The sequence below is a fragment of the Henriciella litoralis genome, from assembly GCF_002088935.1.
Lineage (GTDB): Bacteria > Pseudomonadota > Alphaproteobacteria > Caulobacterales > Hyphomonadaceae > Henriciella > Henriciella litoralis.
Map to the genome: position 1 here is coordinate 1849582 of NZ_NCSS01000006.1, position 56066 is coordinate 1905647.

Sequence of the window (56066 nt, forward strand, 5' to 3'; positions counted from 1 at the left end):
TGGAAATCTCGAATAGCTAGGGCAATTCGCCCGCCGTTCGCTCAGTGCTCGCCAGCCTTTGCGCCGGTGAACACAAAAGCGCGCGCGGCAATGGCTTGGTCGGTGATTTCGGGTAGGGGCGGCGCTGCATCTGCTCTCGCCCGCGCGCCGGTATATACAAACGCATCGGCGCGAATGAACTGATCCATGACTTCAGGCGGAGGCGGCGGAGTTCGCTCGCTCGCCTTCGCGCCGGAATAGACATAAGGCGCGGTCCTCACGGCTTGATCGACCGGCTCCTGCGCGCCAGCAATGGGTGCGACCAGCAGGCCCACCGCAATGAAGTAGCCGTAGCGCATTAGTTCGGGTCTTTCCGAAAGAGCGGCGACGTTGGCAATTTCGAAGGCGGCTTGATCTTCGATGGGTCGATATTCGTATTGGCTTTTGCCGGGGCTGGCATCGCCGAGGATGAGCCTGTCGCGGGCACAAGAATATCCCCGCCGACATAGCCATTTCCGGTGCCGCGAACCGCCGCCGGGTAGCTCAGATTGTTCGCCTCGTCACGGGCGACATTGTTTCCATTATAGTCAGGCCCGCCCATGCCAAGGCGCGGCTCGCAGCGGTAGTTTCCCCGTGCGCCGGGTAGGAGCAGCTTCTCCACATCGCTGTAGGGAACCGGAATGTCGAGCGACATGGTCCCGCTGACATCACGGTAGCCATCCGCACTCAGCGGGTTTGTATTCACCATGATCACGACATTCTCGATATGATTGGTGAAAGACAGCGTGGCTCCGCCCTCGTCGCGCGGTACGCCGATACTGATGCGGCAATGATAGCCGAAGGTCGTGACGTCCGGGTCCAGATCATTGAGCTGGTAGGGAAGCGTCAGGGCAAAGATAACCTCACCATCAGGGCTCGGATCGGGGCTTAGATCCAGCCTGATATCCTGGCCAGTGGCAGGCATGGCAAGGGCGGCGGCAAGCACGCCAAGCGTGAGGGCTGGTTTCATTTTGAAGCTCCCGGTACCAGCTATATGGCTTGCCAGTATACCAGCGAATGGCGACAGCGCAAAAAGCCAGCAGGCCCGGCGGCGCGCACCAACGCCAAAATCGCCACGCGGGACCCCGCTGGCGTTTCGCATGAATTCCGCTGCCAAAGATGACAGGGCCGGGCGCGTCTTGAATGGACGCTGATGGGAGTGCCAGCCTTTCGGCCAGCGATATAAGCGCCTGTTCCAGACGCGCCCGCGAAACCTTGCCCCTACGCATCATACGCAAGGCCGCCGAGAGACCGTCCGTGGGAGAGCTGTCGCCCACGGGTGCTTACTACAGGCGCCGGACCACATTGGCAGGCTTCGTTAAACCCTGCCCGCAGCGACCGGTCGTTTCCGCGCCTCACCTCCACCCGGCCGGTCCGGACCGCCCTGTCAGAAGATGAGGTGAGAGCGGTTATAGACGGGGCGCACGGGTGTGGGATGGATTTGTTAGAGACGATCCGCGGAGAACCGCGGGAGAGGAAGCGAAGCTCGACCTCAATAATGCGGCGGCGGCCGGTTTACAGGCGCAGCATCGCCGCTCGACTGTTCGCTGTCAGCCACGCGTTCCGCCAGCCGCAAAACCTGCCGCTCCAGCCGCTCGATCAGCTTCCATTGCGCCGTGATCGCGTCATTCAGGTCCTCGATCGTCTGGTCCTGATGGGCGATGCGGATTTCAAGCTCGTCGAGGCGGGAGGGGGCGGTTGTGTCTGACATGGTGTGCGCCTTAGCGGGGGCGGTGGAGGGAGGCAATATTTTAGCGCCGCTCATTCCCGGCATCCTTCGACTTCGCTCAGGATGAGGGGCCGGCATCTCGTGTGGCGAGATCGTCTTTGTCTGCATGAGATCCCCTCCCCCTCATCCTGAGCGAAGTCGAAGGACGAGGGGGAGGGGATGAGAGGAAAAACTGCAAAGGCGGTTCATCTCACCCCTCAACCCGCGCCAGCACCAACTGCGAAGGATGGTCGCCGCCCTCGCCGTCGCGATAGATTTCGCTGCGGATGAGCGCTCCATCCTCACCGAGCGCCAGAGAGAGGCTGTGCTGGTGCTGCTCGCTCGCGGGGTCAAAATCCGTCACATCGCGAAAGGTTAAGCTGGCAAGGCCGTCCCCACCTGGCACCAGCGTCATGCGCGGCTGGTTGCCCTGCGGGCAGTAATGGGTCGCCATCAGCGTGTCGCCGTCGCGGTGATAGAGGGTGAGCGAGTGGGGCGCGCCCTCAAACGTCCATTCCTCGACCAGCACAGAGCCGCGCGCCGTCGTGCTGAACACGATGCGCAGGCCATGCTCCGGCTGCTCGGCGAGCTGCCAGGTGCCGTCCAGCGTCTTCAGTGCGTCGAATGCGGCTGCGGCGGGGTCGGGCGTTGCGGCCTCCTGCTGGGCAGGCTCTGCCGCAGGCGAGGTCTCAGCCAGTCCCGGCGCCGCACCAAGCGCGATGATGGCCACCAGCGCAGCCGCGCGCGCCAATCGGCGCCCTGCGTTCAATTCCAGGTCTGTCACATCCCCTCCCCTTCGGCCTCTGCGCCGGGTGTCTTCAGATACGGAAGAAGCTGCCGCGTCAGAGCGGCGCTGTCCAGCGGGATGAATGAACGCGGCCCCCGACGCCCGCAGATACCTGCGCAGGCAGGTATCCATGACCTGACCATGGGGGGGAGCAGCTTTGGGGAATAGATGAGGAAACGGGCAAGTTGATTTGGCGAGAGTGCCGGAATAACTAAAATAGAACGAAAACGAGGGGAGCGACCTTGTGGCCACTTATAAGCAGATTCAGGATCACACGCGGCGCGAAGATGGGTACGTTCCAAAAACATGTTGGATCGCCCACGTGATGGGCGATCATGGCTTGACGCGACGGATCGCGCCAAATCGTCAGTCGGTGGATGGTCGAACCAACCCATGCCCGCCCGATAAGAAACCGTCGATCGAGCAAACGCTCAAACATTTCGGGATGCTGTGATCCGCTCTTCAGTTGGTCGCTTCAAGCCCTCAACAAGTCAGCCTCCAGAACAAGCGCAGTGCGTGTCCGATCCTCTTTTTCCAGTCAAGGGCGCTTCGCGTCCGGAGGATTACACCCTTGACTGGAAAAAGAGGATCGAAAGAGGCTAGCTTTGGCCAAATGGCAGAACCTGCCATGTGGCCTGAATGTTCAACACAAAACTCTCCCCAAACAAGAACAGATCGGTCCAGCGCAACGCTCAGATAGCGCTAACCTATTTTTGCATTTGACCTGGCTTCATCAAGAAACTCAATGTGGTCAGAACAGAGTTCTTCGACTTCCTCGTCGTCAAATTCGTATTCAAAATACACGTCCGCCCAGTCAATTCGAATTCCCGACCTGTACGACTTAGGCCCAAAGGTTTCGCGGTCGAACAAAACCGCCAAGCCATGATGAGCAACATGAGAAAATGGATCGCCAGACTTCCGTAGTTCCGCAATTCCCAATCTCCAACTTTCGTTACACAAAATTGTGGCACGCGTACGGACGGGCCACAGAACATTGGCAACTGATAGCGAAAGTGCTTCTGGAATTGGGGCGCCCACTTCAGCTGCGTGACAGCCGATCAGCTTTTCAAAATATTTACGATAATCTTTTCCAAGCGGAGATAGTGGTTGGTTCCAAGGCCACATGTTTACGATTTCGTTCGGATCCGCACCATCCGTCATTATTGCTCTTAAATCCTCGGAGAACTGCGAATACGCGTCGTCATAATGCTTAGAAACGTTCGTGTTGCATCTGTGACAGATAGATTTTTGGAATTTAGCATTTTTGGACTTAGGGCTATTCATGTATTGAGGACGCTGTGCGCTCCAGTCCTCTCCAACGAACTTAGCCATCTGGTCGCTGCCAAACGATGCCTTTAGGTCTGATGCTTTGAATTTGTGTTCACCGGTTAACGGGCCGCGTTCACGGCAAATCCAGCACTCATCCTCATGCCGCAAAAAGAATAGTTTTTCTTTTGAAATAGTCAGAGCTTTCTGGTCCTGTGATAGAATGCATATCTACTACAACCCGTGAATGAGCGCCTTTTCTTTTTGCCTTTTCGTGCATCTCTCCTTTTCATCGGATAACCGCGCTCTTCGCCTTCATCCCTTCCTCGGCCTCTTTGGCCTGTTTCTCCAGGTCAGCCTTCTCATTATCCGTCATGCCGGCCGCATAGTCGCGCACTTCGGCGGTGATCTTCATGGAGCAGAATTTCGGGCCGCACATGGAGCAGAAATGGGCGACCTTGTGGGCGTTTTTCGGTGAGGTCTTGTCTTTGTGGTGCGGGCGACACATAGGGGCAGGCGGGGTGTAATCGGAAAGGCGTTTCGTATTGCTTTTGTCAATTCATGTTGGCCTGCCAAAATGCGGCTCTACCACGATCCAGCATGTTCTGGGTGGCATGAGGGAGGAGCTGGCGAGGCGTGGCATTCACTATCCGGCATCTTTCCGACCGAACTTTGAAGCCGCCAATACGCTGATCAATAATCAATGGTCTGCAGGGAATATCGGCGTCGACGACATCGTGGCCGAGGCGCGGGAGGCCAACGCAAGACATTGTCTGATTTCAAGCGAATTCATCACGATCAACATGCAAGCGTTCGCACCTGAAACCCTGGTTGGTGCCCGGAAGTGGCTCAGCGACAATGACGTGACGTTGCACCTTATACAGGTGTCACGATCCCGGGACAGATTCATGGAGTCGATATACCGGCAAAGTATAACCAATGGCGCCGGCCATTCATCGACATATTATGATATGGACCTCTCCGTCTACGAACAGGCTCACTCATCCGGCATGCGCATGCTGTCGAAATACCTGCAGCCGGAAGGGGTCTTCCGTTACCAGCTGGAAGATCAAAACTGGCTCGGGGCCATGTTCGGAGATCTTGGCGTTTCTTTGCCAAAGACCGTTCCAAGAACCAACAGGTCCGCCCCGGATGTCGCCATTGAAGCGCTGCGTCAATTCTGCGCAATGGGTGATGCGGCGCCGTCCCGGGTTTTTTTCGTCAGGCTGTTGCAGCTGGCTGTGGGCCGCGCAAATAGCAGTCTCTGGCGTCAGGCATGCAGCCGCCCAATGCACGACGCACGGGTGTTGACGGAAGAGTTCATCGCTGCGCTTTCCTTCACCCCGAATCCGCCTCTGTCGTATACAGAGAGCGAATTCAATGCGTTCAAGGACCAGTTAGCCCGTCTTCTGGCGGCTCACCGCCGCGCAATTCACGGCGCTCCGCGAAGATTCGTGAACGTATTCGAAGACATGCACCCGGTGTGACTATTCCCCGAAAACGTAAATCTCGCCGCCCTTGTCCATAAACTCTCGGCTCTTCTCTTCCACGCCTTTACGCGCCTCTGCAGCCTGTTTCTCAAGGTCGGCCTTTTCATTGTCGGTCATGCCGGTCGTGTAATCCCGCACCTTTGCGGTGATCTTCATCGACCAAAATTCCGGGTTGAACGCACCTAGTCGATGATCGGCGTTGTCCGCAGGAATTCGCAAAACGCCTCCGTGTCCTCGCTGCTCTCCCCGCCTGCCTGTTCAGCGAGGGCCTTCTGGCGGAGGATGTAGCCTTGGATCACATTCAGTCGGTTGAAATAGGCCATGCCGAGTTCACTAGTGTCGAATCCGATTTTGCGACCTTCTGAAGACGAGCTTTCGATCCATTCCGGTATCATCGTCCTCATATCTGTTAATCTTGCTTCGGCGGCTTCAGCGGTGAAGTCTTCCTCATGATAGCGATAGTCCGGCTCCATCTGGAATTCGGACGTATCGCATAGGGCCGGGCCAGGCAGTTCCAGCGCCTCAATCATGTGGGGCGAAAGCGTAGACACGCGCATGTCGGAGCAATGGTCGGCCATGAAGCTGCCGCCTTGCTGCCGCGCCATGACGAGAAATGTCTCGCCCGCATGGAAATACGGGCCGCAACGGACCCAGCCCTGATCGTATCGGTGATAGATATCGAGCGTTGTGGCCGCCTCACCCTTGTGCATCTCTACCACCTCGAAGCGCGTCACGCCGAGCAGCTCCCCATCCTCGTTTTGTCGGTTCGCGTCTTCGATCGATATCGCTGTTCCAGTAAAGACAAGGTCGGCGCGTGCGATAGCCTCGCGCGCATGCGAAACCGACTTGTAAACCACGCAGCGGCAGGCTTCGGCAGGCAACGCGATCGCGACGAGAGCCGCAAGGCACGCTGCAATAGCCCTGAAACAAATACTCATTCTGATTTCTGCCCCAAGTCCTCCAAGGCAGTCATTAAACCACTTTGATGCGCTTTCGAATAGACCGCAGGCCAAGACGAACAGGAGCAGGTCTCCGGCAGCCCTGATTCTTCCATAAACGTGAGGATGAGGTATTGGCGACCCGGTGACAAAACCGCGCTGCACATACCGCCGCTTCTGGTTTCATGCAGAACCCGGACGTTTTTTATCGGCGCGCCGAAAAAAAGTCGGTCAATTCTAAACACGGTCTGATCCGCAAAATCGCCGTTCAACATCCGACCGGGTCGTCGAGCAGGCGCGCCGCGCCCCAGACCGCTGCAGCGGTCCAGAGGGCGGCGGCGAGGCCGAGGGCGAGAAGCGCCCTTGAAAGGAAAAAGAGGATCGAAAGAGGCTGGCTATGGCCAAATGGCACTTCGTAGCGCCCGGAAATCAGTCCAGTGGACTGATTTCAGCGGAGAAGGCCACGGCAGTGGCTTGCCATTTGGCCTGAATGTACTTGAGGATACCGCTCCAGCCGCTCAATCAGTTTCCACTGCGCGTTGATAGCCGCGATGAGGTCCTCAATCGTCTGATCCTAATGGAAGGCGCGCATTTCGAGCTCATCGATGCAGGAGGCGGCGATGGATGTGTCTGACGTGGTGCGAGCAATAAGCGCTGGGCGTGGGGAAGGCAATTCTCACGTTGGCTTAAGCCCACATTTGAACGCATCACAGCAATTCAGCAAATCTCGCGCTCGGCAACTTACTCACGCACGCTGCTTTTTCTCGGGAAGAGAATTGATCAGTCGGTCACGCATTTCGAAAAAACGTGAATCGCGCACAATATGAGAACTTCCGCTATCTTTCTTTATTGAAGCGCTTTTCGACTCAATCACAAACAGAAAATTGCTTTGCCCAGAATCAGCATTTTTCTTTTTCGTCATTTTTTCATTCCCCGAGTTCGATGTCCTTAATATACTCAGTTATGCGTTTTTCCAACGTCGAAAACGCGTCTAGGTTCACCGCATCAGCTGGCATCGCTTCGGATCGATTCACTGTTTTGAATGCACCATCTTTCTTAACGTCTTCTTGTCGCACAAACACGGCGTAATATCGCACCGGCCCAACACCCTGAAACGGTTCAAGAATTACTTTGCTTGAATCGCCGCCACCCTCGGACACGGCCAAATTCTCCAGCGCGTCGGCATGAAGTTCCATAGCTAAACTTTTAGGATAGGGCTCGATATACACCACTCTCTTGATGCCCGCAAACACGATATGACGGGCGCAGTTGTGGCATGGAAATGTAGTCACAAACAAAGTTGAGCCTGCCAAATTTCTTGAACCGTTCCGCGCGACATCGACAATAGCTGCCATTTCTGCGTGAACCGAACGACTAAACTCACTCAAAGATTTAATTCGCGTCTTTGATAGCTCAGATTTGAAATTATCTAGCTTGTCAGTCGGCAAACCATTTGCTTGCGCTGCCAAAATGACATCGTTGAACAAGTTCTCTTTGTATTCATCGTTTCGGCACTTTTCCGATCCAGATTTGAAGCAGCGTTTATCGAGATTGGTGTTGAAATCGGGATAGGTGCCACCGCCAAATTTTGGCACCTCGTTCCATCCTGTGCCGATCGTGGAGTCAGATTGATCTCGAATTACGGCGCCTACTTGCCGACTAAGACATGCTGACGAAGCCGCCGCCTGTTGGGCAGCTGCCATTCCGCTTTCATCCGCTTCAGGTGTTATTAAGGTAGTCGAAAATATGACCTCGAGGAGTCTTTCGAGAGACCCCTTTAGCTTTGATTTTTCATCACTGTTGTTATTTAAAAAATAGTCGCTCAGTATGAACGTATCACGTACGTCCTGCCCATGGTCGGGCCCCTCATGTTCATCGATCGAAATAACTTTCTTAATTTCGAGCTCACTTACACCCATCTTTTTAAGACGAATTTCACGCACATTCTCATTTGCAAACACGCCCACCAACCAAAAAGCGCTGCCATACACAGCCCGGAGGAGCTCAGCCTCAGATTCGTTCTTAATTGAATCGATTACATGAACCACGCGCCGCGATTTTGGATTCGAAAATTCTTCATCTTCGTAACCGTCGTTACCTCGTCCGACGGCGATAAGCTCAATCACCTTTGCGGCCAGGTACCCAGCCCCAAATTTTTCTCGCAACTCGCTGCCAATTTTTTGAAGATCTTTGATACGCTGGTCACCAGCATCTGCCACATCGCCCTGAAATGAAGTGTGCTTTTTTGATTCTTTTATTATGTCGCTTATTTTGTAGTGTGTCGGTGTGTAGCCGTAATGATCATGCATTAGACCAGCGATTATGTCTTTGGATGTGGATACTCCAGCGCCCACCGCACCTATGAACCCGATAACCAGTTCAGGGGTTTGACGCCTTTTCATTAGGTCGACAGCTTCGTCTCCCGATTGCTGCACCCGACCCTTGATTAAGTTCTGAACTTTTGGAGCAGCCAACCTCACCTCCCGAATATTTCGAGAAATTTAGAAAGTTATTCTAGGTTGAGGTCAAATCAAAATCGTTCTTGGAGCTCACTCCCGCTCCACATAAATCTCCGCACCCTGCGCCATGAATTCCGCGTTCTTGGCTTTCATGCCTAGCGTGGCGTCTCATAGTTCTCCGTGAACGAGCAGTCCTCCACGTCATAGTTCCAGCTGCCGCCTGCATCGAGACAGTCATCGACAGGGTCATGGAGCAGCCGCGCCGCGCCCCAGACCGCGGCAGCGATCAGGAGGGCGGCGGCCAGGCAGAGGGCGAGAAGCCTAGTCGGTTTCCACATAAAGCTTCCGCCCCATCGCTTCATACTCCGCGCTCTTGGCCTTCATGCCCTCTTCGGCCTCTCTCGCCTCGTGAGCTTTGACCGCCTCGCGAAACTCGGCGATCCGCTGCAAGTCTTCCGGTGCGAGCCTGCCGCGCACCACGAATTCGTCCAGCGAAGCGGACGCCGAGCGATAGCTCTCCGTGAACGAGCATTCTTCGACGTCATAGTGCCAGCTGCCGCCAGCATCGAGGCAGTCATCGACGGGGTCATAGAACAGCCGCGTCGCGCCCCAGACCGCAGCAGCGGTCAGGAGGGCGGCGACGAGGCCGAGAACGAGAAGTCTAGTCGGTTTCGACATAAAGCTTCCGGCCCATCGCTTCATACTCCGCGCTCTTGGCCTTCATGCCCTCTTCGGCCTCTTTCGCCTGTTTCTCCAGGTCGGCCTTTTCATTGTCGGTCATGCCGGCTGCATAGTCGCGCACCTCTGCCGTGATCTTCATGGAGCAGAATTTCGGGCCGCACATGGAGCAGAAATGGGCGACCTTGTGGGCTTCTTTCGGCAGGGTCTGGTCGTGATAGTCGCGGGCGGTTTCCGGGTCCAATGACAGATTGAACTGGTCTTCCCAGCGGAACTCGAACCGGGCGCGGGATAGCGCATCGTCGCGGATCTGCGCAGCCGGGTGGCCCTTGGCGAGGTCTGCGGCGTGGGCGGCGAGCTTGTAGGTGATGACGCCGACTTTCACGTCATTGCGGTCCGGCAGGCCGAGATGCTCTTTCGGCGTGACGTAGCAGAGCATGGCCGTGCCGTACCAGCCGATCATCGCCGCGCCGATGCCGCTGGTGATGTGGTCATAGCCGGGCGCGATGTCGGTGGTGAGGGGCCCCAGCGTGTAGAAAGGCGCCTCGCCGCATTCGCGCAGCTGCTTGTCCATATTGATCTTGATCTTGTGCATCGGGACGTGGCCCGGCCCTTCGATCATCACCTGGCAGCCCTTGGCATGGGCAATCTTGGTGAGCTCACCGAGCGTTTCGAGCTCTGCGAACTGGGCCGCGTCATTGGCGTCCGCGATGGAACCGGGGCGCAGGCCATCGCCGAGCGAGAAGGAGACATCATAGGCACGCATGATGTCGCAAATTTCCTCGAAATGGGTGTAGAGGAAGCTCTCTGTGTGGTGGGCGAGCATCCATTTCGCCATGATCGAGCCGCCGCGCGAGACGATGCCGGTGACGCGCTTGGCGGTGAGGTGGATATAGGCGAGGCGTACGCCCGCATGGATGGTGAAATAGTCCACCCCCTGCTCGGCCTGCTCGATGAGGGTGTCGCGGTAAACCTCCCAGGTGAGGTCCTCAGCGACGCCGTTCACCTTTTCCAGCGCCTGATAGATCGGCACGGTACCAATCGGCACGGGGCTGTTGCGGATGATCCATTCGCGCGTGTTGTGGATGTTGCGGCCGGTCGACAGATCCATGACATTGTCGGCGCCCCAGCGCGTCGCCCAGACCATCTTGTCGACTTCTTCTTCGACGGAAGATGTGACGGCAGAGTTGCCGATATTGGCGTTGATCTTGACCAGGAAGTTGCGGCCAATGATCTGCGGCTCAAGCTCGGCATGGTTGATGTTGGCCGGGATAATAGCGCGGCCTTTGGCGATCTCGTCGCGGACAAATTCCGGCGTGACGAAAGTCGGGATTTCGGCGCCGAAGCTCTCGCCCTGCTCTGTCTGCGCTGCCGCGTTCTCAAGCTCGGTCTGACGGCCAAGGTTTTCGCGCTCAGCAACGTAGATCATCTCTTTCGTGATGATGCCGGCGCGGGCGAATTCATACTGGGTGATATTGTGGCCATCGAGGCCGCGTAGCGGCTTGTGCTTGGTCGGGAATTCGCGGGCAAGATGCTTGCCGGAGACGCCTCCATTATCCTCAGGCTTCACGTCACGGCCGTCATATTCCTCGACGCCGCCGCGCTCGATGATCCACTCGCGGCGCTCACGGGCAAGGCCCTTCTCGACATCGATGGTGACCGACGGATCGGAGTACGGGCCGGACGTGTCATAGACCGGCACGGGTTCTTCATTGGCGGATGGATGCAGATCAATCAGGCGGCGCGGCACGCTGAGGCTCGGATCGGCCTTGGGGTGCGTATAGACCTTGCGGCTGGCAGGCAGCGGGCCGGTGGTGACGTTCGGCGTGGTGAATTCGGACTGTGGGGTGGGCTTGTTCATTGGGAAGTGCCTTTCTTCAGGCTGTCGCATTGATTGTCTGTATTGTTGCCGAATGTGCCCCAGCCGTCCGACTTCGCGCCAAACTGCTTGAGGTCCTCATCGAGGGCATTCTGGAAATCGACGATCTCTTCGTAGACCGGCGTCATCATCACCGGCACATAAACCGACCAACGCGCCGATTCTTCGTCGAAGAATTTCTCGGATTCGAGTTCGCGCGATTTCAGACGTTTGACGCAGAAATCGGCGACGGCCTCGTTGGGCACATCGATGGCAAAGTCGATCACCATCGGCGCTGACATATCGGAGCCATGCTCCTGGACCAGCCTTAGGGCTTCGCCGTCAGCATCCGTCGGATAAACGTGTTCAATCATGCCCCGCCCTTCCGCCATTTATAAGTCAGCGCCATGGCGATGCAGTGGCGCAGCGGCTCTAGTGGGAGGGGAGCATCGACGGCCATGCGGACTTCGCGGTTGCCGATGAGGTCGAGGGTGCCCGAATAATGCTCGCGCCACTCATCGAGCAGCGTGGTCTGGCAATTGACGAAGAGGCCGATGACGTCAGGCCGCTTGGCGGACCAGGCAAGGCGGATCGTCGTGCCAGCCTTGTTCAGATAGGACGGCTCACCCCATTTCAGCGTTTCGGTGATCGGGCCGGTTTCAGACAGGCCGGCGGCAGTGTCATAGACGAGCGTGCGGAGTTTCAGGAGCTGATCGCGCGCAGGCGTTGGATAGGCGTCATAGACCGCTTGCACGGCAGCTGGAGGCTTCGGAAGGGTGACGCTGGCGCCCAAGTCTTGCTCCGTTCCTACGCCGGTTGGGGACCTTAATGCACGATGCATTGGCCCGCCGGATCAGGTTCTAAGGGTGCTGGACCTGCATCTGGTCCATCTCAGCGCTAGCAAGACGCGCCCCTCGGATGAGCAGAGCCTAGAGCAATATGCCTGTTTCGGAAAGAGGGCGCGCGCGGGCCGCTTGCATGCGCGGTGACGCTCGGCCATCTGTTGCGGCATGACCCTGGACCTCGATGCCTATCTGAAACGCATCGCGTATGACGGCCCGCTGGACGCGGATGTTGAGACGCTGAATGCGCTGCATGAGGCGCACATCAATGCGGTGCCGTTCGAAAATCTCGATGTGCATGCCGGGCGGCCAGTAACATTCTCGCTTGAGGACGCCTATGATGAGATCGTCACGCGGGCTCAGGGTGGCTGGTGCTTTGAGATGAACGCCGTGTTCGGCTGGGCGCTGTCTGAGATCGGGTTCGACGTCATGCGGATTGGTGCAGGCGTGCGCCGAGCCTCGCTTGGCGATGAAGCGCTTGGCAATCATCTCGCGCTGATCGTCCGGCTCGACCGTGACTACCTCGTCGATGTCGGGTTTGGCAGCTCGCAGCTTACCGCGATCGCGCTGGAAGAAGGCGTTACCAGCCACTCGCCGCTGCGCATGGCACTCGCCAGGACGGAGGACGGCTATTGGCGCCTGCATGAGGGCGGGCCGGGCGCTGTGATGAGCTATGATTTCCGCGCCGAGCCGGCGAATGAGGCCCAGATGGCGGCGAGCCATGCGTGGCAGTGCACCGATCCGAACAGTATTTTCTACAAGACGCTATCGGCGAAGATTCGGCGCGGGTCGCACTATTTCATCCTGCGCGGACGGATGCTGGAAACGCAGATGCCGGGACGGAGCGAGCAGCGTATCCTCGACTCTCCAGTAGAGCTGTCAGAGGTCTTGAGCGAGATATTTGGCCTCGAAGAGCCGGAGCTTGAAAGGCTCTGGCCGAAAATCTGCGCCCGCCACAAACAGCTCTTTCCACATGCCTCCCGCCAATCCGGCGGCTGACCACCAGAGCAGGCCGGCAGACATTCAACCAGCCTGGCGGCCAAACGCCCCGTTCAAAGACGTCTCTCTTATTTCAGAGCAGGCGCCAGATCATCGATGTTTCCGTCATTCTGAGCCGGCGTAATCCCGGTCAGTTTGGCCAGGAAAGGGTAGACCGAAACATTGTCGAATTTTTCAAGTTCGACACCAGGCACGATTGCCGGTCCATTGGCGATGAAGATGGCCGACATCAGCGGGTCGGCAGGGTCAAAGCCATGTCCACCACCGCTGCCGCGCCAGGCTTTCATCTCTGCGGTCTCATAGCGCCAACCGATATCGGCGAGGCAGACGATGGCTGGGACGCGCGGGTTCTGACCATAGGCAAAGCGCTCTGGAAGCTCACCTTTGCGCCAGCAGGTCCCGTGCTCCTTTTCGCCCAGGAGGGCAGCTTCGACCTCAGCCTCATATCCCGGAAGGGGGGACAGGCCGACAAATTCACCGGCCCAGACCACATGCATTTTCGCCGGATCGACCATTGCATCAAGCGCCATGATCTGATCGTCGGCGATGGGCGCCATGCCATGATCGGAAACAATCACGATATTCGTGCTGTCGCGCAGACCTCGCGCTTCAAGGCCAGCGACCAGGCGCGCAATGGCAGCATCGACCTGCGCAGCGGACGAGGTCGTCTTCGGGCTGTCCGGTCCATAGAGGTGACCGGCAGTATCGACGATGTCGAAATAGAGCGTTGCCAGTTTCGGTCGGTCTGCCTCTGGCGCATCCAGCCATGAGAGCAGGATGTCTACGCGGGCGAAGTCTGCCAGTTTCTGGTCGAACTTCTCATACTCGCTGGGGCGCTGGCCGTGGATTTCAAAGTCGGACCCCGGCCAGAACATGGTGGCGCTATTGATGCCCTGTTCAGCGGCGCTCACCCAGAGCGGACGACCCTCATCCCACCATGCCGGGTTCGACGTCACCACTGGGTCAGACAGCTTGAACAGATCGCCTGGAATGGCCGGGTCTTCCATCGTATTGTTGACGATGCCGTTGTGGTCCGGCGTAAGCCCGGTGATCAGCGTGTAGTGGTTTGGGAAAGTCTTGGACGGGAAAGAAGGCTGCATCGGCCCGACGGCGCCGGTTTCTGCCAGCGCGCTCATCACTGGAGTGGCGCCGCGATCAAGATAGTCCGGGCGGAAGCCGTCGATTGAGACTAGAATCGTAAGCTCACTGTCGGCTTGTGTCGCAGCCTGTTCGACCGGGCTCACCTCGACAGGTGTCGAGCCAGTGTCAGTCAGCGGAGGGGTGGTGCAGGCCGCCAGAGCCAGTGCTGCGCCAGAAAGCCAGAGCGTCGAAATCGTGTTCATGACCACTTTTAGCGCATGTTTGTGACGGCTAATCAACGGGTGGGGGCAGACGCTGCTGCGGGACATCTCGGATCCGCGCAAAACGCGGGCGCATTCCAATCGTCCAACTCCAGGATCATGCCGCCTTGCCGGCGCGCTAAGCCGAATCGCACGTCAGGCGTTCTGCTCAAACTGAGCCGTATCGACGGCGAACCAGAGCGTGTCGGCATGGGCGAGGAGCTTGCCGTCTGCGGTGTAGAGCGCCGTGCCTGCGAAATGCTTGCGCCCCTTTCCGCCCATGCGCCAGGACGCGATGATCAGCGGCTCACCCACGGGTGGACGCTCAAGGATCTGGGCATTCATTTCCCCCAAGAGGGCGCGGTCAACATCCGGGAGGGAGAAGCCACCGGGGCAATCGAGCGCGCTCCACATGATTTCTGGGCGGACCAGGCCGTCATCATCGGCGAATGTCTCATGCGGCGTCCAGATCGTCGCGGCGGTTTCCGGGTCTTCCAGCTGGCCGCAGAAGATGCGGAGGCCCTCACCCGGCTCGCGGCCACGCCCGCAAACGAAGCAGACGGAATTCTCACCCGCGCCGAAGGGCCGGGGATGCTCGCTCGCCTTTTTGGCTGCCTCAAAGGGCGGGGCCGGACGCGGCGCGATACCGGGCGCTTCCGGCCGGGCCGTCATAATGAGCGTTTCGCCCGCCATCAGGACGGTGTTGTCGCCATCTGCCGCAATGGTGAGCGAGGCTTCCAGCGGGATCGGCGCATTAATGCGGATCGTGTGCGGGCCATCGAGATGCTGGGCGAACAACCCTGCCGAATAGCCACCATTGCCGCTTCCGGGCGGTCCGTTGAACTGGTTCGGTATGGTGATGGTCTCGCGCGCAGTCATGGCCAGGCTCCTCTATCGACGGGACGGCGCTATCCACAATTGCTTGCGCGTGCAAGTGGACGCCTGAGGCAGGCTGTGCGAGGCGAGGGCCGTAGATACCGCCCGATGGAGTGCCCCACCATGCCGTTTTCGTTCCGCCAGCTTGGCGCAGCTGCCTGTCTTTCTCTGCCCCTCATCCTGTCAGCCTGCCAGTCAGCGCCCGGGGCGCCGATGAGCGCCGCTCAAGCTGCGCCAGCCGCCATACCGGACGATGTCATCGAACTGCGCGAGCCTGAGCTGATCGCAAACTTCTATCCCGCCACAACCACCGACGCGCCCGGCCCGGCCATCCTGATGTTTGGCGGATCCGAAGGCGGGCTGAGCGAAGGCGTCGCGCGTGATGCCGAGGCGCTGCGCGCGGAAGGCTTCAGCGTGCTGCAGATCTCTTTCTACCGCTTCGAGGGTCAGGAGCAGAACCTTGAAATGGTGCCGCTGGAACGGTTCGACCGGGCGCTTGACTGGCTGCTGGCACGCGGAGACGTGGACGCAGGACGCGTCGGCATCTTCGGCACATCGAAGGGCGCGGAAGCGGCGCTGATCGTCGCGAGCCGCCGGCCGGAGATCGAAGCGGTTGTGGCAATCGTCCCAACAAGCGTCTCGTGGGCCGGCATCAACTGGGACTTTGACGGGCGCGTGCCGGAAGCGTCCTGGTCACTGAACGGTGAGCCCTATCCCGCGCTGCCCTATGGCGACTTCGACTATCAGACAGGCCTCTATTCGCTCTATGCCAATGGGCTGAAGGCTGTCGGCGAGCATGAAGAGGCGGTGATCGCCGTGGAAGAGATCGACGCACCGATGCTGCTCATCTGCGGCGGGTCGGATGCGCTCTGGCCCAGCTGCCCGATGGCGGAAGCTATTGAAGCGCGGGCCGAGGCAATGAGCGGGTCTGAGGTGACGCTGCTTGCCTATCCGGACGCCGGACATGGCGCGGGCGGCCTGCCATCTGCGGCGCTGGACCCGGAGACCGCCGACGACCCGCTCGACTGGGGTGGCACACGCCGCGCAAACCGGGCCGCGCAGCAGGAGAACTGGCCGAAGACGGTCGAATTCCTGAAAGAGACGCTCTAGGCGCGGGCCTTCCCCGTCATCCAGTCATTCACCGCATCGGCATGGATATGCGTGGTCGAGAAGACAGGCAGCGGTCCGTCGCCGTCGGAGAGGATCATGCAAAGCTCCGTGCAGCCGAGGATGACGCCGTCAGCACCTTCATCGGCATAGCGGGTAATCATCGCCGTCAGTTCGTCGCGCGAGCTGTCTTTCACCACGCCCTCGACCAGTTCCTCGAAGATGACGCGGCCGACGAGATCGCAGTCTTCTGCCGATGCAATGACGGGCGTGCCGGGAAAACGCTGGGCGAGCGCCGGGGCGAAGAAGTCCCCGCTCATCACCCAGGGCGTACCGAGCAGGAGCGGGCTGGCGACGCCCTTTGCAATCATCGCATCCGACAGGCTGTCGAGCATATGGATGACGGGAAGGCCTGTTTCCTGCGCGACGGCTTCTGCGGCGACATGGGTCGTGCCGGAGGTGATCGCGATAGCCTCTGCGCCCGCCGCCTTCAGCGACAGCGCGCCTTTGATGACCTCGGCCTTGAAGGCCTCCCAGTTTTCATCGTGGTAATGCCCGATCATCACGCCATAATCGAGCATGTAGAAAAGACACCGCGCCGAGTGCTGGCCGCCCAGGCGGTCACGCGCATGACCGTTCAGCAGCTCATAATAGATTTTCGTGGCTTCGGGGCTGACCCCGCCAATAAGACCGACAAGTGACATGGCGGGCGGTGTAGGGCGTCTGGCGACGAATGAAAAGAGGCACCGCAGGCGACCCTGTCAGACCGGGAACGTTGTCAGCCGCTAGGGCTGCTCAACGCTTTCGATCGCTTTTTCCCAGGAGTCGATCATGACGCTGGCTCCTTCGAAGGGCGTATAGCTGAGGCGATCCACGCGGTCTGACCGCTCGTCATAGTCCTCGATTGCGCGCAGCGCGGCGCGATAGGCGTCGAGGTGCAGTTTCGTTTTTGCCGCGTACGGCCGGGCGCGCTCGTCATATTGGGCTTTCGCCGCCTCATACTCCTTTTTGTCCAGTTCTTTTTTCGTCATGGCGGGAAGCGAATAGACATGTTCCGATGGGCCATAATAGGTTTCCTGCAAGTCCATCCTCCAGTCGGTCATGCGCACGGCGACGGTCCCGTAGAGCCGCGCCAGAGCGTAATTCGTTTCGACCGCGAAGTCCGGACAGGCGGCACGGAGCGCTTCCAGCCGGTTCTGTGCCCATGTATGAACCGGCTTGCCTTCCTGCCCGTCCGTGGCGCGGCTCCATAGTTTGAGCTCATCCATGAGCCGGCTTGACCCGCCGCCATAGCGACTTGTGGCATAGGGACACGCCTCGAGCGGTGCACCTGAAATCAGCGGATGGACAACGTCGCGCTGTCCGAGCGCGATCAGGGCCGGGATCAGCGTATCGGTCAGCGCTGCGGTGGCATAGCCGTAGCCGAAATAGTTCACCATTTCGCCGCTCGGTGTTCTGACTTTCAAGGTCTCCGTGCCCTTATTCGCCGCGATATCATTCTGGCTGATCGCCATGTGGAGCAGGGTCAGCAGATCAGCGATCCGGTCGGTTTCAGGGACGGACTGCACGGCTATGCGGAGCAAGTATGACGCCATGGCCTGCGCATCCGCACGGCCGGGGCAGGACTCGACGCTGAGCCGGGCCAGGTCGATCACCGGATCAACCTCCCTCTGCTCCCCGCGTTCAATACGGCCCTGCATGTCATAGAGCTGCTGCTCCATGTCATCGGGACAGGAGGCGGGCTCAGCCTCTGCCATCGCAGGCTGCGAGGCGATGAAAATGAGCACCGCAACTCCTGCGAGAAATGTCAGCGGTCGTTTCTTTTGAATCATCATGTCTTTCCCCTGCAATGGCCGGCCTATTCCGGCCGCGCGCATTCACCCAGAAGCTGCATGAACTTGTGATGGTCGAGTCCTGCTACATAATATTCATGCAGATCCGCGACGTCCGCCTCATAGCCAGCGACGTCATCATATTTCTCATACTCGGCCCTAGCGGCTGCGAACCAGTAGTCTGAGGTTTCCCGCGCGGCGGGCAACTGGACCTCCGGATGGAGCTTCTCAATGAAACTTGCCGTCCATATGCCCGACCCTTCGCCATAGAAATCGGGATTGAGACTATCGGCCCAGGCATCCCAGTAATTGGCGCAGGTCAGCATCTCAGAGCCGGTAACGGGCGAAACGCCGATGGCCTTGGCCTCTTCATAGGTCATGGCGGAGGCGGCCAGCGGCGCAAGCATTGCCGCGGCGATGATGGTCAAAGCGAAGCGGATAGACATGGGTCGGTCCTTCGTAAGCTGTTGATGATGCAAATCTATGTCCTCCTCGTGCACTCGAACATCCCCCCGAAGGGTCACGCCGAACAAACTGCGGGCGCGTCGGAACGCAGGTTGTGACCGATCATTCGTTAAGGAGCAGACTTTTTAGCCCTTTGAAGGAGCATCTCATGAGCAATCCAAAAACCGTCATCGTGACAGGCGCCGGATCCGGTATTGGCGAAGCGACCGCAAAGCGTTTCTCTTCCGATGGCTGGAACGTCGTTCTGAATGGCCGCACGCGCGAGAAGCTCGATAATGTCGCCAAGGATTTGCCAGACGATCGCACGCTGGTCGTTGATGGCGATGTGGCCAATGCCAATGATGTGGCGCATCTCATCTCCGAGACCCTCTCGCGCTTTGGCGCGATTGATTGCCTCGTGAACAATGCCGGCGTCGCCCGGATGGGCGAACCGGGGGAGCTGTCGCTGAAAGCTTTCGAGCTCATCATGTCAGTGAACGTGACGGGCATCTTCAACACAGTGACGGCCGCGACCCCGCATCTGAAGGAGGCCAAGGGCTCCATCGTAAATGTCTCGTCCGTGTCGGGGCTTGGCGGTGACTGGAAGATGTTTGGCTACAACGCCTCGAAAGGTGCCGTCTCCAACATGACACGCGCCATGGCGCTGGATCTTGGCAAGCACGGTGTGCGCGTGAATGCCGTCGCGCCATCGGTCACAAAGACGAGCATGGCTGAAGGCATCCATTCCGACGACGAAAAGATGGCGATGGTGCGCAACCGTATTCCGATGAAGCGCGCGGGCGAGCCGGAAGAAGTGGCCAGTGTCATCGCGTTTCTGGCAGGGCCGAATGCGGGCTTTGTGACGGGTGTCATTCTGCCCGTAGATGGCGGCCTGACAGCCTCGAACGGCCAACCAAATTTTGACGGCTAGGTCAGCCCCGGCGGGTCATCCGCAACTGGCTCGACAAGATTCTCTTTGACTTGGGGTGAGTGCGCTATATCCATCTTGAGCCACCATAATTTGGGGTGATCAGGGAGGATACTATGACATCATTCAATCGAGGCGCGCTTTTGGTCGGGGCCAGCTGGGCCATTCTTGCACTGGCCGGTTGCGGAACCGCGGATAAGGCCACCGATAACGCCGAAACGACACCTGTTGAAGTAGCCGAGCAGACGCCGGTAGACACAGTGGAAGCAACAGAACAGCTAGTGCTGAGCGCAGCCGCCTGTACGCCGCCGCCTGTTGATCGCTGCACGCGCGGCGAGGACTGCGGCGCCCTCGTTATCGAGCAAGGCCCGGCGGTGAACCCCGAAACGGACCGCAATTATTATCTCGATTATTCCTGCGACCTGAAAAAGGGCGAACCGGTCAATCTGGTGCTCAACCTGCACGGCGCCGGATCCTATGGGAACTGGCAACGCCACTACTTCCCTATCCTCGACTATGCAGATGACTACAACCTCGTAGTCGTCACGCCGAACGCGCCGCCCCAGATGTGGGCGCAGACCGATGATGAGCACCTACAGACCATCGTGTCCTCGCTGATCGATGAGATTGGCGCGGAAAACATCGCCTCATTCTGGCTCGCCGGACATTCGCAGGGCGGCATCACCTCACGGCGCCTCGTTTGCACACCGTTCTTTGAAGACAAGGTCGACGGTATGTTGAGCCTGTCGGGTGGCCGCGTTGGCCGGGCCGAGCTTTCGCCAGACTTCTATCGCCCGGATATGGAAGCAGTGATGCGCAACCGCCCTGCGTTCCCGCCGGAAGTCATTCCTGACTGCGACTTCAGCCATATCTACGAAACTGGCGAGCTTGAGATCGTGTCCCTGCCTGAAACGTCAGTCTGGGCTGAAAAGTATAGCTGTGACGCCCGCGAAGCCTCGGTCATCACCGATACCGAGCCGGGCTATGTCTACGATGCCAGCAGCCAGGAAAACCCGAACCCGGTCTGGGGCTTGCTGCCCCGCGCGGGCGAAGCTGATCTTTACGTCTACCCCGGTTGCGCTGACGGGCGTGTCGTCGCCGATGTGGTTCGCCGCGGCAAAGGTCACACCGAAGGGCTTGAGCCGAAAGTAACCGAAGAAATCGTCAAGCTGATGGTGAGCGTACCGACCAGCAAGATCGCTAGCGGCGCGAACTAGACCCAATCTGCCGGGGCGGTGTCTCTGCCCCGGCCATTTGGCATCGAAACGCCAAGCACCTCCTAGTTTTCGAAGTCCTCGATCCGTTGCTTCATTGACAGAAGGTTTCTCTGTCGACCCAGGACGTAGCTGGCGTTGAGCTCGTCGCGACTGTCAGTGACCTTCATGTGGCCGAATGCAGTATAGTGGCGCCGTGCACTTTCGATGTGGGCGAGCGCGCGTGCGAGCGCTTCCGATCTCTCATCACCGCTCAACCTGCCGTAGGGAATTTGCTCGATGATTGCCTCAGCAACGTCTTTGTTGATTTCAGCCAGTGCGAAAGTAACTGCCGGCTTCTCGGACGGGCACGCCTCGGCGAGCGCCAATAGTCGTGCCTCGATACCTGCAAAACCAGCTGCGCCTTCCGCCTGCGAGCGGGAGCCGCGCGCGTCGATCGCCTTGCGCCATGAATCTGCTTCCACCCGGGCGCGAGATTGCTCTTCTCCATAGGGGCATTCGTCCAGCGCATTGTCTGACAGGATGTCCTGCGGCCTGCCGGCAAGGTGGAGGTCGAGAAACTGCGTGAAGACCACATTCTCAAGGTAGGTGTTGACCTCATTATAGGGATAAACGCTCTGCTCGCTGCCATCTGAAAACCGCACCTTCGGTGAAGGTGCCACCATCGAGAATGTCCGGCTATTGGCGAGCGCGGCATTGTAGGCGGCGTTCAGAACCGTCTCGCGGGTCTCGGCATCAGCGCCGCTAAGCGCGTCGGCAAGGATCGCGAAGATGGTGCTCGACAGTCCCTGAATGGCAGAATTATCAGGGCACAGGGTCACGCCTGCATTGGCTGATGCGAAGATGACGCTTGGCTTAAGTGCCTCGCCACTCATCATGCCCGCCCGCAAAGCATAGAGTTGCTGGAAGGCATCTTCCGGGCAGTCTTGCGCAGGCGCGGGCGTCTCCGCGCTCGCAGCCAGCTGGACCGCGCTCAAAGCAAGCGCGACCATCATCATTTTCAACATGTTGCGTCCTCCACCGCCCGAGACTACTCCAGCCTTCAGAGGACGCAATCAAATTGGCTGAACTGACTGATCAGCTCTCGGTATCGCCAAGATACCGATCGGTGAAGTCCATGAAGGCATCCCAGGATTGCTCATCGGCAAGCGCCTGGTAGCGATCAGAGCCAAACACCGTCCAGGCATGCGGGGCACCGGAATAGATCTGCACTTCATAAGTGGCGCCGGCCTTTTCAAGCATGTCGGCGGTGTTGGCTGCGAGCGCGTTTGGAATGCCGGTATCTGCGCCACCATGCATGATAAGGACAGGTGCCGATGTCGCCGAATAGTCTGCGCCTTCTGGAGCATCCAGGCTGCCATGGAAGGTCGCAAAGCCTGCAATGTCTTCGCCTTCACCTGAGCGGGCGAGCTCCAGTGTGGCACCGCCGCCGAAGCAATAGCCCATCACAATCACATCACTCTCGCCTGAAGCTTCGCGGGCCTGCTCAATGCCGCCAAGGATGCGCGCACGCATCAGCTCACGGTTGTTGTAGAGCTTGCCGACCTGCTCCTTGCGGGCCTCGGTTGTGTCGGGGCGGTTGCCTGCGCCATAGAGGTCAATCGCGAAGGCGTCATAGCCCGCATCGGCGATCATTTCGGCGCGGGTCTTTTCATAGTCATCGAGTCCGCCCCAATCGTGAATGATGACGACAAGCCCTTTGGACTCCCGGGTGGCTTCAGCGAGATAGCCTTCATAGGCCTCGCCATTCACTGAATAATCGATGACCTCGCCAGCCTGGGCGGTCAACGAAACAACCGTCGAAGCGGCAAGAAGTGTGAGATAACGCATGGCGGTCTCCTTTTGTTTGTGTCTGCTCCAACATTGAGCTAGGGCGCACGTCTTCTCCGCCAAATGCGAACCAGATGAGGAACCGATCTTGCCATCGGCCCCGTCAGTGCTGCATCCTGCAGTAGGGACAGCAGGTTTTAGCATTTTCATGACCGAGCCTACAGCAGAGGCGCGCTATTTCGAACTTCTCGGGCGCGCATATGAAATACCGCTGGAAAGCGAGGGATTCGAAAGTTTTCTCGATGCTGCGCACGATTTTTTTTGCGCTGATCCTGAAACCGGAAAGGTCCCCGCAGGCATCGAAGTTTTCACGCCCAAAGGGCTGGAAGATCATACCAGCCGCCTTGAGCGCATTTTCGATGTCGCCATGAAAGCTGAAGCCCAGGAGGCAGAGACGGAGGCGCGCTACCACAGCGTTCTTCGCATTGCCCCGGGCACCCTCACCGTTCACGGCAACGAGGCGGCGGTCGCCTTACTTGGCTGCGACCTGCCATGTCCGCTAAGCCAGCTCCCCTTCGACCATGAAGCCCTGTCCCGGATAAGCGATTGCCTGACGCGCCCAGCCAGCGAAGACCTCATCGTGCTGGCAACGGTTGAAGGCGATGAGCCACGGCCCTGCCTTGCCCTTGTCCAGCGCGGGCAGGACGAAGACACCGAAACGCGTATCTCTCTGTCCTTCATTCACTGGTCAGAGGCCCTGATCAGCCGCCTCGGCAAAGCCCTTGGACTGACTGCGTCGGAGACAGAAGTCCTGCACGGAAATCTCTATAACCGGTCGCCGCGCGAAATTGCCGACGACCGGGGCCGTTCTCCCGAGACGGTCAAGGCTCAGGCCAAAACCATTCTTCGCAAAACCGGCTGCGCGCGGATGACGGATGTTGTGCATCTGGCAGCGAGCGTTGCCTACCTTCTGCGTAAGCTGCCGGACCGTGAGCAGGCAGACCTGGACAGCTGGACGACGCCCGTGGAGTCTGTGGCATATATCGTCCGTGATGGCCGCAAGATTGCTTATTACAAGCATGGCCCGGACAGTGCCAGGACCACGCTTCTCTTCTCACATGCGCTGATCCAGGGGCCTTATTTTGCCCCTGCATTTCTGCGTCAGCTTTCTGAGAATAGCGTCCGACTGCTCGCGCCATCGCGGCCGGGATACGGATATACCGATCCGCCCCGCTCAGCCGAAACCTTCGGCGCCGACACGATAGAGGATGCACTTTGCGTGCTCGACGCCGAAGGGGTCAGCGATGTTCACATTGTCGGGCACCAACTTGGCACCAGTCACGCCTTCCGGATCGCAAATGCGATTGGGGCGCGCGCGAAGTCTCTGATCTTCATCAATGGTGGGATCCCGCTGCGCGAGGAGCACTATGCCAGAATGGATCGCCGCGTGCGTTATGCGGCGATGGCAACGCGTCACGCACCGGCACTGCTCAAGATGATCAATTCCCTCGGCCTGCGAAGTTTCAGGAAGAAGGGCGTCCGAGCCTTTCTCTTCGACCGGTACACCAGGTCTCAGGTGGACATGAGCGCCCTGCACATGCCGGGCGTCATGGACCTGCATGCCAGGGGCACGTTTCACGCCTGTGAGCAGGATGGTCTGCCGTTTTATCTGGATGAGAAATCGAAGCATTCGGACTGGCTGCCGGACACGGAGAACGTGATCTCGCCGCAATACTGGCTACAACCCGAGGAATGCTCGATCCTGGCCCCGGATGCGGTACGGGAGTTCGTTTCAGATTTGCGCGGCGCCCGGTTCGAAACCGAACCAGGCGCCGGCGCGATCATGCTGTATCAAAAGCCACTACGCGTCGCCAATTTCATACTCGATGCAATTGACGATGCGGCGGTGGTATCGGGGCGGGCAGAAAACCCCTAGCAGCCTTTGCCAGCATGAACTGAAGTAATCACAATAGATCAGAGCTGACGGGGCCGGCATCACCCTGACGGGTTACGTCTGCAGATTTTATCCGGAAAAAAGATAACCGGCATCCCTGCGCCGTCGTTTTTAAAGACTAGCTTCCCGCCATTCACCCGGCGCTAGCCCCTCTAACGACCACTCCCCAATGCTGTAGCGGATGAGACGCAGTGTCGGGTGGCCGATGGCGGCCGTCATACGGCGGACCTGCCGGTTCTTGCCTTCGCGCAGGCGCACCTCAAGCCAGCAATCGGGGACGGATTTGCGATAGCGGATCGGCGGGTCGCGCTCCCACAGCGCTTCGGGTGGGTCCATGCGCTGAATGCCGGCCGGGCGGGTCGGCCCATCATTCAACATCAGGCCCTTGCGGAAGCTTTCCAGCGCCTCATCGTCCGGAACACCTTCAACCTGCGCCCAATAGGTTTTTTCCATCTTGTGTTTGGGGTCAGCGATCCGGGCCTGAAGCTTGCCGTCATCAGTGAGCAGCAGCAAACCTTCACTGTCGCGGTCCAGCCGCCCGGCCGGATAAACGCCAGCCTGGTCTATGTAGTTGGACAGGGTCGGGCGTTTTGACCCTGCCAGTCCCTTATCAGTGAACTGTGACAGGACCCCGAACGGTTTGTTGAAAGCAATAAGCATGGAAGGGAGATGCCCGCCTCAATGGCGGTCTGACAAGTCCAAAAGAAAAGCCCGCCGGATAAGGGCGGGCTTTCCATATCAATTTCAATTCAGCTTACGAACCTGAATAGCTCATCAGATATTCGCTCAGCTCGATGTCGCCATCGCCATCAAGGTCAAAATCGGCGAACAGGGCGTTATTGGCGTTCTCATTGCTCTGCCATTCGACCCACTCTGGCTCGGTGATTTTACCATCATTCTCGGTATCGATGGCGAGGAAAACCTGAACGGCTTTCTTGGCGGTCACATCAGTGCCCGGCACGGACGTGGAGCTTTTTTCGATAAACTCGTCGGCGTCATCCTTCGCTGCGTCGGCGACGGTCTCTGCCTCTTCGATCGCTGCATCCGCAGCCACTTCAGGCTCAGCCGTCACAGTTGTCTCAGTTTCGGTGCTGACGGCCGCTTCTGGTGCTGGGACGATCATCGTTTCGGAAGTGGACGTCGTTTCCGGCTCCTGCACGGTCGTTTCCGTTTCAACCGTCACATCCGTGTCGGTGTCCGGCATTGGCGTGTCAGTGCTCACCGTGACGTCTGCCTCAGGCGCAGGGGCCTCGGGCTCAGGTGTGGTTGTGGTCGTCTCAACACTGACGTCTGGCTCTACCGTCGGCACCGTGACCTCCGGCTCTACCGTTGTCTCGGTTTCGACAGTTGGCTCTGGCGTCTCGACTTCCATTTCTGGCGCTGTCGTCTCGGTCTCGACCTCAACGTCTGGCGCCTCAGCGGTCTCAGTGGTTTCTACGTCGGCGTCAGTTTCGACTTCGACAGTCGTTTCTGCTTCGGTCGTCGTTTCTGCTTCCGACCCGTTATGGTCGGTCATCTCATGATCCATAGTTTCCGTTTGATCGGCGGATTCCATGTGATTTTCGGCGATAGCCGGAAGGGTAGCGAGGGCGGTCGTCGCCGCAAGGGCGGTAAGAAGCCGTTTCATGGTGGTTCTCCTGAAGTTATGTGCAGGATCAACGGGTGAGACTATGACCTGTTCCGGAATGAACCGCGTTGCGCAGCCAGGAGTCCCTGTGCGATAGAATGGAAATACCCGCAGGATCGTCGGCGGGATAAGGGGGTCTGGGAGGACTAATAAAATGACATCCATGCAAGCGGCCGTGCTTTATTCTGGCCTGTTCGTGCTGTTCTTCATGTTTTTAAAAGTAAATGTTGGCCGGGTCCGCGTCGGCGAGAAAGTCATGTTCGGAGACGGCCAGAATGAACGGCTGCAGCGCATGCAACGGGTTCATGGAAACGCGGTTGAAGACGTTCCGGTCACGCTGATCGGTCTTCTGGGGCTGGGCTTTCTGTCCGCACCCGTCCTGCTCATCCACATTCTCGGCATCGCACTTCTGATCAGCCGTATTCTTCACGCAGCCGGACTTGGGTCTACAAGCGGCGCCAGCAAAGGCCGCATGTTCGGCACGCTCGGCACGGCGCTTGTAATGCTGGTGACGGGTGCTGCGTGTGTGTGGTTTGCCGTCTTCTAATCAGAAGACAGCCTGCACATCGGCTGTCCAGCCAACGTAAACGTCAGCGCCCGTTTCGATGACCGGGCGCTTGATGAGCGTTGGATTGCTAATCAGCAAATCTGCCGCCTTGCCTTGCTCAACTTCCGATTTCTCCGTGTCGCTTAAGGCGCGCCACGTTGTCGACCGTTTGTTGACGAGCTTGTCAGAACCAACAGCAGCCAGCCATTGGGGCACTTTCTCTTCAAGATCGGTGTCGGCGCGAATATCGACAAGCACAACATCATGACCATCCTTGTCGAGCGCGTTCATGGCCTTCTTGCACGTGTCGCAATTCTTCAGGCCGTAAAGCGTCAGATTGGCCATTTGATTTCTCCTTGCCGAGTTTTGTCGTATATGAGACCAGCGCAAGACAGGCCTGACGGTTCCTTTCCAGACCCTGGGCGGAACCGCAACCTTACGAAAGGGTTATCAAGCTGAGTGAAGCAGGTTGCGGGTGGCAATTTGCACGGTGGACTATTGAGGACTTTTTATAATGGGACGATTTCTTTCAGGGCTGATCGTATTGATCGCCGTTATCTTTTTGGCCGTACTGCTCTTCTTCCGGTTTACGGACGGCTCCTTCGAAGCCGCAGGCGCGCGCATGGACGTCATGCTTGGCGCAGCAGCCGACGAAACAGGTGAAGCCGCACGCGATATCGCCCGCGAAACCGACCAGGCTATCGACGATCTGAGAGATGGCGACTAAAAATATGTAATCTGGCTGGATCAGGTCTCGTCGGCGAACACTTCGCCGTCGAGATCGTCCAGTTTAGACTGAAGGTGCGCGCGCACATCGGCAACGGCTTGATTGTAGACCGTCGCACCAAGTGAGCCCAGCATCACATCTATCAACGCATTGGCGCGAAACTCGCTGAGCGTTTCATCAAATTCTATCGAGAACAGCGACTGGACCTGACTGACCAGCGCGTCACGGCGCTCATCTGTCAGCGTCAGCTTTTTCATTCCACAACACCGACAATCGGCCCCATGTCGAGGCCCGCCTCATCGCGACCCATGGCTGGCGCGTACATCCGCGACACCTGTCCGTCGAGGAAGAGGGCGTTCGGGGTTTTCAGCTTGTCCTGAAACAGGCTCGCAAAGTCATGAAACGTGACCGGCGTATCTGAAATCGCGAAATAGACGGTCTGCCCATCTTCGGCCACGCCGACGCCGTTGCGCCGCTTGCGCGAGGTGCCGTCTTCATTGATGTCCGGATGAATTTCTCCGTCGATGACCAGCATCGGCCCGGACTGGGTCGCATAATCGGGGTCAAGCGACAGCTCGATATAATCTTCTGAAACGGTGACACCCGCCTTGTTATCCTGAAGCCAGAACACGCCGTTTGGCTTCATATGGAAATTGCCGGGGCCTTCATTGGTGTTGACCGTCGCAAGGTCACCATTCTGCGTGCGCAGATAGCCAACCGGCTGGCGATCCTCATGATACATGCCGCCATTCGTGGCGAAAACCAGCGTCTTGCCCTCTGCTTCGAGGGCCGACGCCAGCGCGTCGAATTGCAGGAAGGGCTGACCATCTGACCCGGCATGGAACAAGCGTATATCGTCCGTCGCCGTATCAAACTGACAGACCGTATAAGGGTTCGACTTGTATGTGAGCGAACGGCAGTTTTCGCCTGAGGCCTCTTCGAGCGCCGTATCGCAGGCCGAAAGCCCGAGCGCCAAAAGCAAAAGTGAAAGCCCTGCGGTGACCGGTGCAATCGGATTAAGCACGCCTGTTGCCTTTCAATTGAGCTTGTCGACCAACCAGCCCAGATTACCCACCGCGCCAGACACAATTTAGGTCCTGCCGTCATCGATGGAAGAGTTTGCAACTTCAATCAACCGATCGGGATGGCGCAATTATGACATTCAGTCAGAGGCCGCCATTTCATAAGCTTCGCTGGCCTTCAGCCAGGCTTCCTCAGCGACGGCGAGTTCAGCCTGCACCTTATCCCGGTCCTGACCGAGGTTCACCGCTTTTTGCGGGTCGCGGTCATAGAGCGAAGCGTCAGCCAGTTTCGCATCAAGCGCGTCGAGAGACTTTCGCAGGCGCTCGATGTCACGCTCAGCCGCAGATATCTTCTTGCGGATATCGGCAGTGGCCCGGCGAATTTCCGTTTCGGACCGCTGCGGTGGGGGCGGCGGCGCTGGCTCTGATTTGCTTGCAACGCTCGGGCTGTCCGTACGCGTCTTGTCAGCCGCCAGGACGAGCTGACGATAGTCTGACAAATCGCCATCATAAGGCGCTGCGCGGCCTTGATTGACCAGCCAGAGGCGATCAGCCGTCGCTTCGGCCAGATAGACGTCGTGAGTAATCAGAAGGACCGCGCCTTCATAATTGTTCAACGCATGGATCAGCGCCTCGCGGGAGTCGATATCAAGGTGGCTTGTCGGCTCGTCCAGGATCAGGATGTGCGGCTTCTTCAGGGCGGTCAGCCCAAGCAGCAGCCGGACCTTCTCACCGCCCGACAGCTTTTCGACATTCGTCTCGGCCTTGCTGCGATCAAAGCCGATATTGGCGACGATGGATCTCAGCTGGCCTTCGGTGGCATTCGGGCGAACGCGGCGAACATGGTCGATCGCGTTCTGACCGGCTGAAAGCTCGTCGAGCTGGTCCTGGCTGAAATAGCCGATCTCGATCTTGCGGGCGGCGACGCGTTTCCCCTCAAGCAGAGGGAGCCGGTCGGCAACGGACTTTACCAGCGTGGACTTGCCCTGCCCGTTCGCGCCAACAATGGCGATCCGGTCATCATTGTCGACGCGCAGATTGACCCCGCGCAGGACGGGCTCGCCGGCCGTGTAGCCAAGGTCGGCGTCATCGAGCACGAAGAGCGGCGAGGCGAGTTCGTCCGGCGCCGGGAAGTCGAAGGCGTGCGTGCGCTCTTCCAGCGGAATGACGATGTCCTGCATCCGCTCCAGCATCTTGATACGGGACTGGGCCTGCGTCGCTTTTGAGGCCTTGGCGCGGAAACGGTCGACAAAGCTCTGCAAATGGGCGCGCGCCTTGTCCTGCTTGGCCTTCTGGGCCTCGGCCTGCGCCAATTGCTCAGAGCGCTTGCGCTGCCAGCTGTCATAATTGCCCGGATGCACGAAGAGCTTCAGATGCTCCAGCGCCAGAATATGGGTCACCGCATTATTCAGCAGCTCGCGGTCGTGGCTGACCAGCAGAACCGTGTGCGGATAGGTCTTCAGATAGGATTCCAGCCAGGCCGCGCCCTCAAGGTCGAGATAGTTGGTCGGCTCGTCCAGCAGCAACAGGTCGGGCTCAGCGAAGAGGACGCCAGCGAGCGCAGCGCGCATCCGCCAGCCACCCGAAAACTCCTTGCAGGCCCGCGACAGGTCAGACTGGGAGAAGCCAAGTCCGGTCAGGATAGAGGCCGCGCGCGATTCCCCGGACCAGGCATCGGTCGCTGTCAGGCGCTCAAAAACTTCGGCCAACTCGTCGGGGTCCGTCACGGTCTCGGACTTATGCATCAGGCGGGCGCGTTCTGTGTCGGCGGCGAGCGTTTCTTCCAGCAAGGTGCGGTCGCTCGCTTCGACTTCCTGGGCAACCCAGCCCATCTTCGCCGCCTTGCCGATGCGGATGGCGCTGTCAGTCTCTGTCTCGGACTCGCGGATGAGGCGCAGCAGTGTCGACTTACCCGTCCCGTTGCGGCCAATCAGGCCAACTTTCCAGCCGGAAGCAAGCCGCGCAGATGCGCCTTCCATCAGCGTGCGGCCCTGGATCCGGTAAGTCAGATTATCAATCGTCAGCATGGAGTGGCTGCTAAGGGGTGCGGCCTGTGGATTCAAGATGGCAGAAGCTGCGCCCTGCCCGTCTGTCTCAGTCCTTCTTGCGCGGCCTTAGCTTACGCATCAGGCCTTCCTGCACCGTCGACGCGACCAGCTTGCCCTCGCGGGTGAAGATCGTGCCGCGATTAAAGCTGCGGCCATTGCCAGCCTGCGGACTGTCCATCGCATACAGCATCCACTCATCGGCCCGGATTGGCGCGTGGAACCAGATCGCGTGATCAAGGCTCGCCGTCATCAGTTCCGGAGTGGTCCAGTGCAGGCCGTGCGGACGCAGGCTGGAGCCGAGCAAATTCATGTCGCTGGCCCAGGCCACCAGGCAATGATGCATCGCCGGGGACGCGTCCACCTTACCGTCTGTGCGGAACCAGACATGGTTCACATCCGATTTCACTTTGGGCTTGAACGGGTTGATCCCGCTGATCTCTTTCATTTCGAACGGCTGAGGCCGCGTCCAATGCGAAAGTTGTTCATCATCAATCTTTCCACGAAACGCTTCGGCCAGCTCCTGCCGGGACTGCAGCTCTTCTGGCTGCTTTACCTCTGGCATTTCGTGCTGATGGTTCCAGCTATCCTCATGCACGTGGAACGACGCCGTCATATTGAGGATCTGCTGGCCATGCTGAATGGCGACAACCCGGCGGGTGGTAAAGCTGCCGCCGTCGCGGGAGCGGTCAACCTCATAGACAATCGGTATTTTCGGATCGCCGGGCCGAATGAAATAGGCATGAAGCGAGTGGCAGCTGCGATCCTCCTCGACCGTGCGATAGGCAGACGCAAGCGCCTGCGCGATGACCTGCCCGCCATAGACGCGCGGGCGGTTGGCTTCGTCTTTTGGTGTGAACCCGCGGAACAGGTCGACCTCCAGCCGCTCCACGTCGAGAAGTGCTAACAGGTCGGTAACAGCATCGGTCATTTTCGAACTTCTTTCCTATCGGAACTTAACCACGCGCCAGTATCACTCGAAACCGCATGTGAAAACAGGCGCGCCGACTGAACGTCTCCACAGAAGAGACTCCGACAGTGCGCGCCACAAGGCAAGGCCGTTGGGTTGATGAATTTGCTAAACACGATGAAGCGCGAGCTACAAACGGTCGGTATTCTGCTGCGCGCGAAGAAGTGGATTGATCCGGTCACCAATGACTCGCCAGACCTTCTGGCCGATGATCTTGAAGCCGTTGTGGACGCACACACGGACCGGATCGCTTTCTATTTCGAAGACGACACGATGACCTATGGCGAACTGGAAAAGCTCGCCAACCGTGTGGCAAACTGGGCGCGGCTGGAGGGGCTGCAGGCAGGCGACAAGGTCGCGCTGTTCATGGAAAACCGCCCTGAATACGTCGCCATCTGGTTCGGGCTGACAAAGATCGGCGTCATTCCCGCACTGGTGAACACAAACCTGGCGGGCGATGCGCTCGCGCATTCAATCACTATCGCAGAGCCAGAACTGATCATTACCGGCGCTGAACAGGACGAACAGATCGTCTCCATGGGCGAGCTTGCATCGGCCTATCCGGTCTTCACGCTTGGCGGGTCTGTCGGCTCTTCGCTGGCGGCTCAGCTCAAACTCATGCCCGATATCAGGCCTCATCGCCGCGTGCGTGAGCATCTCAGCAATTCTGATATCGGCTTCTATCTCTACACGTCCGGCACGACAGGTCTTCCCAAGGCCGCGAAGATGTCGATTGCGCGCGTTCGCATCATGATGCGGTCCTTCATCGCGCCTCTGTCGGCGACACGTGATGACCGGCTGTACCTCAGCCTGCCACTCTATCATGGCACAGGCGGCCTCTGCGCTGTCGGTGTCGCGCTCTATACAGGCGCGTCCATCGTTCTCGCCCGCAAATTTTCCGCCAGCCGCTTCTGGGACGACTGCACGCGCTATGGCGTCACCAGTTTTGTCTATATCGGTGAGCTTTGCCGCTATCTGTTGAACCAGCCAACTCATCCAAAGGAGAAGGCGCACAAGGTCCGCAAAGGTCTTGGCAATGGATTGCGCCCCGACATCTGGGACAAGTTCAAGGCCCGGTTCGGCGTCGAGCGTATGATTGAGTTCTACGGCTCGACTGAAGGCAATGTGAAGCTCATGAACTTTGACGGTCAGCGAGGCGCTTGCGGACGCATTCCTCCGTATGCGGCCAAATACTTCGACCACATCGCTTTCATGAAAGTTGATCCGGAAACGGAGCAACCGGTCCGCGACGAAAATGGTTGGTGCGTCCGCGCCAAAGAGGGCGAAACCGGCGAAGCGCTCGGCCGGATTGGGAATGATGTGACGACACGGTTTGAAGGCTACCACGACGCCTCTGCGTCTGACGCCAAGACACTGCGCAATGTCTTCGAAGATGGCGATGCCTGGTTCAGAACCGGCGACCTGATGCGCCAGGGCGAGCATGGTTATATCTACTTCGTTGACCGGCTCGGCGACACCTTCCGCTGGAAGGGTGAGAACGTGTCGACCAATGAGGTCGCCGACGCGCTGGCCCAGCTGCCCGGCATCAGTACCGCAAACGTTTACGGCGTACATATTCCGGGCACGGACGGAAAAGCTGGCATGGCGTCCGTCACGACCAGCGGCTATATGGAATATAAGGATTTGCTCGACAGCCTGTCGGCGCGCCTGCCGAAATATGCGATCCCGGTCTTCATCCGCGAACAGCAAGAAGCCACGACAACCAGCACGCTGAAATTCCAGAAGAGCAAACTGGCCGAGCAGGGTTTTGACCCGTCGGCATCAACTGATCGTGTCTGGTACGCTGATCCTGAAACCGGAAAATATGTTGAGCTCACGCCTGAACGGTTCAAGAAAATCAGCGCAGGTGGCGAGAAATTCTAGCGCTCCATGGCGTCGCGGATGATGTCCATTTCCGCTTCGCGCATGATGGCTTCTGTAATACTGGCGCCTATGACAGGCTCACGGCCGACCTCCAGCATGACGGGCACGGCAAAGGGGCTGATCTTGTCCAATCGCTTGTGATCGATCTTGCTCCGTATACGCACGAGCATGTCTGACAAGCGTCTGATATCCAGCAAACCGGTGGCCGCATCCTGGCGAGCAGCCTGCAGCAGAATATGGTCCGGCTCATGGCTGCGCAGCACGTCATAGATGAGATCAGTCGAGAAGGTGATCTGCCGACCGGTCTTTTCCTTGCCGGGCAATCGGCGCGCAATCATGCCTGAAATCTGCGCGCACTGGGCAAAAGTTCGCTTCATCAGCGCGCTCTCATCCAGCCACTCTTCAAGATCGTCGCCTAGCATGTCCGGATGGAACAGCGCATCCATGTCTACGGTCGACATATCATCCATGGCCCAGACAGCCATGGCATATTCAGAGGCGACAAAACCGAGCGGTTTAACCCCTGCCCGCTCCAGCCGACGCGTCAGCAACATGCCGAGCGTCTGATGCGCAAGCCGGCCCTCGAACGGATAAGTCACCAGATAGTGACGGTCCGCGCGGGGGAAGGTCTCGACCAATAGATGGTCCGGCGGCGGGATCGCCGATTTCTCACGCTGGATCTCGAACCATTCGCGTACCTGATCCGGCAGCTCACGCCACTGGTCCGGCTCATGAATCATATGACGGACCCGATCAGCCAGAAATGTCGTCAGTGGAAACTTGCCGCCATTATAGCTTGGGATGGCCGGCTTGTCGGCTTTTGCGCGCGTCACGAGAACGTCGAGATCCGATACGCCCAGCAGGCGAAGAATTTCCCCTGCAAAGAGAAACGTGTCTCCAGGCGTGAGTGTGGAGATGAAATACTCCTCGATTTCCCCGAGTTTCCGCCCCGCGCGAAGCGTTCTTTGCTCTCCGCGCACCTTCGAGGCCTCAACCCCGCCCGTCGGCTCCCCAGACTTGCCAAGAAAGCTAGCAAGGCGAACGCTCATCATCTGCGCTTCGACAATGGCGCCGACATTCATGCGGTGTTGCTGGGCATCGCGCATGGTACGCACCCGCCAGACACTGTCCCGACCACGCACGATCCGCTTGAAACGGTCATAGGTCTTCAGGGCATAGCCGCCCGTCGCGACCAGATCGACCACCCGCTCGAACGTCTCCCAATCGACGCAACTATAAGGCGCCGCGCGGCGGATCTCGTCGAAGAGATCGTCCAGCCTGAACCCGACGCCGCAGGCGCGGCCCATAATGTGCTGCGCGAGAACATCCAGCGCCCCCTCGCGCATCGGCTCGCCATCAATTTCGCCTGCCTCGACGGCGGCTTCAGCGGCGCGGCATTCGAGGATTTCGAACCGATTGGTCGGCACCAAAAGGGCGCGGCTCGCTTCATCCATACGGTGATTGGCCCGGCCGATGCGCTGGATGAGCCGTGCAGCGCCTTTCGGCGCGCCCATCTGGATGACTAGATCAACCCCGCCCCAGTCGATCCCGAGATCGAGCGTGGATGTACAGACGACGCCTTTCAGCGTGCCTGCTGCCATCGCCGCCTCAACCTTCCGTCGCTGTTCCACCGCAAGCGAGCCATGGTGCAGCGCAATCGGCAGCGCATCTTCATTGGCGCGCCACAACTCCTGAAACAGAAGCTCCGCCTGGCTGCGCGTGTTCACGAACACCAGCGCCATCTCGCTATCGCGGATCGCCTCATAGACTTCGGGGATCGCGAAGCGGCCAGAATGCCCCGACCAGGGTATGCGCTCACGCGAAATCAGAATGTCGATATTGGCACCAACCCCGCCTTCGGCCCGCACCAGCTTCACGCCGCGCTTGCCATTTGGCTGTTCAGCATCCGCCCGAACATCCAGCCAGCCCGTCAACAGGCCGGGGTCACGCACCGTGGCAGAGAGGCCGACAAACCGGCAGGCGGGCGCCCAACTCGCCAGCGTCGCAAGACCGAGCGACAGCAGATCACCGCGCTTGGAGGCGGCGATGGCGTGAATTTCGTCGATGATCACGCATTTCAGGTCACTGAAAAATTCGTCCGCATGGTCTGATGCAATCAGCAGCGCCAGCTGTTCTGGCGTCGTCAGCAAGATGTCAGGCGGGTTCGCGCGCTGGCGCTGGCGCTTTGAGGATGGCGTATCGCCGGTCCGCGTCTCAATGCGGATATCAAGGCCCATCTCTGAAACCGGTGTTCTAAGATTGCGCTCAACATCGGTCGCGAGCGCCTTCAGCGGCGAGATATACAGCGTGTGCAGGGCTGGACGCCCGGAGTTTGATTTCGGCTTGTTCGTCAGCTCGACAAGGCTTGCGAGAAACCCTGCCAGCGTCTTCCCGCCCCCGGTCGGCGCGATGAGCAGCGCGCTGTCTCCGGCAAGTCCAGCTTCGGCCAGCTCAAGCTGATGCTTGCGCGGCTGCCAGCCACGCCCGGAAAACCAGTCCTGAAACCGGTCTGGCAGCTGGAATGTGGGGGCGGCGGCATCTGGCATGTCCCATCACAGATAGGACATTTACCGCCATCCTGCGATGGCAAACGCATGGACCAGCTGCCCGGCTAGTCCTCGTTATGCATCGCTTCGGCTTCCGACGCCGAGAGTTGGGCGTCAAGTCGGTCTGAATCGCCAAGCGCGATGGCAGCCAGAACGTCTTTCGTGAAGCTTGCAATATCAAAGCGCGCGCCATCAGCCAGATCAAAACCCCGGCGTACAATGACCACATCCAGCGACGGCACGATGATCATATACTGGCCGCGATTGCCAAATCCCGCATAGGTATCGGACGGTATGCCCTCATGCTTGTCCATCAGCCAGAAGCTTGCGCCATAGCCGAATGAGCTTGGCTCTGAGCTGTCCGGCTGGGCCGGGCCGGGCGTGGATACAAACTTCGCCCAACCCTTCGGCAGAATGCGTTCACCGCCCCACTCGCCATCCTGCAGGTAAAGCTGGCCGAGGCGCGCCATATCGCGCGCGGTCATCCAGACCTGGCTCGAGGAAATGAAGTCGCCCGCCCAATCCGTTTCCAGCGTGGTATTCAGGGCACCTATTTTCATCAGCACTTCCGTATACGGATACTTCCAGTAAGCGTCGTCATCATCGAGCGCCTCACGCAAGGCACGCATCGCTGACAGTGTGTCATTATTGGCGTATTTGAACCGCTCCCCGGGGGTGACTTCCAGCGGATTGACGAAGGCTGTGTCCTGCACGCGCGCGCCGCCAAAATAGGACCGGTCGGTGCGATTTCCCGCGACACCGGAATCGAGGCCGCTCGCCATCTGCATGACATTGCGCAGCGTGATCTCACGGCGCGGATCCGCCGGGGAGGACCAGATATCCAGCAAGGGCGCGCGATCAAGGTCGAGCACATCGTTTTGAACAGCCGCGCCGATGACAGTCGCCGTCAGGGATTTGGCCACTGACCATGTCCGCTGCGGCGTCTGCGCATCGATGCCGCGCGCATAGCGCTCCGACAGAAGCTGGCCCTTGCGGACAACAACCACGGCACTGGTGCGGGTGCCCTCGCCATAGGTCTCGCTATCAAACGCTCGTGAGACCGGTATTTCTAGCCGTTCGGAATACGCACTGGTATCGATCAAATTGACGTCGGACCCGATGGCGGTCGAGGAATCTTCAGTCTGTCGTGGCTTGGGACCGCTGAACCGGGGCAACCAGTCTACCGCATCCATCGACGCGCCAATCGGCAACAGGGAACATCCGAACCCGTCCCGCCAGGCGGCGAGGCGTGGCGGCTCACCCTTCTGGTAGCGCACAGCGACGGTGCGGGAACGGTCATTGATATTGGCTTCGGAAACCCGGCGCATCGGCTCGCGATAATCGACATAAATCCCATCGAGCTCATTGAACTCGATTTCTGAGCGCGACTGTTCTGCCGTGAACGTGCCCGAGCAGGTGAACAGCGCCTTGTAGCCGGCCGCCAGCGCCTTCTTCATAACCTCGGTTTCCCCGCCTTCCTGTGCCTGTGCGCCCGTGCCGAGAGCAAACGAAACCAGAAGGGCGGACAGAACGTGACGTAGCATCAAGAGAAGGCTCCAGAACTTTCAACTCAGATCGTAACAGCTGGCGACTGTGTCACACGCGGAAAAGGCAGAAACATGGCATGTCCGCCACCACCGGCTGCCCTATATTCAGGTCATGATCCGCCCTGACCTTCTGCTGAAACCGACACCCAAGGGACTCTACTGCCCACCTGGCGACTTCTACATCGACCCGGTGCGCGGCGCTGTTGATCGGGCCGTGGTCACCCATGGCCATGCAGACCATGCGCGCGCCGGACACGGACATGTGCTCGCAACGCCAGAAACCCTCGCCATCATGGCGTCTCGCTATGGCGACGAATTTACCGCGTCACGCCAGCCGCTCGAATATGGCGAAACGGTCGAAGTCAACGGCGTCACGGTGTGGTTCTCGCCGGCCGGGCATGTGCTTGGCTCTGCGCAGGCGGTCGTTGAGTGGAAGGGGCTACGCATGGTATGTACCGGCGACTATAAACGCCGCCGCGACCCGACCTGCCGCGCCTTTGAACCGGTTGAGGACACCCACGTCTTCATCTCCGAGGCGACCTTTGGTCTGCCCGTCTTCCGCCACCCCGACAGCGCCGGCGAAATCGCCAAACTGCTCCATAGCGTCGCGATGTTTCCAGAGCGCACACACCTTGTGGGCGTCTACGCTCTCGGCAAGGCGCAGCGGGTCATCGCGCTGCTGCGTGAGGCCGGATACCATGACACGCTGTATATCCACGGCGCGCTGGAAAAACTCTGCAAGCTCTATGAGGATCACGGCGTCAGGCTGGGGGATCTGGAGCTTGCGACGCTCGACACAAAGGAACGCGGTGCGCAGGAGCGCTTTCGCGGCAAAATCGTGCTCGGCCCACCTTCTTCCTTCCATGACAAATGGGGCCGGCGCTTTCCCGATCCCCTGCCCTGTTTTGCCAGCGGCTGGATGGGCGTGCGCCAACGCGCCAAGCAGTCCGGCGTCGAACTTCCCCTCATCATCTCAGACCATGCCGACTGGGACGAGCTGACCGAGACAATCGAAGAAGTTGACCCCGAAGAATTGTGGATCACCCATGGGCGCGAAGATGCGCTGGTGCGCTGGGCCGAACTGGTCGGCCGCAAGGCCCGCCCGCTTCGTCTTGTCGGTTATGATGATGAGTCTGCCGACTAGGGCTTTCGGGCTTTTACAATCTTGAACGTCGCACTGGCGCGGGACACCGGTTCACCATCCGCCAGGATCAGCGCTGCGGTGAAGCAGAGCGAGCCGTCCGTCTTGAAGTGTCGCTCAAACCCTTCCGGCACATCCATGACTGTCATTACGCATCCCCCCGCCTATCTGTTTCACCATGCAGGCCTTTTCCGACCTTCTTGAACGGCTGATCCTCACCCCCTCGAGGAACGGGAAGATCGCGCTGCTTGTAAATTACTTCACGAGTGACGTAAGTCCGGCGCGCGGCTGGACGCTGGCCGTGCTGACCGGGGAGCTGGACCTGCCCGGCGTCAAAGGCGGCACCATCCGCAAACTGATCAGTGAACGCGTCGATCCGGAGCTGTTCCGACTTTCCTACGACTATGTCGGCGATCTCGCTGAGACCGTCAGCCTGATGTGGCCAGGCCAGCGCGGCGCCAACCGGGTCCCGCCGATCGAAGACGTGGTCGAAGCGCTGATGGGCGCGAGCCGCGCCGAAGGTGAGCGCATGGTCGCTGGCTATCTCGACATGCTTGATCCGCGCCAGCGCTGGGCCTTGCTGAAACTTGTGACGGGTGGTCTCCGCATTGGCGTTTCGGCTCGCCTCGCCAAAGTGGCGCTGGCCGAGTTCGGCGGTGTCGAGCCGGCCGAGATCGAGGAAATCTGGCACGGTCTGGAAGCGCCCTACATTTCCCTGTTCGACTGGCTTGAGGGCAAGGCAGACAAACCTTCCCCGGACATTGCTGCACCGTTCCGGCCTGTGATGCTGGCCCATCCGCTGATCACCAAGGACAAGCGCGACGACCCGGACGCCGTCGACCCGGCCATGATTGACGGCGATGTGTTTGCGGCTGAATGGAAATATGACGGTATTCGCGTTCAGGCCGTCAGCGAGCGGGGCGTGCGGCGCATCTATTCGCGCACCGGCGATGATATCTCACACACCTTCCCGGACGTGCTCGCAGGCATGAATTTCGAAGGCGCGATCGACGGCGAATTGCTGGTGCGCACCCCCTCGGGCGATGTCGCCCCGTTCAATGATCTGCAGCAGCGCCTCAACCGCAAGACGGTCACAAAGAAACAGATGGAGGCGCGCCCGGCCTTTATTCGCGCCTATGACCTTCTGAATGCGAACGGCGAAGACCTTCGTGCACTGACCTTCCGCCAGCGACGCGAGCATCTGGAAGCCTTCGTTGAACAGGCCGGCAGCGACCGTGTCGATCTCTCCCCGCTCGTACCCGTCACAACGCTGGAAGCCCTTGAAGCTGCGCGGAATGATCCACCCGCTCCTGAGATCGAAGGCGTCATGCTGAAACGGTGGGACAGCGTCTATCAGGCGGGCCGGCCGACCGGCCCCTGGTACAAATGGAAGCGCGACCCATTCCTGATTGACGCCATCCTGATGTATGCGCAGCGCGGTCATGGACGCCGCTCCAGTTTCTATTCAGACTTCACCTTCGGCGTCTGGCGCGAGGGCGAGACTGGCCGAGAGATTACGCCCGTCGGCAAGGCCTATTTCGGCTTTACCGATGAAGAACTGAAGCAGCTAGACAAATTCGTCCGCGAAAACACGATTGACCGGTTCGGACCTGTCCGCTCTGTCACGGCGAATGAGGACAAGGGGCTTGTGCTGGAGGTCGCTTTTGAGGGGTTGCAACGCAGCCCGCGTCACAAGTCAGGCCTCGCCATGCGCTTTCCGCGCATCAACCGCATTCGCTGGGACAAACCCGCCGCAGAGGCCGACTGGCTTGAAACCCTCGAGAAAATGTTACCACCCGAGCCATAGTCGGCGACGTACTTTGCTTGCAGCCTTTATTTGATCAGGCTTGCCAGCATGGGTCTCTGGGTCAATTACTGTCCGGCAGCCCATATCGGGAGCGGACAGCAGATGAATTTGAAAAATGCCCTCATTCTTCTGGCGATTGCGATTGGCCAGTTCTTGGCGCCCGCGCTTCCCAGCCTCGGCATTGGCGAGAGCGTGGGCGAACGCGCGCTACAGACAGGCATTCCGCCTGAACTGCCACCCGGCATCTTCTTCTCGATCTGGGGCGTGATTTTCACGCTCTATCTCATTTTTGCAGCCATCGCGCTGCTAAAGCCAAGCTATGTCGAGATGCATCTGGCACATCCGCTGGTCCTTGCGGGCGTCGGCAACGTCATCTGGATGGTATCCAACCAGTTGATCGGCAATATCGCGCTCGACCTTATCCTGCTGCTGCCAATCCTCCTTTTCTCATGGGAGGCGAGCCATCGTTTGCACCGGATGGGCGGCTTTGATGGCACGGGACGCCGATTGCTGGCCGGCATGCTGACGGGGCTGTTGTCCGGTTGGGCCGCTGTGGCCGTGTCGATTTCATTGCCACGACTGGTCCGCGCCATCAGGGACCTCGGGCCCACCGATCAGGTCTGGATATCGCTCTGGATCGCTCTGGCGTCACTCGCCATTCTGGCCTGGCTGTATGCGACCCGGGCGAGCCGGGGGCTGTGGTTCTTCGCTGCGCTCGGCTGGGGGGTGACGGGGATCGTCCTCAACAATTGGACCCGCACCGACATGCACTGGCTTGCCGCGGCAGCCGGGCTGGTCGGGCTTTACGTCATCTGGCGACGCCTGGCCTACGGCGCCCGGCCCGCATTTCAATAATGTCAGATTAGCCGCGTGCTGATGCGGTCAGGGCGTTCAGGCTTTCGACAAGATCAGGCGTAATTTCACCGGTCTGGGCCATGTCACTATCGGCTTGATAGGCTGAGATCGCCGCAACGGTGGCCGAGCCCATCATGCCGTCGGCCGGGCCGGGCTCATAGCCAAGGCCGGCCAGAACGGTCTGCACCGCCTTTACCTGCTCATTGCTATTGCCGCGCCAGGCCTGTGGGCCGAACTGGCCGTTAGCTGCAGGGGCCTGCGCTTTTGCGGTCCACGCACTGGCGCGGGCCTGCGCGCTCTGAACGACTTCCGGGGTCATCTGACGGCTAAGCTCGTTCACTTTCGCGGGCGCACCGGTATCTCCCTGACGCGCGGCGACAGCGAACCAGTAAAGCGCTTCGGTCGGATCGGGTGAAACGCCGAGCCCTTCCTTGTAAAGCACAGCCAGATTGTACTGACTGTCGGTCAGACCATAGGACGCGGCCTGACGGAACCAGTCAGCGGCGACCGAATAGCTTTGCGGGCCACCTTCGCCTTCAGCGTAATAGACCGCGACATCATGCATGGCCTTCACATTGCCGCCTTCTGCAGCACGCTCTGTCCATGTCCGGGCTTGCTCCAGATCACGCGGAACACCGAGGCCTTTTTCATGAAGCTTGGCTAGTCGATACTGCGCGGCAGGTTCACCCTGCTCGGCCGCGCGGCGGATAAGGGATGGCCCTGTCGTGTAGTCACCGGCGTCGAGCCGCTGCTGACCGAGCATGAATTGAGCGATCGCATCACCATCTGCGGCCGCGCTTTCCATTGTCTGGGCGCTTGGAATGACCGGCAATGTCGACAGATCGACCGCTTCTGGCGCGTCTTCAGCCGCTGGCGCCGGCGTATCCACCGCAGCCTCTTGAGGCGCATCGAACAGTTCCGCTTCCAGATCGCTATCATCGACCTGCTCTACCGGACCGGCAGCGCCAATTGCTGCGTCCGCATCGGCCAGCGACGCATCTTCTCCAGCAACTTCTGCAACGATTACATCTTCGGTCTCGGGCACGACGTCTTCAGCGACTGGCGCGGCGCTGGCACCAAAGGCGTTGTTGGTCGTCTGAACAACCGGGCGGTCATCATCTTGCTGCAAGCCGCGCAGGAAGAACAGGCCACCCGCTGCGGCGGCCGCAAGAGCGATAACAGAAACCGCCGCAATCAGCGGCGCCTTGCCCGATTTTCCGGACTTCTTCTTTACATCGCCGGGAAGTGGCTTGCGACCGCGCGAACCCGAGCTATCCGAGGCGGCCATTGCAGCCTGACGTGCGCGAGCAAGATAATCGCCTGAACCATTCGCATCGGCTGAGCGCGGCAGACGACCAGAGCTCTGGCTCGAAGGTACATCATCGTCCTCTTCATAGGACGAACGTCCCCAGGAGACATCGGCTGGCGGCGGCGCAACATCTTCCGTGAAGATATCGCTCTCGCGTGTTTCTTCGCCGCTATCGTCCCAATCGGTCAGCGCAGAGACCGGATCGTGTTCGTCATCATCAGGAAGGTCGGTGAGATACTCGTGAAGACCATCTGAAGCGCCTTCCGAAGTGTCATCTTCCAGATCATCCAGGAAGGCGAGCCCCGCCTCAAAGCTATCATCGTCTTGAGTGCGCCGCGCAGGCGCAGCAGCCGGCATCGCCTTCGGTTCTTCTGCCGGCATCGTCGTAGCGACTGCCGGGCGAGCGGCCGTTTCTGGCCGGCGCTGCTCTTGCGAGGGATCCGTGTCTTCGAGCGCTTCGAGCCGCGTCGCGAGCGATGCAATCGCTTTCTGGACCGGTGACAGGGAGGTCGACGACTGACGGTTCATTTCATCAATCCGGTCAGACACACCCGACAGGGCATCCGATAGGCGGATCGACTGCTTCTTTCGGTCAGCTTCCAGCGTGTCGTGCAGCTGCTGGATCGAGCGGTCCTGACGCGCCTGCAGGCGCTGGGCGACCGTGGCCACCTGTTCGCCCACTTGCTCGATCGCTGTCGCGCTGCGTTGCTCGCTCTCATCGACCCGGGTCTCGAATTGGTCGGCGAGCTGGTTAATCTGCTGGGTCACCCGCTCGATGACGTCATCATTCTGGGTGCTGAAGTCCTGAAGACGGGCTGACAGCTCGCTCGTCAGGCTCTGCATATCGGCCTTCACGCGGGCAATTTCTGCAGAGCTATCTTTTTCTTCGACCGTTTTCAGACGCTTGCTCAGGCCTTGAGATATGCGCGCGACCTGCTCAGTGAGACGCTCAAAGGCGCGGCTGGATGTCTCTTCAGTGTCTCCCACACGGGCCTGCAACACAGAGACCGAGTTCTCGAGGCCCGCAACCGTCTCAGGCTGCGGCATCGCGGCAACGGCTTTTTCAATTTCGTTAGCGAAGAGTGCGCGGCTCTCCTCGATGGAAGCGCGGATTTCCTGTGCGAGCCCCTGAAAGCGGTTTTCGAACTGATCACGCAGCGCCTGCGCCGCTTGGGGCGACGCGAATTCTGCCAGCGCATCAATGCGGCCGGTCAGTGTTTCGAAACTCGTTTCGACCGTCTGCATCGCCGAATTGGTGGCCAGCTCTGCATGGCCGAGCCGTTCCTGCAGGCTCGCCAGCGTCGCATCGAGGCCGACCGCGCGATCAGCGGTATCATTCCGGACATGGTCGAGTTGACCGGTCAGGTCATTCACCTTGGAAACGGTCTGATCGAGTTCGCTGCGAAGACCTTCAATCGTGCCATCAGTCGCATCTGCACGTTCGGCAGCGGCGGCGACGTCATCACCCAGCTTGTCGATCCGGCCATTGGCCGTTTCGATACCGTCGCCGATCACATCAACACGGGTGTCGACGCCTTCAATGCTCGTCGCGACGCGGGCAAGCTTTTCGTCCGCCTCTTTTGAGCGGGCGTCCGCCGCTTTCAGCTCAGCATCAACGGCGTCAAAACGGGCCTCTGACCGGCTGATCCGGGCAGCGGCATCATCGAGCCGCGAAATCGTGCTGGCAAGGTCATCATCCAGTTTGTTGATACGCCCCGTCGCGGCGTCGAAGTCGGATACAGCTTTTGAAACCGTACCGGCTGTTGTCGCGGTTTGTTCGGTGTTTTCGCGAACCTGGGCCTTGATCTTGCGGATCCGGTTTTCAGCCTGCTCCAGCCGCGCTGTGGCGGCATCCGTACGGTCGTTCGTCGCGCTGACATCAGTGCCGAGCTTTTCCACGCGGGCACTGGTTTCCTGCACTTTGTCACTGACACCCGTCAGGCGATCATCGAGTTTCTCGACATCAGACGCGACCCGGCTCATCTGATTGTCTCTAGTCTGGGCCCGGCCATCGACAGCGCCGAGCGCTTCTCCCAGCTGTTTCAGCAGGGAATGGGCCCCGTTCACATCAGACGCGGTTGTGTCGATCCGGCTGTTCAGCTTGCCGATATCGTCAAAGCTTTTTGAAAGCCGGTCATCGGTGCCGGACACCCGTTTGTCGATCGCCTCAAGCTGGGTCGAGACAATGTTGAGCCTCTGGTCGCTGGCGTCCGTGCGTTGTCCAAATGTCTCGACGGCATGCCCTAGATTATCGAGCTTCGCATCATGACTGGTCAGGCGCGCAGTGGTGTTTTCGGCATGGCCTTTAAGCTTTTCGATCTCATCGAAGCCCCGCCCGACGCGGCTGCCCAGATTCTCAACCTGTCCGCCAAGTGACTGCACGTCGCGCGTATTGTTTTCCAGACGGGTGTCGAAGGCGGAAATATCTTTCCGGAAACCCTCGATTTCATTGCCAAACTCATCGGTCTTGCGCTGCGTTGCACTGGCTTCATCGCGAATATCAGAGACCCGACCGTCGAGTTCGTTAACCTTCTGGAGGCGTGACGAGACCGTATTTTCAAGCTCAGAGAAGCGGCCTGACAGATGTTTGACGGCCCCTTCTGCGCGCAGCTCCGCATGGCCCACCTTGCTTTCAAGCTGACCAGCCGCGTCCGACAGGACCGACTGGATGCGCGATTCGACACCGCTGACGCGGGCGCCCATGTCTTCAAGACTGTTCTCGACCCGGCCACGGACAGTCGCCGTCTCATCCTTCTGACGAACGGATTCATCATAAACATGCGAGGCCAGCTTGCCGAGCGCGCGCTCAAGGCTTTTCAAACTGTCGAGATTGCTGGCATCGCCCTTGTCGGCTTCCAGCGCGCTGACCTTTTGCTGAAGCGCCTCATGCGTGCTCTGGATATCCTGCACAACGGCTTCGACATTGGTCGCGACACCGTCGGCCTTTGCATCGGCTTCCTTGATACGCGTCAAAAGGCCGACAATAGACTGATCGATGCCGGTCAGCGCCATGGTGGAGCGGGCCTCGACCGCTTCAAGACGGGCGATCAGCTCATTTATCGGGCCGCGCGCTTGCGCCGCTGAGACCTGACGGGCCTCTTCATCCAGGGCGCGCGGATAACGCGGAGATGTTTCATCGCGGGCGGACGGGGCCTCGTCGCCGGTTTCTTCCAGAAGCATGCGGTTAATATATTCGCCGATGGTGAGCCCTTCCTCGCGGGCGGCTTCGCGCGCAGCTTCACGGGCTCTCTGATCGATGCCCTTTACGCTCCATGGACCGTAATTTGTCATACGCGCACTCCATACATATCCGGAGCTCTCATATGCGGAAGTGAGCCCCGGAATTACCGCACGAAGCCATGGATGAGGACGTTCGTCTTAAAAGGTGGTTAAAAAGGTAAACACAAACGGTAAATTTGTTCAGAAATTGCCGCCATTCGTAAATCATTACTTTCCTTTAACGTGAACGGAAAGTTACGTTGACGTTCGCGTAAGGGCATTGCATAGTAGTCGGATGGCTGACACATCATCTCTCTCCATCTCGGAAAGCCGGACCTATTCCATTTCCGAACTCGCCCGCGAATTTGGCATTACCCCTCGCGCCCTGCGGTTTTACGAAGACAAGGACATGCTCCACCCCGCCCGGGATGGAATGACCCGCGTCTATTCACATCGAGACCGTGCCCGTGTGACGATCATCGTTCGCATGAAACGCCTCGGTCTGCCGCTGGCCGATATTCGCGAAATCCTTGACCTTTATGGCCTGGGTGACGGTGAACGTGCCCAGAAGCGCAAGACGCTCGAGAAATTTCGCAATCAGGTTCAGGAATTCGAGAACCAGCGCGAAGATATCGAGATTGCCCTGGTCGAACTCGGCAAGGGTATCGAATGGCTCGAAAATGACCTCGCAAAAATTGGCCCATCGTCGGACCATGCGGACAATGTTGCAGCTTATGATGCTGTCGCCCGCAAGCAGCTTGACGACGCTTAAGCCAGCCCCGCAATCTTCAGGACTAATCAGACGGCACTTTCAGGCGAAAGTGCCGCTTTCCCCGTATCAAAAAAGAGAGCACCAACATGCCGAGATATGAAGCCCCCATCCGGGACATGAAATTCATCTTCCACGATGTCCTGTCCCTTCAGAACTATTCCAATCTCGATGGCTTCTCAGACGCGACGCCCGATATCATCGACCAGATTCTCGACGAAGGCGGCAAGTTCGCCAGCGAAGTTCTCTTCCCGCTGAACAAGGTCGGCGACGAGCAGGGCTGCAAGCGCGCCGATGATGCGTCGGTCAAGACGCCGGACGGGTTTCCGGACGCCTACAAGCAATTTGTTGAGAATGGCTGGCCTCTGCTGGCCAAGTCACCAGAGCATGGCGGACAGGGCCTGCCCAAACTGCTGGCGACCGCGCTCAGCGAGATGGTGTCTTCTGCCAACATGGCGTTCGGCATGTATCCGGGCCTGACATCCGGTGCTTACGACGCCCTGATGGCCGGCGGGTCTGACGACCAGAAGGCGATGTACGGGCCGAAAATGGCTTCCGGCGAGTGGGCCGGCACGATGAATTTGACCGAGCCGCAATGCGGCACCGACCTCGGCCTCATCAAGACAAAGGCTGTGCCGCAGCCAGATGGCAGCTACAAGCTGACCGGCCAGAAAATCTGGATCTCCGGCGGCGAGCAGGACCTGACCGAGAACATCATTCACCTTGTCCTCGCGCGCATCGAAGGCGCGCCCGAAGGCATCAAGGGGATCTCGCTCTTCGTCGTGCCGAAATACATTCTCAATGAGGACGGTACGCCGGGTGAGCGTAACGCAGTGTCCTGCGGCGGCCTTGAAGAAAAAATGGGCATTCACGGCAATGCGACCTGCGTCATGAATTATGATGACGCGACGGGCTGGCTCGTCGGTGAAGAGCATAAGGGCATGCGCACCATGTTCATCATGATGAACGAAGCGCGTCTCGGCGTTGGCCTTCAAGGGCTTTCACAGGCGGAAGTCGCGTATCAAAACGCCGCTGACTTTGCCCGTGAGCGCCTGCAAAGCCGCGCCCTCTCCGGCCCCAAAGCCCCCGATAAACCTGCCGATCCGATCATTGTGCACCCGGATGTGCGCCGTATGCTTCTGGATTCAAAAGCCTTCATCGAAGGCGGGCGTCTATTCACTTACTGGACGGCACTTTACGGCGACTTGCTCCACACCTCACCGGACGAAAAGCTCCGCGAAAAGGCCGGAGACTATATGGCGCTGATGACGCCTGTCGTGAAAGCCTTCCTGACCGATCGTGGCCTCAAAGCCTGTAATGACGCGCTACAGCTGCATGGCGGCACCGGCTTCACGACCGAGCAGGGCGTTGAGCAATATGTCCGCGATGTCCGCATCACGCTGATCTATGAAGGCACGAACGGCATTCAGGCGCTGGACCTTGTTGGCCGCAAGCTCGCAGCAAATGGCGGGCGCGCGATCTTCACTTTCTTCGCAGAGATGGATGACTTCATCGGCGAGCATGAAGGCAATGGCGATATGGCCTCGTATATTGAAGGGCTGAAATCTGCCAAGGCGCAGCTTCAGGAAGGCACGACCTGGCTCATGCAGAACGGCATGAGCGACTTCAATAATGCCGGGGCGGCCTCCACCGACTATCTCCAGCTCTTCGGCCTGACAGCGCTCGGCTATATGTGGGCGAAGATGGCCAAAGTCTCACTTGAGAAAAAAGGCTCTGACCCGTTCTATGACGACAAGCTGACGACGGCCCGCTATTATTTCAGCCGTGTGCTGCCGGAAACAGGGGCGCATCTCGCCAAGCTGAAGACCGGCGCAGAACCGCTCATGACGCTGGCCGCAGACCGCTTCTAGGCCTGCCGCGGACAGCGGCAAAACGACCGGCCGCATGACGCTGCGTGAGGACTCGCGCCGCAAAAGCGCGGTCACTATAAGTTTACGTGCACGTAAACGGCAATTGCCGTTCGATCACGTAGAAATTGGAGAAGGTAGATGCAGGACGTTCTGAACGTTGCCCCCGCCAACTGGCGCCAGGATGAAGAGATTTCGATTTTTTCGGATGCCGTTGGCCAGTTCTTTGATCGCGAATGCGCCCCTCACGTCGAAGAGTGGCGCAAGCAGGGCTACGTCCCGCGCGAAGTGTGGAAGAAAGCCGGCGATGCTGGTCTTCTGTGCGCATCCGTCTCTGATGAGTATGGCGGCGCAGGCGGCGACTTCCGGCACGAGGCTGTTATCATCGAGCAACAGCAATGGAAGGGCATCGACGGCTTCGGCATCACGCTGCACAATGCCATCATCGTCCCCTACATTGAGACATTCGGCTCCGAAGAGCAGAAAAAGAAATGGCTGCCGCGCCTTGCCTCTGGTGATCTGATCGCCGCGATTGCGATGACCGAGCCTGGCACCGGGTCCGATCTTCAGGCCGTCAAGACGACGGCGAAGAAGGATGGCAATCACTACGTCATCAATGGCTCAAAAACCTTCATCTCCAACGGCCAGACCGCAAATCTGATCGTGACCGTCGCAAAGACCGACCCGACAAAGGGTGCAAAAGGCATCTCGTTGATCATTGTTGAGACCGATGAAGTCGAGGGCTTCGAACGCGGCCGCAACCTCAACAAGGTCGGCCAGAAAGCCGCAGATACGTCTGAGCTTTTCTTCAATGATGTGCGCGTGCCAACCTCAAACCTTCTCGGTGCTGAGGAAGGTCAGGGCTTTGTCCAGCTGATGCAGAAACTCCCGCAGGAGCGCCACATCATCGGCCTTCAAGGCATCGGCATGATCGAACGCGCGATCCGGGAAACCACGGCCTATGTGAAGCAGCGCAAGGCCTTCGGCGGCACGATCTGGGATTTCCAGAACACGCAGTTCAAGCTGGCCGAGTGCAAGACCGAAGCGACCGTCGCAAAGGTCTTCGCCGACCACTGCACAGAGCTTCTGCTTCAGGGCAAGCTCGATGCGGCCACCGCCTCCATGTCGAAATACTGGATCAGTGATCTGCAGTGCAAGATCATCGACGAATGCCTCCAGCTACATGGCGGCTATGGCTATATGGATGAATATCCGATCGGCCAGATGTATGCCGACGCCCGCGTCCAGCGCATCTATGGCGGCGCGAATGAAGTCATGAAAATGCTGATCGCGAGGACGATGTAGCTTGACCCGCTGGCTCGGCATTTCCTCCCTCATCCTCGGCGTGATCTCGATCATGCTGGGCGTCTATGTCGAATTCTTCACCGGTGACGTCGGCGTGAGCGGCATCGTCCCGATCCTGCTCGGCGCGTCATCCATCGTTATCGGCGCTATTGTCATCCGCCAATCCAGACAGATTTAACCCCAGACTTTCCCAAAAGGAGTTTCTCCAAATGACCGAAGCCTATATTTTCGACGCCGTGCGTACGCCGCGCGGCAAAGGCAAAAAGACCGGATCCCTTCACGAGATCACGTCCCTCTCCCTCGCGACACAGACCCTTCAGGCGATCCGTGACCGCAATGAGCTGGACACATCCTATGTGGACGACGTCATTCTCGGCTGCGTCTCGCCGGTTGGCGAGCAAGGCGCAGACATCGCCCGTGTGGCCGCCCTCAATGCAGACTATGATCAGGAAACAGCTGGCGTTCAGGTCAACCGTTTCTGCGCGTCTGGCCTGGAGGCCTGCAACATGGCCGCTGCCAAGGTCATGGTTGGTGAAGCCGACATGGCCATCGGTGGCGGTGTCGAAGCCATGTCCCGCGTCCCGATGGGCGCAGATGGCGGCGCCTGGTCGTCCGACCCGCAAGTCGCGTTCAAGACCTATTTTGCCCCGCAGGGTATCGGCGCCGACACAATCGCGACCAAATGGGGGTTCTCACGCGATGATGTTGATGCCTATGCAATCGAATCCCAGAAGCGCGCCGCACGCGCATGGGAAGAAGGCCGGTTCAAGAAGTCCATCGTCCCGGTGAAAGACCAGATGGGCGCCATCATCCTCGACCATGACGAGCATATGCGTCCAGACACGACCATGCAGTCGCTGGCATCGCTCAACCCATCCTTTGTCGGTCTCGGCGGCATGGGCTTCGACGAGGTGATCAAACAGCGCTACCCAGAGCTTGAGAGCATCAACCACGTTCACCATGCGGGCAACTCTTCCGGCATCGTCGACGGGGCTTCGGCCGTTCTCTTTGGTTCAAAGGAAGCTGGCGAAAAACTCGGCCTGAAGCCGCGCGCCCGCATCAAGTCGATGGCCTCCATCGGCTCAGAGCCTGGCATCATGCTGACCGGCCCATCCTATGTGACCGAAAAGGCATTGAAAAAGGCCGGCATGGAAGTTGGCGACATTGACATTTACGAGCTCAACGAGGCCTTCGCGGCGGTTGTCCTGCGCATGATGCAGGCCCTCGATATTCCGCACGACAAGATCAATGTGAATGGCGGCGCGATTGCCATGGGCCATCCGCTCGGCGCGACGGGCGGCATGATCCTCGGCACCATGCTTGATGAGCTTGAGCGCTCCGACAAGGAAACTGCGCTTATCACCCTGTGCGTTGGCGCCGGCATGGGCACCGCAACGATCATTGAACGCGTTTAAGAGGTAGATTGAAGATGAACCTGGAAACATTCAAATTCGACATTGATGGCGACGGTATTGCGCACGCGGTTTTCGACGTGCCGGGCCGCAGCATGAACACGCTGACCGGCAAAGCCATCGCTGATATCATCGCAATTTCAAAAGAAGTGTCGGAGAACGACAAGATCAAAGGTCTTGTGATTTCATCCGGCAAGCCGTCAGGCTTCTGCGCTGGCGCAGACCTTGGCGAAATGGGTGACCGCGCTGGCGCGTCCTCCGGCGGCGACATGAGCGAAGACGAAAAGCTGAAGGCGAAATTCGAACAAGGCTTTTCTCTCAACAAAACGCTCCGTGAGCTGGAAACCTGCGGCAAGCCGGTGGCCTGCGCGCTAAACGGTCTCGCGCTTGGGGGCGGCCTCGAAGTGGCACTCGCCTGCCATTACCGCGTCGCAGCCAATGACAATCCAAAACAGCAATTCGGCCTGCCAGAAGCCAAGATCGGCCTCCTTCCGGGTGCTGGCGGCACACAACGTCTGCCGCGCCTCGTTGGCGTCCAGGCGGCGCTGCCGCTGATCCTGCAGGGCCAGAGCTTCTCTGCCGAAGACGGCAAGGGCATGGGCGTCATCAACGAGCTCGCGCCTGGCGCAGAGGTCGTTGAGAAGGCCAAAGCCTGGGTCAAGGCGAATCCAACGGCGAAAGCGCCATGGGATGAAAAAGGCTTCAAGGTACCTGGCGGCGTGGTTCACAAGAGCCCCGGAGCCGGCCAGGTTCAGACGATGGCGAACGCCATGCTGGCAGCCAAAACCTATGGCAATTATCCGGCCCAGAAGAATATTCTCTCCTGCGTCTATGAAGGCATTCAGGTGCCAATCGATGCCGCCCTTCGCATCGAGACGCGTTACTTCATCAACACCCAGTCGCGTCCGGAAGCCAAGGCGATGATCCGCTCGCTCTTCCTGTCGACGCAGGCCCTCTCCAAGGGTGGCAACCGTCCGGATGGCTATCCGAAGACCGAGTTCAAGAAAATCGCTGTCATCGGGGCCGGCTTGATGGGCGCTGGTATCGCCTATGTTCAGGCAAAGGCCGGTATCCCGACCGTGCTCGTCGACATCTCGAAAGAGAATGCCGAGAAGGGCAAGGACTATTCCCGCAAGATCGTCGAGAAGGACCTCTCCCGTGGCAAGACCACCAAGGAGAAAGGCGACAAGCTGCTCGACCTGATCACGACGACCGACAATTATGATGACTTCAAGGGCGCAGACCTTGTCATCGAGGCGGTGTTCGAGAACCCGGAGCTGAAGGCCAAGATCACCGAGCAGGCCGAAGCCGTGCTCGGTGAGGATGCGGTCTTCGGGTCCAACACGTCGACCCTGCCAATCACCGGTCTCGCCAAGGCCTCGAAGCGCCCTGAGAACTTCATCGGCATCCACTTCTTCTCCCCTGTGGAGCGGATGGGACTGGTCGAAATTATCTCAGGCGAAAAGACCTCCGAAGAGACGCTGGCGAAGGCGATCGACTATGTGCTCGCCATTCGCAAGACGCCGATCTCGGTCAATGACAGCCGCGGCTTCTACACGTCGCGCTGTTTCGGCACATACACGCAGGAAGGCATGCAGATGCTGGCTGAAGGCATCAAGCCTGCCATCATCGAGAATGTCGGCCGTCAGTCCGGTATGCCGATGGGGCCACTGGAAGTCTCAGACTCTGTCGGTCTCGATACCGCTCTCAAGATTGGCCGCCAGATGGCCCAGGCCTCCGGCATGGATTACGACAAGAACGAGCTTGGCCAGATGATGGCCTGGCTGGTTGAGGACCAGGGCCGGGTTGGCCGCAAGGCTGGCAAGGGCTTCTACGACTATAATGAAAAGGGCAAGCCAGAGCGGCTGTGGCCCGAACTCAACAGTCGCATTGATGTGAAGGTCGATGAGTGCCCGCCTGAAATGAAGCAACATCTGAAGAACCGCTTCCTCGTCCGGCAGGCCATCGAAGTGGCTCGCTGCTTTGAAGATGGCGTGATCACCGATGCACGCGATGCCGATATCGGCTCCATCCTCGCCTGGGGCTTTGCGCCTTATACCGGCGGATGCTGCTCCTATGTCGACCTGATCTGGGGCGTCGGCCCGTTTGTCGAAGAGGCTGAAAAGCTCGCCGCACAATATGGCGACCGCTTCAAGGTCCCGGCCCTCCTGAAGGACATGGCCGCCAAAGGCGAAGGCTTCTACGACCGCTTTCCGCCCGGCGGCGTGAAGGCGAAAGTCGCCGCCTGATAGGCACGGTCAACACGCCTAAAATCTAGAGAAAACCCTCAACCCCTGGCGATCCGGTCTAATTTACCGGATCGCCAGGGGTTTCTTTTTGAGACGCAAGTCACCACTCCAGGCATCGACGATCTTGGGTCGCTATTTCGCAGACAAATGCGCCATTGATCAGATAGTCGCGAGCAAACCGGGTCTCATCGCCTTTGCACGTGAACCATGCGCAGAAGTGACCGATGCACGACGAGTAAATCAAAAGCGTTCGGCGATTGACCAACAGGTCTAAGTTCAACGAGCAACTTTTGTACGGAAAAGCTTTATAGGCCAAATATTTGACGAACACGCGCCTAAACTTAATTTATATATTATTTTGTATATTAAATGTATTATAATTTATATATCACTGATACTTGACGGCCCGATACGTCCATTTAAGTCAGTGATATGCCGAGACCCGTTGGTATCCGAAATCAGGATTATGATGAGAAGCGTCTGGCGCTTGTCGACGCCATGCTTGAGTATGTTGAGCAGCCCTCAACGACGCTCCCATCCCTTCGACAATTAGCGATTGCCGCCAAAGTCTCGGATGCGGCCTTGCGTCATTATTTTGGCGACAGGCGCGGCGTCATTGTCGCCTTGATCGAACGGATCAAGGAGAAGACCGATGGGCTCCGCCAAGGCCTGCAGCTGCCAGCCACATCGATAGAAGCCGCCGTCACCGACTACATTGCCGTGGCTGCGCAACTTGGTGAGGACGCCACCTATCTTCGCTGGCACGTCTTCGCCTTGCGCGAAGGCATGCTCGACCCGGAAGTGTTCCTGGAATATGAGCGGCTGCTCTATCATCCGGCGATAGACGCTGTCGCAAGTCGTTTCTACGAGTCTCCTGGCGGCCCTGACGTTTACGAAGCCGCGCAACATGGCGCCGAGCTTCTTATCAGCGCCGCCATGGCGATGGCTCTAAGAAACCATTTCAGAAGTCCCGATGATGAAGGCGGCGACTCTCAGGCCGATCTAAAAAGTCGTTTCAATCGACTGCGGAACTGGGCGCTGCACGGTGTTGTGCACGACCCGAATGGTTTGGGCGAGCCGCAGGACGCCAGCGACCCATAAAAAAGGCCGCAGCGAATTACGCTGCGGCCCTGATTAATTACAAGCTATGTAAAATTAGCTCGTTGTGACCGGCGTCAGCAGGATTTCAACGCGGCGGTTGGCTGCGCGGCCTGCTTCGGTGTCGTTGCTGGCAATCGGCTGGGTTTCGCCACGGCCATAGGCCTGAATGCGAACCGGCGCGACGCCTTGGCTGGTCAGATAGTTGGACACGGAATTTGCACGACGCTCGGACAGCTGCTGATTGTAGTCGTCAGGGCCATCGGAGCTTGCGTGACCAACAACGTCAACGGCCGTCGACGGGTATTCGTTCAGCGTGGCAGCCACTTCATTGAGAGGGCCATAAAACTCAGGCTTGAGGTCCGCACTGTTCACCGAGAAGGTAACGCTGGACGGCATGGTCAGGGCAATCTGGTCGCCTTGACGCTCAACTTGGATTTCGGTGTTGGCTGTGCGCTGACGCAGTGCACGTTCCTGCCTATCCATATATGTACCAACAGCACCGCCTGCGAGCGCGCCAACGGCTGCGCCAATCGCGGCATTGCGGCCATCATCGCCACCGGCGAGTGTACCAAGTGCTGCACCGGCGAGCGCGCCGCCACCTGCACCATAGGCCTGGTTCGTCGACAGGCCTGTGCCTTCACAGGCGGTCAAAGCCATGGCAGCTGCGGCTGCACCAATCATCAACTTGTTCATGTTTTCATACTCCTCATACTACAAGCCCCATCCATTCCGGATCGGGCATCGACTTCACAACGTTCAGCCCTCAGCTTCGTTCCACGATGCTTGTGTATCGCGTTAAATACTGGACTGTATACTGATATATGTGCGGCAGATTTTTCAGACATGGCGTGACCTGGGCCGATTACCGGGCCTGGCTTGATCTTATTCCACCGGATGATACCGACCCACCCGAACCAACATACAATGCCGCTCCAGGGTCATGGCAGCCCATTTTGCGAAAGACCCGCGATGGCCACGCCGAACTCACGCCAGCGCTCTGGGGCCTGGTGCCAAGCTGGTGGAAAAAGCCGCTGAAGGAAAAGACCTTCACGACGTTCAACGCAAAATCGGAAACCGTGGCCGAGAAACCAGTTTTCAGAGGCGCTTTCCGGCATCATCGCTGTCTGGTGCCTGTCAGCGGATACTATGAATGGACGGGGCGCCAGGGCGCCAAGACCCCCTTTGCCATCGGACTTCGAAATCGGCGACACTTCTGCTTTGCCGGACTTTACGATGTCGCCCATATCGACGGGTCGGAGCTGCACAGCTTCACCGTGCTCACAACGACGCCGAATGATGCCACGGCCGGAATCCATCACAGGATGCCCGTCATCCTCCATCAGTCCGATTATGAGCGCTGGCTGGATACCGACAACCGCAAGGTAGACGACCTTTTTGAGCCGTTTCCATCAGAGGATATGCATGTTTGGCCGGTTGGCCCGGACGTTGGCTATGTGCGCAACAATCATTCGGGCTTGATTGAAGAGACATGATCTGCGCCTATGAAGCACAATGTGACAGTAACATGACGAATGGACATCATGCGTATCATCTTTCTAGCTTTCGTTGGCCTTCTCGCTTTGGCCGCCTACGCCGTCTAATCGTCTT

General features: G+C 58.9%; 56 protein-coding genes, 1 pseudogene and 1 riboswitch (2 of these 58 only partly in view). Of the genes and pseudogenes, 21 read left to right on the forward strand and 36 right to left on the reverse strand.

Going from position 1 to position 56066, the window contains the following annotated elements:
* Nucleotides 1-16 carry the 3' portion of a hypothetical protein gene (locus B8783_RS12460; protein WP_139792357.1) on the forward strand. It extends 227 nt beyond the left edge of the window, so 16 of the gene's 243 nt are visible here — the last part of the coding sequence; its start codon lies beyond the left edge, outside the window; it ends in the stop codon at nucleotides 14-16.
* Between the two features lie 25 nt (nucleotides 17-41).
* Here B8783_RS12460 and B8783_RS12465 read toward each other — a convergent pair whose 3' ends face one another.
* The 6 genes and pseudogenes from B8783_RS12465 to B8783_RS18770 all read right to left on the reverse strand — a co-directional run.
* Complete coding sequence (locus B8783_RS12465; protein ID WP_084420439.1) at nucleotides 42-338, reverse strand: hypothetical protein; 297 nt, start codon at nucleotides 336-338, stop codon at nucleotides 42-44.
* Nucleotides 338-988, reverse strand: coding sequence for a hypothetical protein (locus tag B8783_RS12470; RefSeq protein WP_139792358.1), 651 nt, complete (start codon nucleotides 986-988; stop codon nucleotides 338-340). The genes B8783_RS12465 and B8783_RS12470 overlap by 1 nt, the downstream gene beginning before the upstream one ends.
* Nucleotides 989-1510: 522 nt before the next feature.
* A complete protein-coding gene (locus B8783_RS12475) occupies nucleotides 1511-1729 on the reverse strand; it encodes a SlyX family protein (RefSeq protein WP_084420441.1) in 219 nt (72 codons plus the stop codon).
* 208 nt (nucleotides 1730-1937) lie between these two features.
* A complete protein-coding gene (locus B8783_RS12480; RefSeq protein ID WP_139792359.1) occupies nucleotides 1938-2510 on the reverse strand; it encodes a hypothetical protein in 573 nt (190 codons plus the stop codon).
* A gap of 705 nt (nucleotides 2511-3215) precedes the next feature.
* Nucleotides 3216-3845 carry a hypothetical protein gene (locus tag B8783_RS12490; RefSeq protein ID WP_084420444.1) on the reverse strand — a complete coding sequence of 210 codons (630 nt, stop codon included), beginning with the start codon at nucleotides 3843-3845 and terminating at the stop codon, nucleotides 3216-3218.
* A 223-nt stretch (nucleotides 3846-4068) separates the two neighbouring features.
* Nucleotides 4069-4266: pseudogene (locus B8783_RS18770) on the reverse strand (phosphomethylpyrimidine synthase ThiC); the annotation flags it as partial.
* 58 nt (nucleotides 4267-4324) lie between these two features.
* On the opposite strand from B8783_RS18770, the gene B8783_RS12500 reads away from it, so the two are divergent.
* Nucleotides 4325-5266: a hypothetical protein gene (locus B8783_RS12500; protein WP_084420445.1), complete on the forward strand. Its 942-nt coding sequence runs from the start codon at nucleotides 4325-4327 to the stop codon at nucleotides 5264-5266.
* On the opposite strand, the gene B8783_RS18375 is transcribed toward B8783_RS12500, so the two are convergent.
* The 10 genes from B8783_RS18375 to B8783_RS12535 all read right to left on the reverse strand — a co-directional run bounded on the left by B8783_RS18375 (nucleotide 5267) and on the right by B8783_RS12535 (nucleotide 11995).
* Nucleotides 5267-5425, reverse strand: a complete 159-nt coding sequence (locus B8783_RS18375) for a hypothetical protein (protein WP_169711694.1) — start codon at nucleotides 5423-5425, stop codon at nucleotides 5267-5269.
* A 26-nt stretch (nucleotides 5426-5451) separates the two neighbouring features.
* A complete protein-coding gene (locus tag B8783_RS12505) occupies nucleotides 5452-6207 on the reverse strand; it encodes a hypothetical protein (protein WP_084420446.1) in 756 nt (251 codons plus the stop codon).
* Nucleotides 6208-6475: 268 nt separating this feature from the next.
* Nucleotides 6476-6619 (reverse strand): hypothetical protein, encoded by a 144-nt coding sequence (locus B8783_RS18520; protein WP_169711788.1) that lies wholly within the window; start codon nucleotides 6617-6619, stop codon nucleotides 6476-6478.
* 333 nt (nucleotides 6620-6952) lie between these two features.
* Nucleotides 6953-7129, reverse strand: coding sequence for a hypothetical protein (locus tag B8783_RS18525; RefSeq protein ID WP_169711789.1), 177 nt, complete (start codon nucleotides 7127-7129; stop codon nucleotides 6953-6955).
* 4 nt (nucleotides 7130-7133) lie between these two features.
* Complete coding sequence (locus tag B8783_RS12510) at nucleotides 7134-8681, reverse strand: anti-phage dCTP deaminase (RefSeq protein ID WP_084420447.1); 1548 nt, start codon at nucleotides 8679-8681, stop codon at nucleotides 7134-7136.
* Nucleotides 8682-8821: 140 nt separating this feature from the next.
* Nucleotides 8822-9004 carry a hypothetical protein gene (locus B8783_RS12515; protein WP_084420448.1) on the reverse strand — a complete coding sequence of 61 codons (183 nt, stop codon included), beginning with the start codon at nucleotides 9002-9004 and terminating at the stop codon, nucleotides 8822-8824.
* Entirely contained in the window at nucleotides 8988-9344 is a 357-nt protein-coding gene (locus B8783_RS12520; RefSeq protein WP_084420449.1) for a hypothetical protein, read from the reverse strand. The genes B8783_RS12515 and B8783_RS12520 overlap by 17 nt, the downstream gene beginning before the upstream one ends.
* On the reverse strand, nucleotides 9328-11205 hold the full coding sequence (thiC, locus tag B8783_RS12525; protein WP_084420450.1) for a phosphomethylpyrimidine synthase ThiC: 1878 nt from the start codon (nucleotides 11203-11205) through the stop codon (nucleotides 9328-9330). Before thiC ends, B8783_RS12520 begins: the two co-directional genes overlap by 17 nt.
* Nucleotides 11202-11576, reverse strand: coding sequence for a ribonuclease E inhibitor RraB (locus B8783_RS12530; protein WP_084420451.1), 375 nt, complete (start codon nucleotides 11574-11576; stop codon nucleotides 11202-11204). The genes thiC and B8783_RS12530 overlap by 4 nt, the downstream gene beginning before the upstream one ends.
* Nucleotides 11573-11995 carry a DUF1801 domain-containing protein gene (locus B8783_RS12535; RefSeq protein WP_084420452.1) on the reverse strand — a complete coding sequence of 141 codons (423 nt, stop codon included), beginning with the start codon at nucleotides 11993-11995 and terminating at the stop codon, nucleotides 11573-11575. Before B8783_RS12535 ends, B8783_RS12530 begins: the two co-directional genes overlap by 4 nt.
* A riboswitch (TPP riboswitch) is annotated at nucleotides 11990-12127 on the reverse strand. Its footprint overlaps the gene before it by 6 nt.
* 85 nt (nucleotides 12128-12212) lie before the next feature.
* Here B8783_RS12535 and B8783_RS12540 point away from each other — a divergent pair.
* Nucleotides 12213-13043, forward strand: a complete 831-nt coding sequence (locus B8783_RS12540; protein ID WP_084420453.1) for an arylamine N-acetyltransferase family protein — start codon at nucleotides 12213-12215, stop codon at nucleotides 13041-13043.
* A 68-nt stretch (nucleotides 13044-13111) separates the two neighbouring features.
* On the opposite strand, the gene B8783_RS12545 is transcribed toward B8783_RS12540, so the two are convergent.
* Together B8783_RS12545 and B8783_RS12550 are read right to left on the reverse strand one after the other, a co-directional pair.
* Complete coding sequence (locus B8783_RS12545; RefSeq protein WP_084420454.1) at nucleotides 13112-14386, reverse strand: alkaline phosphatase family protein; 1275 nt, start codon at nucleotides 14384-14386, stop codon at nucleotides 13112-13114.
* Between the two features lie 153 nt (nucleotides 14387-14539).
* On the reverse strand, nucleotides 14540-15262 hold the full coding sequence (locus tag B8783_RS12550) for a hypothetical protein (RefSeq protein WP_084420455.1): 723 nt from the start codon (nucleotides 15260-15262) through the stop codon (nucleotides 14540-14542).
* A 120-nt stretch (nucleotides 15263-15382) separates the two neighbouring features.
* Between B8783_RS12550 and B8783_RS12555 the strand changes: the two genes are divergently transcribed.
* Complete coding sequence (locus tag B8783_RS12555; RefSeq protein ID WP_084420456.1) at nucleotides 15383-16369, forward strand: acyl-CoA thioester hydrolase/BAAT C-terminal domain-containing protein; 987 nt, start codon at nucleotides 15383-15385, stop codon at nucleotides 16367-16369.
* Here the strand turns inward: B8783_RS12555 and B8783_RS12560 are convergent.
* The 3 genes from B8783_RS12560 to B8783_RS12570 all read right to left on the reverse strand — a co-directional run bounded on the left by B8783_RS12560 (nucleotide 16366) and on the right by B8783_RS12570 (nucleotide 18644).
* Nucleotides 16366-17070, reverse strand: coding sequence for an aspartate/glutamate racemase family protein (locus B8783_RS12560; protein ID WP_084420457.1), 705 nt, complete (start codon nucleotides 17068-17070; stop codon nucleotides 16366-16368). The genes B8783_RS12555 and B8783_RS12560 overlap by 4 nt on opposite strands.
* 81 nt (nucleotides 17071-17151) lie before the next feature.
* Nucleotides 17152-18201 (reverse strand): hypothetical protein, encoded by a 1050-nt coding sequence (locus B8783_RS12565; protein ID WP_084420458.1) that lies wholly within the window; start codon nucleotides 18199-18201, stop codon nucleotides 17152-17154.
* Between the two features lie 23 nt (nucleotides 18202-18224).
* On the reverse strand, nucleotides 18225-18644 hold the full coding sequence (locus B8783_RS12570; protein ID WP_084420459.1) for a hypothetical protein: 420 nt from the start codon (nucleotides 18642-18644) through the stop codon (nucleotides 18225-18227).
* A 167-nt stretch (nucleotides 18645-18811) separates the two neighbouring features.
* Between B8783_RS12570 and B8783_RS12575 the strand changes: the two genes are divergently transcribed.
* Both B8783_RS12575 and B8783_RS12580 read left to right on the forward strand, forming a co-directional pair.
* Nucleotides 18812-19573, forward strand: coding sequence for an SDR family NAD(P)-dependent oxidoreductase (locus B8783_RS12575; RefSeq protein WP_084420460.1), 762 nt, complete (start codon nucleotides 18812-18814; stop codon nucleotides 19571-19573).
* Between the two features lie 113 nt (nucleotides 19574-19686).
* Nucleotides 19687-20787 carry an alpha/beta fold hydrolase gene (locus tag B8783_RS12580; RefSeq protein ID WP_084420461.1) on the forward strand — a complete coding sequence of 367 codons (1101 nt, stop codon included), beginning with the start codon at nucleotides 19687-19689 and terminating at the stop codon, nucleotides 20785-20787.
* Between the two features lie 62 nt (nucleotides 20788-20849).
* Here B8783_RS12580 and B8783_RS12585 read toward each other — a convergent pair whose 3' ends face one another.
* Nucleotides 20850-21791: a hypothetical protein gene (locus B8783_RS12585; protein ID WP_084420462.1), complete on the reverse strand. Its 942-nt coding sequence runs from the start codon at nucleotides 21789-21791 to the stop codon at nucleotides 20850-20852.
* Between the two features lie 70 nt (nucleotides 21792-21861).
* Nucleotides 21862-22614: a dienelactone hydrolase family protein gene (locus B8783_RS12590; RefSeq protein ID WP_084420463.1), complete on the reverse strand. Its 753-nt coding sequence runs from the start codon at nucleotides 22612-22614 to the stop codon at nucleotides 21862-21864.
* 148 nt (nucleotides 22615-22762) lie between these two features.
* Between B8783_RS12590 and B8783_RS12595 the strand changes: the two genes are divergently transcribed.
* A complete protein-coding gene (locus B8783_RS12595) occupies nucleotides 22763-24490 on the forward strand; it encodes an alpha/beta fold hydrolase (RefSeq protein ID WP_084420464.1) in 1728 nt (575 codons plus the stop codon).
* Nucleotides 24491-24619: 129 nt separating this feature from the next.
* On the opposite strand, the gene B8783_RS12600 is transcribed toward B8783_RS12595, so the two are convergent.
* Entirely contained in the window at nucleotides 24620-25168 is a 549-nt protein-coding gene (locus B8783_RS12600) for a pseudouridine synthase (protein ID WP_084420465.1), read from the reverse strand.
* A gap of 94 nt (nucleotides 25169-25262) precedes the next feature.
* Complete coding sequence (locus B8783_RS12605; protein ID WP_084420466.1) at nucleotides 25263-26135, reverse strand: EF-hand domain-containing protein; 873 nt, start codon at nucleotides 26133-26135, stop codon at nucleotides 25263-25265.
* Between the two features lie 154 nt (nucleotides 26136-26289).
* On the opposite strand from B8783_RS12605, the gene B8783_RS12610 reads away from it, so the two are divergent.
* A complete protein-coding gene (locus B8783_RS12610) occupies nucleotides 26290-26682 on the forward strand; it encodes an MAPEG family protein (RefSeq protein WP_084420467.1) in 393 nt (130 codons plus the stop codon).
* Here B8783_RS12610 and B8783_RS12615 read toward each other — a convergent pair whose 3' ends face one another.
* Nucleotides 26683-27027 (reverse strand): ArsC/Spx/MgsR family protein, encoded by a 345-nt coding sequence (locus B8783_RS12615; RefSeq protein WP_084420468.1) that lies wholly within the window; start codon nucleotides 27025-27027, stop codon nucleotides 26683-26685.
* 169 nt (nucleotides 27028-27196) lie between these two features.
* Between B8783_RS12615 and B8783_RS12620 the strand changes: the two genes are divergently transcribed.
* Nucleotides 27197-27409, forward strand: a complete 213-nt coding sequence (locus B8783_RS12620; protein WP_084420469.1) for a hypothetical protein — start codon at nucleotides 27197-27199, stop codon at nucleotides 27407-27409.
* A 20-nt stretch (nucleotides 27410-27429) separates the two neighbouring features.
* On the opposite strand, the gene B8783_RS12625 is transcribed toward B8783_RS12620, so the two are convergent.
* From B8783_RS12625 to B8783_RS12640, 4 genes are all read right to left on the reverse strand, one after another.
* A complete protein-coding gene (locus B8783_RS12625) occupies nucleotides 27430-27666 on the reverse strand; it encodes a DUF2164 domain-containing protein (protein ID WP_084420470.1) in 237 nt (78 codons plus the stop codon).
* Entirely contained in the window at nucleotides 27663-28433 is a 771-nt protein-coding gene (locus tag B8783_RS12630; RefSeq protein WP_233355774.1) for a phosphodiester glycosidase family protein, read from the reverse strand. The genes B8783_RS12625 and B8783_RS12630 overlap by 4 nt, the downstream gene beginning before the upstream one ends.
* A 138-nt stretch (nucleotides 28434-28571) precedes the next feature.
* Nucleotides 28572-30458, reverse strand: coding sequence for an ABC-F family ATP-binding cassette domain-containing protein (locus B8783_RS12635; protein ID WP_084420471.1), 1887 nt, complete (start codon nucleotides 30456-30458; stop codon nucleotides 28572-28574).
* A gap of 67 nt (nucleotides 30459-30525) precedes the next feature.
* Entirely contained in the window at nucleotides 30526-31407 is an 882-nt protein-coding gene (locus B8783_RS12640) for an acyl-CoA thioesterase (protein ID WP_084420472.1), read from the reverse strand.
* 135 nt (nucleotides 31408-31542) lie between these two features.
* Here B8783_RS12640 and B8783_RS12645 point away from each other — a divergent pair, with 135 nt between their 5' ends.
* Nucleotides 31543-33330 (forward strand): long-chain-acyl-CoA synthetase, encoded by a 1788-nt coding sequence (locus B8783_RS12645; RefSeq protein ID WP_267889661.1) that lies wholly within the window; start codon nucleotides 31543-31545, stop codon nucleotides 33328-33330.
* Here the strand turns inward: B8783_RS12645 and B8783_RS12650 are convergent.
* Together B8783_RS12650 and B8783_RS12655 are read right to left on the reverse strand one after the other, a co-directional pair.
* The gene (locus tag B8783_RS12650; RefSeq protein WP_084420474.1) at nucleotides 33327-35876 is read right to left on the reverse strand and encodes a ligase-associated DNA damage response DEXH box helicase; all 2550 of its coding nucleotides are present in this window, start codon (nucleotides 35874-35876) and stop codon (nucleotides 33327-33329) included. The two genes, B8783_RS12645 and B8783_RS12650, sit on opposite strands and share 4 nt — an antisense overlap.
* A gap of 65 nt (nucleotides 35877-35941) precedes the next feature.
* Complete coding sequence (locus B8783_RS12655) at nucleotides 35942-37420, reverse strand: serine hydrolase domain-containing protein (RefSeq protein ID WP_084420475.1); 1479 nt, start codon at nucleotides 37418-37420, stop codon at nucleotides 35942-35944.
* A gap of 115 nt (nucleotides 37421-37535) precedes the next feature.
* Here B8783_RS12655 and B8783_RS12660 point away from each other — a divergent pair, with 115 nt between their 5' ends.
* Nucleotides 37536-38567, forward strand: coding sequence for a ligase-associated DNA damage response exonuclease (locus B8783_RS12660; RefSeq protein WP_084422088.1), 1032 nt, complete (start codon nucleotides 37536-37538; stop codon nucleotides 38565-38567).
* On the opposite strand, the gene B8783_RS12665 is transcribed toward B8783_RS12660, so the two are convergent.
* Nucleotides 38564-38713: a hypothetical protein gene (locus B8783_RS12665; RefSeq protein WP_199288161.1), complete on the reverse strand. Its 150-nt coding sequence runs from the start codon at nucleotides 38711-38713 to the stop codon at nucleotides 38564-38566. The two genes, B8783_RS12660 and B8783_RS12665, sit on opposite strands and share 4 nt — an antisense overlap.
* A gap of 29 nt (nucleotides 38714-38742) precedes the next feature.
* On the opposite strand from B8783_RS12665, the gene B8783_RS12670 reads away from it, so the two are divergent.
* Together B8783_RS12670 and B8783_RS12675 are read left to right on the forward strand one after the other, a co-directional pair.
* A complete protein-coding gene (locus B8783_RS12670) occupies nucleotides 38743-40371 on the forward strand; it encodes a cisplatin damage response ATP-dependent DNA ligase (protein WP_084420476.1) in 1629 nt (542 codons plus the stop codon).
* 102 nt (nucleotides 40372-40473) lie between these two features.
* Nucleotides 40474-41226, forward strand: coding sequence for a hypothetical protein (locus tag B8783_RS12675; protein ID WP_139792362.1), 753 nt, complete (start codon nucleotides 40474-40476; stop codon nucleotides 41224-41226).
* Nucleotides 41227-41233: 7 nt separating this feature from the next.
* Here the strand turns inward: B8783_RS12675 and B8783_RS12680 are convergent, their stop codons facing one another.
* Nucleotides 41234-45826 carry a peptidoglycan-binding protein gene (locus B8783_RS12680; RefSeq protein WP_084420478.1) on the reverse strand — a complete coding sequence of 1531 codons (4593 nt, stop codon included), beginning with the start codon at nucleotides 45824-45826 and terminating at the stop codon, nucleotides 41234-41236.
* A 223-nt stretch (nucleotides 45827-46049) separates the two neighbouring features.
* On the opposite strand from B8783_RS12680, the gene B8783_RS12685 reads away from it, so the two are divergent.
* The 7 genes from B8783_RS12685 (at nucleotide 46050) to B8783_RS12710 (ending at nucleotide 54458) form a co-directional block, all read left to right on the forward strand.
* Nucleotides 46050-46526, forward strand: coding sequence for a MerR family transcriptional regulator (locus B8783_RS12685; protein WP_084420479.1), 477 nt, complete (start codon nucleotides 46050-46052; stop codon nucleotides 46524-46526).
* 86 nt (nucleotides 46527-46612) lie between these two features.
* Nucleotides 46613-48394, forward strand: a complete 1782-nt coding sequence (locus tag B8783_RS12690; protein ID WP_084420480.1) for an acyl-CoA dehydrogenase C-terminal domain-containing protein — start codon at nucleotides 46613-46615, stop codon at nucleotides 48392-48394.
* A gap of 138 nt (nucleotides 48395-48532) precedes the next feature.
* Complete coding sequence (locus tag B8783_RS12695; RefSeq protein ID WP_084420481.1) at nucleotides 48533-49696, forward strand: acyl-CoA dehydrogenase family protein; 1164 nt, start codon at nucleotides 48533-48535, stop codon at nucleotides 49694-49696.
* Between the two features lies 1 nt (nucleotide 49697).
* Nucleotides 49698-49874, forward strand: a complete 177-nt coding sequence (locus B8783_RS18530) for a hypothetical protein (protein WP_169711790.1) — start codon at nucleotides 49698-49700, stop codon at nucleotides 49872-49874.
* Between the two features lie 31 nt (nucleotides 49875-49905).
* Nucleotides 49906-51111 carry an acetyl-CoA C-acetyltransferase gene (locus B8783_RS12700; protein ID WP_084420482.1) on the forward strand — a complete coding sequence of 402 codons (1206 nt, stop codon included), beginning with the start codon at nucleotides 49906-49908 and terminating at the stop codon, nucleotides 51109-51111.
* Nucleotides 51112-51125: 14 nt separating this feature from the next.
* On the forward strand, nucleotides 51126-53357 hold the full coding sequence (locus B8783_RS12705; RefSeq protein ID WP_139792363.1) for a 3-hydroxyacyl-CoA dehydrogenase NAD-binding domain-containing protein: 2232 nt from the start codon (nucleotides 51126-51128) through the stop codon (nucleotides 53355-53357).
* A gap of 432 nt (nucleotides 53358-53789) precedes the next feature.
* A complete protein-coding gene (locus B8783_RS12710) occupies nucleotides 53790-54458 on the forward strand; it encodes a TetR/AcrR family transcriptional regulator (protein ID WP_084420483.1) in 669 nt (222 codons plus the stop codon).
* A gap of 54 nt (nucleotides 54459-54512) precedes the next feature.
* Here B8783_RS12710 and B8783_RS18740 read toward each other — a convergent pair whose 3' ends face one another.
* On the reverse strand, nucleotides 54513-55151 hold the full coding sequence (locus B8783_RS18740; RefSeq protein ID WP_169711791.1) for an OmpA family protein: 639 nt from the start codon (nucleotides 55149-55151) through the stop codon (nucleotides 54513-54515).
* A gap of 128 nt (nucleotides 55152-55279) precedes the next feature.
* On the opposite strand from B8783_RS18740, the gene B8783_RS12720 reads away from it, so the two are divergent.
* Entirely contained in the window at nucleotides 55280-55951 is a 672-nt protein-coding gene (locus tag B8783_RS12720; RefSeq protein ID WP_084420484.1) for an SOS response-associated peptidase, read from the forward strand.
* A gap of 104 nt (nucleotides 55952-56055) precedes the next feature.
* On the opposite strand, the gene B8783_RS12725 is transcribed toward B8783_RS12720, so the two are convergent.
* A protein-coding gene (locus B8783_RS12725) for an alpha/beta hydrolase (RefSeq protein WP_084420485.1) crosses the window boundary here: on the reverse strand, nucleotides 56056-56066 show its end. Its footprint extends 1039 nt past the window's final position; the window shows 11 of its 1050 coding nt (coding positions 1040-1050); its start codon lies beyond the right edge, outside the window — the gene reads right to left on this strand; it ends in the stop codon at nucleotides 56056-56058.

Bases quoted from the DNA above. Each gene is read 5' to 3' on its own strand.
- B8783_RS12660 (WP_084422088.1), top strand. From the start codon at position 37,536: ATGATCCGCCCTGACCTTCTGCTGAAACCGACACCCAAGGGACTCTAC.
- B8783_RS12655 (WP_084420475.1), bottom strand. From the start codon at position 37,420: ATGCTACGTCACGTTCTGTCCGCCCTTCTGGTTTCGTTTGCTCTCGGC.
- B8783_RS12585 (WP_084420462.1), bottom strand. From the start codon at position 21,791: ATGTTGAAAATGATGATGGTCGCGCTTGCTTTGAGCGCGGTCCAGCTG.
- B8783_RS12710 (WP_084420483.1), top strand. From the start codon at position 53,790: ATGCCGAGACCCGTTGGTATCCGAAATCAGGATTATGATGAGAAGCGT.
- B8783_RS12610 (WP_084420467.1), top strand. From the start codon at position 26,290: ATGACATCCATGCAAGCGGCCGTGCTTTATTCTGGCCTGTTCGTGCTG.
- B8783_RS12580 (WP_084420461.1), top strand. From the start codon at position 19,687: ATGACATCATTCAATCGAGGCGCGCTTTTGGTCGGGGCCAGCTGGGCC.
- B8783_RS12520 (WP_084420449.1), bottom strand. From the start codon at position 9,344: ATGTCGAAACCGACTAGACTTCTCGTTCTCGGCCTCGTCGCCGCCCTC.
- B8783_RS12695 (WP_084420481.1), top strand. From the start codon at position 48,533: ATGCAGGACGTTCTGAACGTTGCCCCCGCCAACTGGCGCCAGGATGAA.
- B8783_RS12605 (WP_084420466.1), bottom strand. From the start codon at position 26,135: ATGAAACGGCTTCTTACCGCCCTTGCGGCGACGACCGCCCTCGCTACC.
- B8783_RS12705 (WP_139792363.1), top strand. From the start codon at position 51,126: ATGAACCTGGAAACATTCAAATTCGACATTGATGGCGACGGTATTGCG.
- B8783_RS12675 (WP_139792362.1), top strand. From the start codon at position 40,474: ATGAATTTGAAAAATGCCCTCATTCTTCTGGCGATTGCGATTGGCCAG.
- B8783_RS12560 (WP_084420457.1), bottom strand. From the start codon at position 17,070: ATGTCACTTGTCGGTCTTATTGGCGGGGTCAGCCCCGAAGCCACGAAA.
- B8783_RS12545 (WP_084420454.1), bottom strand. From the start codon at position 14,386: ATGAACACGATTTCGACGCTCTGGCTTTCTGGCGCAGCACTGGCTCTG.
- B8783_RS12595 (WP_084420464.1), top strand. From the start codon at position 22,763: ATGACCGAGCCTACAGCAGAGGCGCGCTATTTCGAACTTCTCGGGCGC.
- B8783_RS12680 (WP_084420478.1), bottom strand. From the start codon at position 45,826: ATGACAAATTACGGTCCATGGAGCGTAAAGGGCATCGATCAGAGAGCC.
- B8783_RS12685 (WP_084420479.1), top strand. From the start codon at position 46,050: ATGGCTGACACATCATCTCTCTCCATCTCGGAAAGCCGGACCTATTCC.
- B8783_RS12620 (WP_084420469.1), top strand. From the start codon at position 27,197: ATGGGACGATTTCTTTCAGGGCTGATCGTATTGATCGCCGTTATCTTT.
- B8783_RS18375 (WP_169711694.1), bottom strand. From the start codon at position 5,425: ATGAAGATCACCGCAAAGGTGCGGGATTACACGACCGGCATGACCGAC.
- B8783_RS12670 (WP_084420476.1), top strand. From the start codon at position 38,743: ATGCAGGCCTTTTCCGACCTTCTTGAACGGCTGATCCTCACCCCCTCG.
- B8783_RS12475 (WP_084420441.1), bottom strand. From the start codon at position 1,729: ATGTCAGACACAACCGCCCCCTCCCGCCTCGACGAGCTTGAAATCCGC.
- B8783_RS12565 (WP_084420458.1), bottom strand. From the start codon at position 18,201: ATGATGATTCAAAAGAAACGACCGCTGACATTTCTCGCAGGAGTTGCG.
- B8783_RS12555 (WP_084420456.1), top strand. From the start codon at position 15,383: ATGCCGTTTTCGTTCCGCCAGCTTGGCGCAGCTGCCTGTCTTTCTCTG.
- B8783_RS12590 (WP_084420463.1), bottom strand. From the start codon at position 22,614: ATGCGTTATCTCACACTTCTTGCCGCTTCGACGGTTGTTTCGTTGACC.
- B8783_RS18740 (WP_169711791.1), bottom strand. From the start codon at position 55,151: ATGAACAAGTTGATGATTGGTGCAGCCGCAGCTGCCATGGCTTTGACC.
- B8783_RS12465 (WP_084420439.1), bottom strand. From the start codon at position 338: ATGCGCTACGGCTACTTCATTGCGGTGGGCCTGCTGGTCGCACCCATT.
- B8783_RS12570 (WP_084420459.1), bottom strand. From the start codon at position 18,644: ATGTCTATCCGCTTCGCTTTGACCATCATCGCCGCGGCAATGCTTGCG.
- B8783_RS12490 (WP_084420444.1), bottom strand. From the start codon at position 3,845: ATGGCTAAGTTCGTTGGAGAGGACTGGAGCGCACAGCGTCCTCAATAC.
- thiC (WP_084420450.1), bottom strand. From the start codon at position 11,205: ATGAACAAGCCCACCCCACAGTCCGAATTCACCACGCCGAACGTCACC.
- B8783_RS12700 (WP_084420482.1), top strand. From the start codon at position 49,906: ATGACCGAAGCCTATATTTTCGACGCCGTGCGTACGCCGCGCGGCAAA.
- B8783_RS12540 (WP_084420453.1), top strand. From the start codon at position 12,213: ATGACCCTGGACCTCGATGCCTATCTGAAACGCATCGCGTATGACGGC.
- B8783_RS12720 (WP_084420484.1), top strand. From the start codon at position 55,280: ATGTGCGGCAGATTTTTCAGACATGGCGTGACCTGGGCCGATTACCGG.
- B8783_RS12515 (WP_084420448.1), bottom strand. From the start codon at position 9,004: ATGTGGAAACCGACTAGGCTTCTCGCCCTCTGCCTGGCCGCCGCCCTC.
- B8783_RS12550 (WP_084420455.1), bottom strand. From the start codon at position 15,262: ATGACTGCGCGCGAGACCATCACCATACCGAACCAGTTCAACGGACCG.
- B8783_RS12600 (WP_084420465.1), bottom strand. From the start codon at position 25,168: ATGCTTATTGCTTTCAACAAACCGTTCGGGGTCCTGTCACAGTTCACT.
- B8783_RS12470 (WP_139792358.1), bottom strand. From the start codon at position 988: ATGAAACCAGCCCTCACGCTTGGCGTGCTTGCCGCCGCCCTTGCCATG.
- B8783_RS12650 (WP_084420474.1), bottom strand. From the start codon at position 35,876: ATGCCAGATGCCGCCGCCCCCACATTCCAGCTGCCAGACCGGTTTCAG.
- B8783_RS12615 (WP_084420468.1), bottom strand. From the start codon at position 27,027: ATGGCCAATCTGACGCTTTACGGCCTGAAGAATTGCGACACGTGCAAG.
- B8783_RS12640 (WP_084420472.1), bottom strand. From the start codon at position 31,407: ATGACCGATGCTGTTACCGACCTGTTAGCACTTCTCGACGTGGAGCGG.
- B8783_RS12505 (WP_084420446.1), bottom strand. From the start codon at position 6,207: ATGAGTATTTGTTTCAGGGCTATTGCAGCGTGCCTTGCGGCTCTCGTC.
- B8783_RS12635 (WP_084420471.1), bottom strand. From the start codon at position 30,458: ATGCTGACGATTGATAATCTGACTTACCGGATCCAGGGCCGCACGCTG.
- B8783_RS12530 (WP_084420451.1), bottom strand. From the start codon at position 11,576: ATGATTGAACACGTTTATCCGACGGATGCTGACGGCGAAGCCCTAAGG.
- B8783_RS18525 (WP_169711789.1), bottom strand. From the start codon at position 7,129: ATGACGAAAAAGAAAAATGCTGATTCTGGGCAAAGCAATTTTCTGTTT.
- B8783_RS12665 (WP_199288161.1), bottom strand. From the start codon at position 38,713: ATGACAGTCATGGATGTGCCGGAAGGGTTTGAGCGACACTTCAAGACG.
- B8783_RS12625 (WP_084420470.1), bottom strand. From the start codon at position 27,666: ATGAAAAAGCTGACGCTGACAGATGAGCGCCGTGACGCGCTGGTCAGT.
- B8783_RS12575 (WP_084420460.1), top strand. From the start codon at position 18,812: ATGAGCAATCCAAAAACCGTCATCGTGACAGGCGCCGGATCCGGTATT.
- B8783_RS12690 (WP_084420480.1), top strand. From the start codon at position 46,613: ATGCCGAGATATGAAGCCCCCATCCGGGACATGAAATTCATCTTCCAC.